Raw genomic sequence first — 57,671 nt, forward strand, 5'->3', positions numbered from 1 at the left:
TTTTACATGATTTTCAATATCTTCAAAAGTATTGGCAGTTCCTCCGATAATTTTGGTTGAGCCTAAAATTGCTCTTGCTTCATCGATTTTTGTGTCAGTCAGTCCTAAATGAACGCCATCAGCAGCAATTTGTTCTGCGAGATGTAAATCGTCGTTTACAATAAAATTCGCGAGATATTCTTCGCACAAAGGTTTTACCGCTTCCGCTAAAGTGAAAACGTCTTTTTGGTTTTGGTTTTTAAATCGCATTTGTATCCATCTGCAACCAGTGTCAAGTGCTTGCTGAATGTTGTACAATTGTTTTTCGACTGTTTCGCCTTGAGAGATATATTGTAATTTGTTATACATAATGATATCCAATTAAAGTTGTAGTTGAGCTTAGGTAGTTTTCAATATAGATTTTAGCGTTTTTGCAGGCTTCAGATACGGTTTGATTTAGAGCTAAGTTTGATGCAATTGCAGATGAAAGAACACAGCCTGAACCATGTTTCTCGGAGCAATTTTTATTTGAAGGAGTTAATTCTAAGATTTCATTTTCTAGAAATAAAAGATCAGTTCCCAATGCTGTTTTGTTGTGACCTCCTTTAAGTAGAATACGAGTTGGGATGTGGTTTTCTTTCCAATAACTTTTCAAATCAGTATCAGGGAATAATATTGCCATTTCATCATAATTTGGTGTGATCAAATCGATTTTTGAAAGTATGTTATGTAAATTCATATGGCTTTCGATATTCATAAATTCAAATTTAGTAGTCGATTTTAAAACTGGATCCCACACTATTTTTGTTGAAGAAGAAAGTTGTTTTATGGTTGAAACAATTCGGTTTAAATCAGGTAAAGAAGAAACAATTCCAATTTTCACAACGCTGATTTTATAGTTTAAAAATAAAGTTTCGATCGAGCGAAGTATAAAACTCAAATCAGTCCACTGAATGTCATAAAACTGATTTTCAGTCTGAATTGTATTAGCCGTTGAAATTGCAAAACCAGTAACTTTATGCTGTTCAAATGTCTTGATATCAGCCAAAATTCCAGCGCCTCCAGATGGATCTAAACCTGCGATTGTGAGTACGAAAGGGCGATCTGCTGACATAATTTAAATTGTTTTAACGGATTTTTGTTATTCCAAATGCTTCCTAAAAGTGCCACATCGTCAAAACCATTTTCTAGGGTTTTTTGAATGTTTTCTGCATCAATTCCGCCTAAAGCGATGATTTTTGTGTGTTGATTTGTTCTTGACTTTAATGTTTCAAAAAGATTCATTTCTGGATGATAATTTTCCTTCGAAATACTTTTAAATACAGGACTTAAGAACGCATAATCAAATTCATTTTCTAACGAATTAAAATCTTCGATAGAATGCGTTGATGTTGAAATTGATTCTGATTTAAACCTACAAGGTTTTGTAAACCTTGCAGGAAATTTTTTTCTCTCTTTCTCAGAAAAATGAAATCGGTCAATACCAAGATCTTCGGCTAACTGATGATGACTGTGCAAAACCAGATTAGTACGAAATTCTAATTTTATCTGATCAATAAACTTAGCCATTTCTACTTCTGAAAAATCAGGTTTCCGAATATGAAGAAAAGGCAATCCTTCTTCCAATAAAGAATTCAGCATTTGAATTTCATCTTCAATAAAAAAAGGATTTGTAATCACAATCATAATTTGTAAAATGTTTTTTGTGAGATGTAAAATGTGAAAAATCAATGCATTTCACATTTTACAAATTTCATCTCACTATATGTAAATCTCTTTCCCTTGTTCAATAAATTCCTCTGATTTCTCTTGCATTCCTTTTTCCGCTGCAGCGACATCCCTAATTTCTTGAGATATTTTCATAGAACAGAATTTCGGTCCGCACATCGAACAGAAGTGCGCGACTTTTGCTCCATCGGCAGGAAGTGTTTCATCGTGAAATTCTCGTGCTGTATCTGGATCAAGTGCCAAATTAAACTGATCTTCCCAACGGAATTCAAAACGAGCTTTGCTCAAAGCATTATCGCGATATTGTGCTCCCGGATGACCTTTTGCTAAATCGGCAGCATGCGCAGAAATTTTATAAGTGATCACACCATCTTTTACATCCTTTTTGTTTGGTAAACCTAAATGCTCTTTTGGAGTTACATAACACAACATCGCACAGCCGTACCAGCCAATCATAGCCGCTCCAATTGCCGACGTGATATGGTCATAACCCGGTGCAATATCTGTAGTTAAAGGCCCTAAAGTGTAAAATGGCGCTTCATGACAATGTTCCAATTGTTTGTCCATGTTTTCTTTGATCATGTGCATTGGTACGTGTCCTGGCCCTTCAATAAAGACCTGAACATCGTGTTTCCAAGCAATTTTTGTCAATTCGCCTAAAGTTTCTAGTTCCGCAAATTGAGCTGCATCATTGGCATCTGCAATCGAACCAGGACGTAAACCATCTCCAAGAGAAAATGCAACATCATATTGTTTCATGATTTCGCAGATTTCTTCAAAATGTGTGTAAAGGAAGTTTTCTTTATGATGAAATAAACACCACTTTGCCATAATAGATCCGCCTCGGGAAACGATTCCAGTAACTCGATTGGCAGTTAAATGAATATAACGAAGCAAAACTCCTGCATGAATTGTGAAGTATGAAACACCTTGTTCTGCTTGTTCAATTAAAGTATCGCGGAAAATTTCCCAAGTCAAATCTTCTGCAATTCCCTTTACTTTTTCCAGTGCCTGATAAATTGGCACGGTTCCGATTGGAACAGGTGAATTACGAATAATCCATTCTCTGGTTTCATGAATATTTTTTCCTGTTGATAAATCCATAATCGTATCAGCTCCCCAACGACAAGCCCAAACGGCTTTTTCAACTTCTCCTTCAATGCTTGAAGTCACGGCACTGTTTCCGATATTGGCATTAATTTTTACCAAGAAATTGCGTCCGACGATCATAGGTTCGCTTTCTGGATGATTAATATTGTTTGGGATGATTGCTCTTCCGCAAGCAACTTCAGAGCGCACAAATTCTGGAGTGATTTTAGTTTTTGGAGTATTGGCGCCAAAACTATGACCACTGTGTTGGCATTGCATTGCCTTGGTTTGTTCGTTTAAAAGTTCAATACGTTGATTTTCGCGAATAGCGATATATTCCATTTCTGGAGTAATAATGCCTTGTTTAGCGTAGTATAACTGTGTTACATTTGCGCCTTTTTTAGCCCGTTTTGGCTGATGCAAATATTCAAAACGAAGATGATTCAGACTTTCATCTTTTAATCGGCTTAAGCCATAATCTGAGGTGATTTCATTTAAAACTTCGACATCATTTCGGTCAAGGATCCAACTTTCGCGTAAGCGTGGCAATCCTTTTCTAATATCAATTTCGATATTTGGATCTGTATAAGCTCCAGAAGTGTCATAAACCGTTACAGGAGGATTTTTTTCTATTCCGCCGTTCGAAAGTTTAGTGTCGCTTAAAGTTATCTCGCGCATTGCTACTTTTATCGGATGAATTTCTCCATCGATATAAACTTTTTTAGAATTCGGAAATGGGGTTCTTGATATTTGTTCTTCGTTTGTCATAGCTTGTATATTGTAAAATGTAAGATGTAAGATGTAAGATGTAAGATGTGAATTGTAGAGGCGTACTGCAGTGCGTCTACGCCCGGTATATAATTGGAATTTTATTCTATCCTCCCTGCGTAGCAGAAATAATCAGAATTTCGTCAGTTTCTTGTACGAAGAATTCGTTCCATTTGAGTTTTGGAACAACGGTATTGTTAACAGCAACAGCAATCCCGTTTTGTTTGTGCGGAATTTCGAGATCGAGCAATGATTGAACGCTAAGCGATTCAGCATTGAATTGTTTGGTTTGTTGATTGATTTTTAGTTCCATTCCTTTTGAGTTTAGTGTATAGATACACCTTAGGAATGGCTACAATGACGCATAGAAATGCGTTCAAGAAGTCATCTTACTTTTCCCTACGCTAGTATGAGCTAGATCAGGTTCAGAGGGTAAAATCTCAGCCTGCGCGATGCAGACACCCCTAAAGTGTGAAGCAAATGTAATAAAATTTTGTTTGAAAGTTCTAAGTTTCCGGTTTCAAGTTCAAAAAAACTGAAAACTGTGACTGAAAACTGCTGTTATTTGCCTTTTCGAGTAAAGCAATCTTCTACATGATCATTGACCATTCCGGTTGCTTGCATGTGAGCATAAATAACAGTTGAACCAACAAATTTGAATCCGCGTTTTTTTAAATCTTTGCTGATTGCATCAGAAATTGGAGTGGTTGCTGGAACATCTTTTAAAGTTTTCGGCTTATTATCAATTGGTTTTCCGTCGGTAAATTTCCAGATATAATCAGAAAATGTTCCAAATTCTTTTTGGATTTTCATAAAAGCCTGAGCATTTGTGACAGCAGAGTTGATTTTAAGTTTATTGCGAATAATTCCTGTATCCTGCATTAATTCTTCGATTTTATCCTCAGAATAATTGGCAATCTTTTTATAATCAAAATTATCAAAAGCTGTTTTAAAGTTTTCTCTTTTGTTTAAAATAGTAATCCAGCTTAGTCCAGCCTGAAACGTTTCTAGAATTAAAAACTCAAAAATAGTTGGATCGTCATAAACAGGAGTTCCCCATTCTTCGTCATGATATTTTTTATATAAATCGCTGGCAGAACACCAGCCGCATCTTATTGGTTCCATTTTTTGTAATTCTAATTTATCTTCCAATTTGCCAGCTATATCCTTTTACACTCGGAATGTAAGCCGAACGTCCAATTATAACTAGGTCGTTGTAAACTTTTCTGTTGTATTTAATGCCAATTGCATTTCCAGAAGTGTACATTTTATTGGCCTTAAAAACCACTCTCATTTTACCGTCTTCAAGTTCTGCATCAGATACTTTTTCGACAAACCAAGTAGACTGCCATTTTACGGCCAATTCGTTTTCGGCTGTTCTTGTGACGCTTTTTACGAGTTTAACAGCTTCTTTCGGGATTTCAAAATTTTCGGTCAATTGCTTTTGGCTTAAGGTTTGGCCTAGTTTGCATTTGTCGAATATCTTGCGAAGGTTAACAAAATTAACTAGTTTGTCATTTGCCTCTTTTTTTATATCAACAGGTTTTTCTGTTTTGTTTAATAATTCTGGCGACGCAGTTTTAATTTCAATTTTGTTTTTCACAGCAAAAGTATTTTGTAAACTGTTTTTTTGAGATTCAATCTCTCTTGAAGCGGTAATGCTTTTGGATGAAATTTTAGGATTCTTTTTTATAGGTACTGGCGTTAACCTATTAACAGATTGAATGACTTTTTTTGGCTGTTTTTTTTCGTCATTGCCACAGCTTAAAAAGAAATAGGTAACAGAGAATAAAATAAGCAAGTAATTTTTTTTCATGACCTAAATATGTTTTTATTTTTTATCCTTTGTGTGCAGGATCTTCGTCCAAATATTTTTTAATCAGATGATGTCCTAAATAAATTGCTGGAGTTAATAAAATAGCAATTGCTAATTTAAATGTATATCCTATTAATCCCGAAGATATAAATGTGTCAAAATCAATTTTTCCTGGAAGCCAAAAAGCAATTCCGAGAACAATAAACGAATCAAACAATTGTGAAATAACAGTAGAACCAGTAGTTCTTAACCATATTTTCTTTTCGCCAGTTCTGTTTTTAAAAAACCAAAAAATCCATACATCAATCAGCTGAGAAGCCATGAAAGCAATTAAACTTCCAATGATAATCCACATACTTTGGCCAAAAACAGCTTCAAACTGACTGTCATTTACTGGGCTGATTCCTTTTGCGGCGGGAATAACAATTGCCATAAAAAGTATCAGAAAAGCATAAGCAATCAAACAGGCTGTAATGAAAGAAAGTTTTTTTACGCCTTTTTCGCCAAAATATTCATTAATCAAATCGGTAGTTAGAAATACAACTGGCCAAGGCAAAATTCCGATACTCATTACAAAAGGACCAATTTGAATTAGCTTTCCTCCAATTAACTCAGCCACAACGGCATTGGTAATAAATATTCCTGCTAAAATTACAAAAACAATTTCTTTTCTGGTTTTAAACATGTTATTTTTAAATTGGTATTTCAAAAATAAACTATTTCTTTTTAAATCTTAGAAGCAGATTAATTTTTATAATCTGTTGGCATATGAAGTTTGCTCCCGATTGGTTAATTTTGAGATTCTGTTGCTCTTTTTTCTGTTTGAAATTTTGCACAGAATTAATTAATGTATTTGTTATGAAGACACCAATAGAGTTAGATAATTCATTGCTAAAAGATTGGTCTGGTCCTTATGGAGGCATTCCAGATTTTACGGCATATAAAATTTCAGATTTTAAACCCGCAATAGAATTTGCGATCAAAGAAAAATTAGAAGAAATCGATGCAATCGCGAATAATTCACAAAAACCTACATTTGAAAATACCATTGAAGCTTTAGAACTTTCGGGTACAAAATTAGATCGAATTCATGCGGTTTATGGTATTTATAGATCTAATCTAAGTACTCCGGAATTTAATGTTGTTGATACCGAAATGTCGCCAAAATTGGCAGAGATCAATGATAAATTATATCAAAATAACAAACTGTTTTCTAGAATTGAAGCCTTGTATAAATCGGATGAAAAGAAGGATTTGTCTAAGGAACAGCAACGCGTGCTTTGGCTTTATTACACTGACTTTGTTAGAGAAGGAGCGGAGTTAGAAGAAAAGGATAAAGATAAAGTAGCTAAGATCAATCAGGAACTGGCAACGCTTTTTACCGCTTTTAGTCAAAAGTTATTGGCAGAAGAAAACGATCAATATATAGAGTTAGAGACAGAAGCTGATTTTGACGGTTTGCCTGAGGAATTTAAGAATGCGGCAATTGCAGAAGCGAAAGAAAGAAATTTAAAAGTTTTAGGATGCATTGGCAATACAAGATCTTCAATTGAGCCTTTTTTAACTTTTTCAAACAAAAGGAATTTAAGAGAAAAAGCTTTTGATATTTTCGTAAAACGTGGCGATAATAAGAATGAAAATGACACCAATGGAACCCTTATATCTATTTTAGGATTAAGGGCAGAAAAAGCGAAGACTTTAGGTTTCGCAAATTTTGCTGAGTGGAGCTTGTCTAACAAAATGGCTAAAGATCCTCAGAAAACATTAGATCTGATGCATTCAGTATGGAAACCTGCAGTGGAGAAGGTAAAAAAAGATGTTTCGGATATGCAGGAAATGGTGGATAGAGAAGGGGGTGATTTTAAAATTCAGCCTTGGGATTACCGCTATTATGCAGAAAAAGTACGGAAAGCAAAATACGATTTAGACCAAAATGAAATCAAGCAATATTTGCAGCTGGAAAATTTACGCGAAGGAATGTTTTGGACAGCTAGTGAATTGTTCAATTTAGGTTTTAAACAATTATTTGACCTTCCTGTTTATCATCCAGATGTTCGTGTTTGGGAAGTGAACAATAAAAATACAGGAGAGCCAATTGGCTTATGGTATTTTGATCCGTATGCACGTACAGGAAAGCGTTCGGGAGCATGGATGAATTCACATAGAGACCAGCAGAAAATAAAAGGTAACGTGCTTCCTATTGTGTCAAACAATTGCAATTTTATTAAGGGAAATAGCGACGAAGCTGTTTTAATTTCGTGGGATGATGCTACAACTTTATTTCATGAATTTGGACATGCTTTACACGGATTATGCTCGAATGTAACTTATCCGAGTCTTTCTGGGACTTCAGTTGCGAGAGATTATGTGGAGTTTCCTTCTCAGTTACTGGAGCATTGGTTAGCGACTCCAGAAGTGTTGAATAAATTTGCGCTTCATTATAAAACTAAAGAACCTTTATCGCAATCATTGGTAGAAAGAATAGGAAAAGCAGCCAATTTTAACGAAGGTTTTGCAACAGTTGAGACAATTTCAAGTTCGTTTGTAGACATGGAGCTACATTTAACGACCGAAACAGTCGATCCGCATGCATTTGAGAAGAAAATCTTAAGTGAAATTAATATGCCGTCTGAAATCGTAATGCGACACAGGATTCCGCAGTTTGCTCATATTTTTTCGAGCGATGGGTATGCAGCGGGATATTACAGTTATTTATGGGCAGATGTGATTAATGCGGATGCATATGAGGCATTTTTGGAAGGAAAAGGTCCTTTTGATAAAGTGATTTCTAAACGTCTTTATGAAACTGTTTTAAGCGTTGGAAATACGATTGATAATGAGGAGATGTATGAGAATTTTAGAGGTCATGCGCCACAATCTGACGCCTTGATGAGAGCAAGGAATTTTCCAATTGAAAGCTAAAAATAAAAAAGCCCGAATAAATAAATATTCGGGCTTTTTAATATTGAAAATAATATATTAACCTAAAGTAACTCTTTTGAAACCTGTAATTTCAACATTGAATCCTTTTACGTAATCACCAACTTTTTTACTGTCATCTTTGATGAAGTTTTGATCTAAAAGAGCTTTCTCTTGATCTAAAGTAGTGTTGTCAGAGATAAAACGTTGAACTTTACCTGGAAGAATTTTATCCCAGATTTGCTCTGGTTTACCTTCAGCTTTTAATTCAGCTTTAGCATCTTCTTCAGCTTGTTTGATAACCTCAGGAGTTAATTGAGAGAAAGAGATGTATTTAGGAACATTTTTTAAAGTTTTTCCTAAACGTGCAGCTTCTTCATTGTCCTTTTCGATTACAGCAATACGAGCAGCAAGTTCAGATTCAACGAAAGCAGGATCAAAATCTTTGTAAGATAATGTATCAGCTCCCATAGAAGCAACTTGCATAGAAACGTCTTTTGTTAAAGCTTCAGCGTTAGCAACTGGAGCAGAAATTGCAGTTAAAGCAGCAATTTTATTAACGTGAACATAAGATCCAACGTAAGCACCTTCTAAAATTTCGAAACCACCGATTTCGATTTTCTCACCGATAACACCAGTTTGCTCGATTAATTTTTCAGCAACAGTGATTCCGTTGAAATCAGAAGCTAAAAATTCTTCTTTATTAGAGAAGTTGATAGCTCTTTCAACTAAATCTTTAGCTAAAGTTACGAAAGCTTCATTTTTACCTACGAAGTCAGTTTCGCAGTTTAAAGTGATGATAGCTCCTTTAGTATGGTCAGCATTGATAAAAGAAACAGCAGCTCCTTCAGAAGACTCACGGTCAGAACGGTTAGCAGCAACTTTTTGTCCTTTTTCTCTAAGGATTTGGATAGCTTTATCGAAATCTCCTTCAGCTTCAACTAAAGCCTTTTTACAGTCCATCATTCCGGCACCTGTAGATTGTCTTAATTTATTTACGTCTGCAGCAGTAATTGTTGCCATAATATTTTAAGTTTTAATATGTTTTTAAAAGTAAAAAATTCCAGCTTTTAAATCCCAAACTCCAATTTTAATAAATTATCAACATAACGTTTTTAATTTGGCTTGGACTTTGGAATTTAAAATTTGGAATTTAAATTTTGATTTATTCTTCAGTTGCAGGAGCAGCAGCTTCAGCCTCAACAGCAGGAGCTTCTTCAGCAGCTTCAACTTCTTTTTCAGCACCTCTGTCAGAAAGACCTTCGATTACTGCAGTAGTCACTAAAGATAAAATTTTGTCAATTGATTTAGAAGCGTCATCATTTGCAGGAATCACGTAATCAACCTCTCTTGGGTCAGAATTCGTATCAACCATTGCGAAAACTGGAATGTTTAATTTTTGAGCTTCTTTTATTGCGATGTGTTCAGCTTTGATATCTACTACGAACAATGCTGCAGGTAATCTAGACATATCAGCAATTGAACCTAAGTTTTTCTCTAATTTAGCACGTAGACGATCAACTTGTAAACGCTCTTTTTTAGATAAAGTGTTGAAAGTACCATCTTTCTTCATTTTATCAATAGAAGACATTTTTTTAACTGCCTTTCTGATAGTTACGAAGTTAGTCAACATTCCACCTGGCCATCTTTCAGTGATGTAAGGCATGTTTGCAGCTTTTGCTTTATCAGCAACGATGTCTTTTGCTTGTTTTTTGGTAGCTACGAATAAAATTTTTCTACCTGATGCAGCGATTTTTTTCAAAGCTTCGTTAGCCTCTTCAATTTTAGCTGCAGTTTTATATAGATTGATAATGTGAATACCATTACGCTCCATATAAATGTAAGGAGCCATATTTGGATCCCATTTTCTAGTCATGTGTCCGAAGTGAACACCTGCTTCTAGTAATTCTTTTACTTCTATTTTGTTTGCCATTTTTGTACTAGTTTACGTTCTGTTGATTAGCAATGTATAAATGGCGATTTCTCTGGCTTTATACATTTAGATGCTAAACTATATCCTACCTCGATAGGAGAGCAACAATAACTGTGTTTTTTAATTTCAATAAATAATTGATAATGTCTTGTCCCATTTGAACAAGACAGGTAATATTAACGTTTAGAGAATTGGAATCTCTTACGAGCTTTCTTCTGACCGAATTTCTTACGTTCAACCATTCTTGGGTCTCTTGTTAATAAACCTTCTGGTTTAAGGATTCCTCTGTTTTCAGCGTTAACTTCACACATTACGCGTGCCAATGCCATTCTTACAGCTTCTGCTTGACCAGTTGTACCACCTCCGTAAACGTTTACTTTTACATCAAAGTTACCAGCGTTTTCTGTCATAGAAAGCGGTTGTAAAACTTTGTACTGTAAAGTTGCAGTTGGAAAGTAAGTTGCGAATTCTTTTTTGTTTACAGTGATGTTTCCAGTTCCTTCAGAAACGTATACACGTGCAACAGCGGTTTTTCTTCTACCGATTTTGTGAATAACTCCCATTACTTAAGATCATTTAGGTTAACAGTTCTAGGTTTTTGAGCTCCGTGTTTGTGCTCAGCTCCTACAACAACATTTAGATTTCTAAAAAGTTCTGCTCCTAATTTGTTCTTAGGTAACATACCTTTTACAGCTTTTTCTACTAATGCAGCTGGATTTTTAGCTTGCAATACTTTAGCAGTTAAAGTTCTTTGTCCTCCTGGGTAACCTGTATGACGCATGTAAATTTTGTCATTCATTTTTGTACCTGTAAGGTTAATTTTTTCTGAGTTGATAACAATTACGTTATCTCCACAGTCAACGTGCGGTGTGTAACTAGGCTTGTACTTACCTCTTAAGATCATTGCAACTTTAGAAGCAAGACGTCCTAAGTTATGACCGTCAGCGTCAACAACAATCCACTCTTTAGTTACAGTGGCTTTGCTAGCTGAAACTGTTTTGTAGCTTAATGCGTCCATAATATTATTTTAATTAAACATTCCATCCCCAATAAAGGGGATGCAAAAGTACAATTAATTATTTTAAAACCAAATACCTGAAAAGAATATTTTATATCCTGAAAATCAGGGGTTCAGTTTTTTAATTAATTAATGAATAAAAAACCGCCTCCACAATAATGTCAAGACGGTTAAATATTTAAAGAAAAAAGTAATTATACAATAAATATATTGGCGATGTCTACAACCTGCTGAGTTGTAAGTGGCTCATCATAAGCTTCTGAGCCTGCTGCAGGCCCAAAAGCAGTTGCTGTATTAAATCCAGCCTGCATGGTTACCCCTTCGCCATCATAAACTGCTTGTGTAGCTGCAGGCATGCCAGCGCCTCGTTCGGCATTAGAAATCCATCCTTTTAAACCTCTTAGTCGTCTAACTTCAGAGGCATGGCGTGCTTCAACAGAATGAATCTGAAGTGCAGCAGTCAATAAATCGGGTGCGGTTATTAAGTTTGCAGCTTGTCCTTTATATGCTCGAACTCCAGTATCTTCAAAAGCTTGTGCCAAAGCTAAAAATGTCGGATAATCATGAAAAGGATCAAAAGCGCCTCCAACAGTAAAGTCAAAAGTTGGTTTAGGAACGAAATTGGCACTTGCTGTACCGCCTAAACCTGCAATTAAAAATTTAACATGATCAGATTCGTGCGCCGCTATTTGCTGAAATACTTTTAAATCACGCCCGCCATTTTCAGAAGCCGGAATTACGCCAGAATCTAAAGCCATGGCGTAAAATTCGTTTTCAAGATATTCTAAGGTCAGCGCAAATTGCAAAGCTCCAATAGGTGTTGCCGGTGTTGCTGTAATGTCTTTTGCGAAAGCTTTATTGGTGAGAGCTGACAATCCGAACGGAATTGATGCTAAAGCTAAATTTTTTCCAATATTCCCAAACTGTGAAAAACTGTCTCTTCGAGAACCAATGCTATTCATTAAATTATCATCAGTAAAGGATTCTATAAATTTTAAAATGTTCATAATTTCTAAGTTTTAGCGGTTAAGATTAAGGCAAGTATTTAGCTGTAAATTTTGTGGTAATAAAACCAGCAGCAATCGGTAGGATTTTAGATGGATCTTTTGCGTCATCTAAACCTGTTGACATATTTACAATATCGTCTCCGGCAAAATCTTTCGAATTCGGATTGATTAAACTTCTTATTGCGGCCGCATGTCTGGCTTCAACTGAAACAATTTTTCCGGCTAATAATAAGTAGTCTGCTGTTTTAATTAATCTTCCTGCTCCGTTATAAGCGGCAACGCCAGTATCTTCTAGTGCTTTTGCAGTAGCTAGAACTTCGGTGCGGCTGTTAAAATTTAAAGAACCATAATTAAAGGCTAAAGAAGGAAGTAATTGCGAACTTGGATCGGGAAGTGCTCCATTTAATGCAGCTTTGAAGAAATCTCTGTGAACAACTTCGTGATGGTATAAATCAGTCAAAACTTCGCGTTCAAGACTACTAAAGACAGTGTTGAAACTGCTAGAATTTACTACTTTAGTATAAAAGTCGGCTTCTAATTGTTCTAGAGCATAAGCATAGGTTAATACTCCAAAATCTCCGGAGCCTAAATCAAAAACACCATTTCTTACTCCTGGCAAAGAAGTGTCTGGCATATCATTGTCGTTATCATTATCGCTACAGCCAGCCAAAACCAGACCTGTGGTCATTAATGTTAATCCGCTGAGCTTAAGAAAGCTCCTTCTGCTATCCAGTGAAGGGTTAACTTCATGAATTTTAACTTCGTTTTTCATAATCAAGTTTTTTATTAGGTTAACAACATTGGTTTTTTAGTTAACTGGTATTTAGTTATTAACGAAATTTTAGTAAGAGCGGTTTTAAAATCTCTGTTTAATTAAATATTATTTCGAAATGACTTATATTTTTAAATACTAATAGCTTGTTTTTGTTTTATTTTAGGTAATTCTACTATATTTGTATTAATTACATAAAATTCAATTGGATGAAAGCTAAAGCAACTCTAAAACAAATTGCGAAAGAACTTGGTGTTTCTGTTTCGACTGTATCTAAAGCGTTGAATGACAGTCCAGAAATTAGTGAACAAACGAAGGTGAAGATTAAGGAGTATGCCAAACTCAAAAACTATAAGCCGAATGTCATTGGTTTGAATCTAAAGAATCGTAAAACAAAAACGATTGGAGTAATTATTCCGAATATTCTAAATTCTTTCTTTGCGAAAGTTTTTAGCGGTATTGAGAAAGTTGCCGATAAAAAAGGATATAATGTAATTACCTGTATCTCTAACGAATCTTTAGAAAAAGAAATCCACACGCTTGAAATGTTAAGCAACGGAACTATTGACGGATTTATTCTTTCGGTTTCCGAAGAAGCTCAAAAGCTTCAAGATTACAATCACTTTTCAGAAATTATTAATGATGGAACGCCAATTGTGATGTTTGATCGTATTGCTGATGAAGTAGACTGTGATAAGGTTGTTGTAGATGATTTCGATTCAGCATTAAATTCAACACAGCATTTAATTAATCTTGGATGTAAAAATATCGCTTTAATATCTTCTGTAGATAATTTGAGTGTTGGAAAATTAAGAGCCGACGGATATTTGAAAGCTTTAAAAGACAATAATATTCCGGTCAATGAAAAAATCATTCTTCGTACCGATTCTGAAGATGATATGAAAAGTAAAATTGATGCAATTTTTGACAATAAAATTGACGGAATTTTTGCCTTGGATGAAAATGATTCGGTTGCAGCTTTGCGAGTAAGTTTGAAAAAAGGATATAGAGTTCCGGAAGATATTTCGATTATTGGTTTTGCAGATGGTATTTTGGCTTCAAGACGTTTATCGCCAAGTTTGACTACGGTAAGTCAGCATGGTGTTGAAATTGGAGAAGTTGCCGCAAAAAGATTAATTGAAAGATTGGAAGAGCCGGAAGGAACGGTTTCTGAATATGAAACGATTGTCATCAAGACAAAATTGAAAGAAAGAGAATCTACTAGAAAAGTATAAAATAAAAGAAGCCATCTGTAACGGATGGCTTCTTTGTTATAATGAATACGGGAATTTAGGATTTTTGTACTTTCTTAATTTCTCAAAAGGAACTAAAAAAGGTTCTTCGCAAGATCTTGCTGCTCTATAAAAAATAGGAGTAAATTCGATTCCCTTTTCGGTATAACTCCAAGACGGAAAATCCCAATATTCTTCATTGGTGTAATCACAATAATCATCTTCATTTTTTGGTTTTTCAAAATGTTCCTGAGAGTTAAGTACAGCCAGTAATTTTGGTGCAAAATAAGTGCTTCTGTATTTTGAAAAAGCATCAAAATTATTCTCTTTGTCGCCAGTTACACTTTTGTCAAAAGCTAGAATATCATCAATTCCATATTGTTTTCCGTTGTTTAAATCAATAAGATAACCGCTACTTCCAAAATCGGGATGAGCGCCTCCGCAGTCCCAAAACATCGAAACTTGGAAACCTAATAAATCATTATTCAGAAAGTTGATTGTCGTATTTCCTTCAATGCCTTTTCCTTGGCTGTATTCAAAACTAGAAGCGCAATTAAGCTGAGATAATGTATTTTCAATATGTATGCTTTCTAAGATCGGATTAATCAAAGCCTTGTTTTTTGCTGTAAAATCGTTTCCTAATCTAAAAAAATCAGAATCGCAATGTTTTTCAGAATACCAAACAAATTCTTTATTGTTGTAAAGTGTGGTTTTCTGTTTTTTGAATTCAAGGAATTTGTATTTTACGAGATTAAGACGTTCGTCGTCAAACCTAATTTTGAGATTTGATTTGTAATTATCAAAATTTACTGGTTCAAGATGAACAGCCAATTGTTTTTCTTTAGCATCATACCATAATCCATCAAAATTATTGCCCGATTTTTTCAGATAGAACTTTTCAGTAATATTATCACCAGGCTTAAAATAGAACGTAAAATTATTATTGTCCTTTAATTTTCCTTCCAGCTTAATATCTTTTAATGAACTTTTATAGAAATATACAGCATTGAGATTATTCTCGTTATCTGAGTTGTAGACTTGAACAGTCATGAAAATAGTGCTTTTGCCTAAAGTTCCTTCTAGATAATAAATTTTGCTCTGACAAATTGCAATTGTTGAATAAAGCAGAAATAGGTATAAGAAATATTTCTTCATTTTACTTTCTTTTAAATCTTTAAAGGTTGTTATAAAAGTTGTAAATGTAGTAAAAGTAAAATTCTTACAATGTTGTTTTTGATGAATAAAAAAACCGTTCAATTTTGAACGGTTTTTTTAAGTATGAAGAATAATTTTTTAGTGCGCTTCTAACCAATCTTTACCCATTCCGAGTTCAACTTCTAAAGGAACTGACAATTTGAAAGCATTTTCCATTTCGTGTTTAATCATAGGCTGGATTTTTTCGAGTTCATCGTTGTGAACATCGAACACAAGCTCATCATGTACTTGTAGCAACATTTTTGATTTCCAGTTTTCGTCACGAAGTTTTTTGTGAATATTAATCATTGCAATTTTAATCACATCGGCTGCGCTTCCTTGAATTGGTGCATTTACAGCATTTCGTTCTGCAGCGCTTCTTACAACGGCGTTGGCAGAATTAATATCTTTTAAATAACGGCGACGACCTAAAATGGTTTGTACATAACCTTTTTCACGTGCAAATTCGACTTGTTCTGAGATATAAGATTTAAGACGAGGATATGTTTTATAATAAGCATCAATCAATGCGGCACTTTCACTTCTTGATAGCGAAGTTTGATTACTCAAACCAAAAGCAGAAACACCATAAATAATTCCGAAGTTTACTGTTTTAGCGTTGCTTCTTTGTTCGCGAGAAACCTCTTCTAAGGCAACATCAAAAACTTTTGCAGCGGTAGCTCTGTGAATGTCTTCTCCGTTTTGGAAAGCTGCAATCATATTTTCTTCACCACTCAAAGCAGCAATAATTCTCAATTCGATCTGCGAGTAATCGGCAGAGATTAAAGTATGGTTTTCATCTCGAGCAACAAAAGCTTTACGAATCTGGCGCCCTCTTTCGGTACGAATCGGGATGTTCTGCAAGTTCGGATTGTTAGAACTTAAACGTCCGGTTGCGGCAACCGTCTGCATATAATCGGTATGAACGCGTAAAGTTTTTTTGTCTACCTGTTCTGGTAAAGCTAGAATGTATGTACTCTGTAATTTTACCATTTGACGCCAATCCAAAATTTGTTTTACAATTGGGTTGTCATTGGCCAAATAAGTCAAAACTTCTTCGCCAGTTGCATACTGTCCCGTTTTGGTTTTCTTTTGCTTAGCGCCGCCAATTTTTAGTTTGTCAAACAAAATATCTCCTAATTGTTTTGGAGAAGCCAAGTTGAATTTTTCACCAGCGGTTTCATATATTTTTTCTTCTAAAGCTTTGATTTCAACTTCCATTTCAGAAGACATTGCTTTTAAGAAATCTACATCCAAACGAATTCCTTCCGTTTCCATATCGGCCAATACGCTTACTAATGGAATTTCGATTTCGTCAAATAATTTTTTAGTTTCTGTTTTATCTAATTCTGTTGTAAAGATTTCTTTTAATTGTAATGTAATATCGGCATCTTCTGCAGCATATTCTTTAATGTCTTCTAAAGGAACATCACGCATGTTAAGCTGATTTTTCCCTTTTTTACCAATTAAAGTTTCAATAGATTTTGGAGAATATTTCAAATACGTTTCTGCTAAAATATCCATATTATGACGCATATCTGGATTAATCAAATAATGCGCAATCATGGTATCAAAAAGTTTTCCTTTTACAGTAACACCATAATTAGAGAGGATTTTTAAATCGTATTTTAAATTCTGTCCGATTTTCTCAATGTTTTCATTTTCAAAAAACGGAACAAATTTGTCTACTAAAGCTTTTGCTTCTTCCTGACTTTCTGGAAACGGAACATAAAATGCTTTTCCTTTTTCGTAAGAGAAAGACATTCCAACCAATTCTGCATGTAAAGCATCGATTCCTGTGGTTTCAGTATCAAAACAAACTGAAGTCTGTTTTTGTAAATTCTGTAAAAGCATTTTAATGCCTAAATCGCCTTGAATGGTTTGGTAAAAATGCTCTGTGTTTTCTAAAGTGTTATAAAACGAAGTTCTTTCGATTTCAGCATTTTCTCCATTCGTATTTCCACCTCCAAAAAGATCAAATTGGTCTTCGTTTTTAGGTTGTGCTTTTTTATACAATTTGGCATCAGGAGCTGGAGCAGCAGTTTGAGCGCCATCAGTTTTAAACAAATTGTCAAATTGCTCTGCCATTCTTCTAAACTCTAATTCTTGAAAAATAGCATCTGTTTTTTCGATATCTGGGCGAGAAAGTTCGTAATCATCTTCATTAAAAGTTACATTACAATCTGTGATAATTGCGGCCAGTTTTTTAGAAAGAATACCTTTTTCTTTATTCGCTTCAATATTTTCTTTCATTTTACCTTTTAGTAAATGCGTATTTTCTAAAAGGTTTTCCATTGTTCCAAATTCTTTTAGGAACTTTTTAGCGGTCACTTCTCCAACGCCTGGTAATCCTGGAATGTTATCAATTGCATCACCCATCATTCCAAGAAAATCGATTACCTGTTCAGGCCTTTCAATTTCAAATTTTGCCAAAACTTCAGGAACTCCCCAAATTTCGATTCCATTACCCATACGGGCAGGTTTATACATAAAAATGTTTTCAGAAACTAACTGGGCAAAATCCTTATCTGGAGTCACCATGTAGACTTTGTAGTTTTGTTTTTCTGCCTGTTTCGCAATTGTTCCAATTAAATCATCGGCTTCACAACCTTCAAGTTCAATAATTGGAATGTGCATGGCTTTTAATAATTCCTGAATATATGGAACAGCAATTTTAATTGCTTCTGGAGTTGCATCTCGATTGGCTTTGTAATCAACAAACATTTCAGTTCTTACATGACTTCCGCCTTTATCAAAGGCAACAGCCAAGTGATCTGGTTTTTCTCTTTTAATAACATCCAAAAGTGAGTTCATAAAACCCATAATTGCAGATGTATCCATTCCTTTTGAGTTGATTCTCGGGTTTTTGATAAAAGCATAATAACCACGAAAAATTAGTGCATAAGCATCTAGAAGAAAAAGGCGTTTTTGAGTTGACATATTAAAAATATTAGTCTGTAAAAATAAACAATTGGGTTTTAAAAAACGATTCAGTTCTTGAAAATTAATTTTGTTTCACCATATAAGTATTATAAGTCTATTTTAGTAGAGACGCACCGCAGTGCGTCTCCTCGGTGACTTGAATAAAGCTGAAAAACGATTATTTAATTGACCTTATATGGCTCTTGGAATAAAAAAAGGTCCCAGCGTTAATATCAAGTTAAATTTTTTTATTCAGTGATTTCTTCATTTTCTCTTCATGTTGCGAAAGTAATTTTGATCTGTAAAATAAAAGGTTATTAATTCTTAAATCTTAGAAATCATGAGAAATTTATTAATGTTACTAGTAGCAGTTTTAGGAACAAGTGCAATGGTTCACGCATTTCCTGCAAAAGATGGAAAAGAAGCTCCGGCGAAAGAAGTAAAAGCAACAAAACATCCTAAAAAAAGCAAATCAGATCAAAAAACAAAATCAGTGAAAAGTGAAGCGCCAAAAACAGAGGCAGCTAAACCAGAAACTGCAAAAATGAAAAAATAACAAATAATTAAAAAAATAGAAATCATGAAAAATTTATTTATTGTATTGGCAGCAGTTTTAGGAACGAGTGTAATGGTAAGCGCTCAAACAACTCCAGCTCAAGCAGCACCAACGAAAGAGGTAAAAGCTACAAAACATCATCACAAGGGAAATAAAAAAGCAAAAGCTGAAGCTCCAAAAGAAGAAGTAACGCCTGCAAAATAAGAATTGCTCTCGTTTTGTTTTCGAAGCATTGTAATGAACGAAGGCAAAACAGGAATAATGATTATGAGAATGCGATTGAAGAAGCTGATGAAGAAATTTATCAGCTTTTTTCATTAGTTAATTTTTTAATAATGTGTAGTTGAACTTTTGAGAATTGATTAATTTTAGTAATGCTTAAATGCCATGTGTATGAATATTTTAATTGTTGAAGATAATAAAGAACTTGCTGTAGAAGTTTACGATTTTTTGTGCAATGCTGGTTATATCTGTAAAATTGCAAATAACTGTGCTGAAGCTTTGGAAGAATTTGGAAGCAATGATTACGATGCCATGCTATTGGATTTAGGTTTGCCTGATGGAGACGGTTTTGAAGTTTTGCAGACGATTCGAAAAACAAAATCAAAGATTGCTGTAATTGTACTTACAGCGCGTGGAGAATTGGGTGACAGGATTAACGGACTTCATCTTGGAGCCGACGATTATTTGACAAAACCTTTTGCTTTGACAGAATTGGCAGCAAGGCTGTTTGCTGTAATTCGTAGGATTCATGGTTTTACTTTAAACAATTTAAGCATTCATGGTTTTCTGCTGCAGCTTCAGGATTATAAAGTGAGCTTTAATGAAACTCCGTTAAGTCTTACCAAAAAAGAGTTTGATATTTTTCAGTATCTAGTTCTCAATAAAAATCGAGTGATTACAAGGTTACAATTGACCGAACATATTTGGGGCGATATTCTGGAAGTGAATTCAGATTCTAATTTTATAGATGTTCATGTTCGAAATCTGAGAAAGAAATTAGATAAACATACGACTATAGATTGGTTTGAGACCGTTCGTAATGTGGGTTATCGTATAAACGAATAAAATTATTCTTGTGAAAATAAAACATCAATTAGCCATTTTTAATGCCATGACCAGACTGCTGGTCATTTTGATTTTATGGCTGATGCTTCCTATTTTGGTAGAAAATGTGGTGTATCATCATATTAATAATAGTCTGCTGGAGAAAAAGAAAAAGTTTATTGAGCATCTTAATCAAGAGGAAATCAATGATTTTATAGAGAATCCAGATGATACGACAGAGACCTTTTCTGAATTTTCGACACTTCATAGCGAGTTTTTAGTGCTTTCCAGAATGCCAATAAAACAGCATCAGAAGAAAACAACTTTTACCAATGAATATCGCAAGATTGAAAATGAAGAAAGCGAATACAGAATATTACAACATCATTTTACTTACGAAGGACAAGATTATCAGCTTGAAATAGGAAGCAGTTTAAGCGAGGTAAACGATTTAACTTTTGTAATAAAGCTTTTTATTATCATTGTTTTTGTTATCATTCTATTTATTACTTTTTTGGCTGATACTTTTTACATTGAATATCTTTTAAAGCCATTTTATAAAATTATTGATACGAAGATTAGGCGTGTAAACGAACCTGAAATGTTTGATCATACTCCGATAAAAGCGGCTTCAAGAGACTTTAGGGAATTGGATTTTGTTTTGAATCAAATGATGGATCGTATTGCCGAAGTTTTTAAAAAAGAAAAGCAGTTTATTTCGAATGTTTCGCACGAGCTTTTAACTCCGATCGCATTGCTTAAAAATAAACTTGAAAACTTGCTACAGAATGAATCTTTAGATGATAATGCGGTTGATAAAATTGCGGGATCTCTAAAGACGCTGGATATGCTGAAAAAAATTATCAATAATTTATTGCTGATTTCCAGAATAGATAATAATCAATATGAGTTGAATGAAGAGATTAATCTTCGCGAAATCGTTTCTGATTTACAGGAAGACCTTCAAGATCGTATCGATGATAAAGAAATTCAGTTTCAAAATAGGATGCAAAACGCTTTTGTTTTCATTGGAAACAAAACTTTAATTCATATTCTGATTTATAATTTAGTAACCAATGCCATAAAATATAATAAACCACAAGGAAAGATTGTCATTGAAGACGGTTATGATGATAATCATTATTTTATTTTGGTAAAAGATTCTGGCATTGGAATGGATGAATCGCAACTAGAAAAAATATTCAGCCGTTTTACCAGAATAAGTTATGATCAGGAAGGGCAGGGCTTAGGTCTTGCAATTGCTAAGAGTATTGCTTCTTTTCATCATATAGAAGTTACTGTAGAATCTCAATTGGAGCAAGGTACTTCTTTTAAATTATGGTTTCAAAAACACAATTAAAAGTTAAAATTCTCTATAAGACTTATTCTTCATTTTGTCTTCATTTTGTGGTTATACCTTTGACTTATAAATAATGAAAATAACAATCAAAAAATTTAAAGTCATGAAAAAATTAGCAATTTTAGCAGTAGCAGTTTTAGGAACAGTTGCAATGGCAAGTGCACAAACAACTCCAGCACCAGCAAAAACAAAAGAGGTGAAAACTGAAAAACAAGATAAAAAAGCAAACAAAAAAGCTAAAGGAGAGAAAAAAGCAGAAGCTGCAAAAACAGAAACTCCAAAAGCAAAATAATATAAGATTTTTAAGTCTTAAGATTAAATAGTTTTAAAGGTTGGTAGGTTAAAGCTGGAAGAGACATCTTTCGGCTTTTTTATGTTTTACAGCGTTAAATTTTTTATAATAAAAAGAAATAGAATTTTCATTCTTTGTTACTTTGTTTAAAACTATATATTAAATGATCTTTCGTTTTATAATTCTATGCGCTCTTTTATTATTTATTGAGTTCTATTCATATCAGGCTTTTCGAACTTTAATCAAAACACGCTGGGTTTTGATAAGCTATCAAGTTATAAGTTTACTGGTCTTAGTCTTTATTATCTATTCTTTTTCACAAGTTGATCGCTCTGTTGGTCAGACTAGGCAATTTATGTTTACCACAGGTTTGATGCTAACGGTATATGTGCCTAAAATTTTGCTTACATTAATAATGTTTGGTGAGGATATTTTTAGGATAGGAGCAAGCATCTTAAATTATTTTGTTTATAATACTCCTCGAAAAGAAATGATGCCTGACAGGCGAAAGTTTGTTAGCCAGATCGCTTTAGGGTTGGCTGCAATTCCGTTCCTTTCTATTATTTACGGAATTTTTGAAGGGAAGTATAATTTCAAAGTAATCAAACAAACTGTATTTTTTCCTGATCTTCCAGATGCTTTTGATGGTTTTAAAATTACACAGATTTCTGATGTTCACAGCGGAAGTTTTGATAATCCGGAGAAAATAAATTATGCCATTGATTTGATCAATGAACAAGAAGCAGATTTGATTTTGTTTACGGGAGATATTGTAAATACGCATGCTAAAGAAATGCATCCTTGGCTGGAAACTTTTAGCCGTATTAAAGATTATAAATATGGAAAATTTGCGGTTTTAGGAAATCACGATTACGGCGAATATGTGACTTGGCCTTCTGAAAAAGAAAAAGACGAAAATTTTAGGGCAATTAAAAATTTGTATGGCCAAATTGGTTTTAAATTAATGCTGAACGAACATACTTATATTCAAAAAGGTGATGATAAAATCGCTTTGATTGGAGTAGAGAATTGGGGAGTGAATTTTAAGAAAGCAGGTGATTTGAATAAAGCTTCAAAAGATGTGGATCAGGACGATTTTAAAGTTTTAATGAGCCATGATCCAAGCCATTGGGATGCCGAAATTAAAGATCACCCAAAGAACTTTCATCTGACTTTCGCAGGCCACACGCACGGTATGCAATTTGGAATTGAGATTCCAGGCTATTTTAAATGGAGTCTAGCGCAATACATTTATAAACAATGGGCGGGATTGTACGAAAACGTCGGAAGATACGTTTATGTTAACCGTGGATTTGGTTTTCATGCCTATCCAGGACGAGTTGGAATTATGCCTGAAATAACAGTAATTGAACTAAAAAAAGGCCGTAATGTCGGTTAATTCGTTAAAAATGCTACATTTGTATAATATTTATTTCTTTTAAGAGATTTAAAAAACTTAATTTTTTGGTTTTATGTCAAAATTTGGAGAACTAATAAATGCTCAAGTTCCAGTGTTAATTGATTTTTACACAGATTGGAATGAATCTTCAGTTTCTATGCATCCTGTTATTAAGGACGTAGCCGCTGCGCTTGGCGATAAGGCCAAAGTAATCAAAATTGATGTAGATAAAAATCAGGAACTAGCAGAAGCACTTCGTATTAAAGGGCTTCCAACTTTAATGATTTACAAAGAAGGGCAAATGATCTGGAGGCAATCTGGAGAACTTGATGCCAATACTATAATTGGAATTGTTCAGGAACAATTTAACGTCTAAATAACTTCTCTTTTTGATGTTATTTAGTGAATAATGTCAAACTTATATCCATTTTCTTTTAAAAAATGAAGTGTTCGAGGCAAAGCAAATCTTAGATTTGGAGAAGCTTTAATACTGTCATGAAAAACAATTACGCTGCCAGATTTTACATTTTTGGTTACATTTTCAAGGCATTTTTCTGGAGTAATGCTTTGATCAAAATCTGCGCTTAAAACATCCCACATAACTATTTTGTAGCCTAAACTTCTAAGAATTTTAGATTGTGCTTTTTTGATTTTTCCATAAGGAGGACGGAATAATAAGCGATGAGGAGCTTTTTCTTGTTCATCTAAAACAGCAGCACAGTTTTTTACATTTTCAATATAATCATTTGTGTGGATTTTCCATCCATTCACATGATTCATGGTGTGGTTGCCAATTGAATGTCCGTCAGTAATTAACTTTTCAAATAAAGCCAGATTCGCTTTAATATTTTTTCCGATGCAGAAAAAAGTAGCTTTTGCATCAAATTTTTTTAATTCAGATAAAACCCAGTCTGTAATTTCTGGAGTTGGGCCATCATCAAAAGTGAGGTATATTTTCTTTTCATTGTTAGGAATGTCCCAGCAATATTTAGAAAACACCTTTTTAATAAATGCGTTAGTTTTTACCCAATAGAAGCTCATTTTGAATTAAAATTGTATTAGTACGTATAAAATTAAAAAATGCAGCGCTATTTATCAAACAGCGCTGCATTTTTTTAATAAGTAAGATTTTCGTATATTATTTATTCTTTTTCACGTCCAAAACGCTCAAAAACATTTACGTAAGTGTTAAATGTAGTTTTGTGTTGGTTGTAAAAAGCAGTGTCTTTATTATCATCCATTACATGTAGCAAGCTTCTGTAACGCTCAATATCTGTAATAATATCTACAGCTAAATCAGTTTGGTCAGAAGGAGTCAATGTGCTGTAATAGTTTAGATTCTCTTTGTATTTCTGAACTAGTTTATTTAAAAGATCTTGCGCTTTGGCTTTCTCTCCAACTTTGTAATAGCCATCAGCAAAAGCTTCAACTAATGAATAATACCCATATTTGTCCAAAGGCATTTTGGTCATTGCTAAATTGATTACGTTTTTAGCCTTGTCAATTTTGCCTTCTTCAATAAGCTGATTCATTAATCTAGAAAGATTAGTACGGTAAGTAATACTGTTTCTTCTAGTTTCAGGATCATGATAAATATTTCCATTGCTATTTCCCCAATCCCATTTCATTAAAATATCGTACATTTTATCTGCATCAATTTGTCCCATATCTAATGGTCCGCCATCTTTAGAAGGAGTATTTTTTACTGGAACTAATTTATAAACCATTCCGTCCAATTGCAGATAATCTTTTAACCATAAATAATCTTCATCATCAAAAGCACCACCGCTAAAGTAAATTGGTCTCTTCCAGTTGTTATTTGCTAAAATATCAAGCATCATTAAACGGTTTTTGTATAATGCGCTTCCTTTGATGTCAATATCTAAGTAAGGAACAATAGAATCGTAATATTTAGGATTAACTACTTTATTCTGAATAATAGTGTTTTTATCCACATTTACTCTAATCTTGTTCGTTGGATAGAAATGAATGGTTTGCCCATTTTGTAAACCAACAGTCGATTTAGGGTTTTTAATGAAATCGATAAAATCTTTAATGTTCCAACGTGTATCAATTTTCTGAATGTACGCCGTGTAATCTAAATTATCCCCGACATATTGACTATGTACGAAAGAAATTGGCAACGGATTTGATTCGTAAGACTTCGCTTTCATTTGATCAATGTACCAGTCTGTCATAAATAAACTCGTATTTACAATCTTAACATCTGTTCTAAAATGCTCGATTTCTTGAGCATACCAAAGAGGGAAAGTGTCGTTATCTCCAATCGTGAATAAAATAGCATCTTTATCGCAAGAACTTAAATATGCTTTTGCCATTGCAACTGCTGTATATCTTCCAGATCTATCGTGATCATCCCAGTTTTGAGAAGCCATCAAAATTGGTGCAGCCAATAAACTTCCAGCAATAACTACTGGTCCAGCAATTTTTGGAGCCAGATATTTGTATAAGCTTTCATAAAGCGAATAAACACCAAATCCGATCCAGATGGCAAAGACATAGAAGGAACCTACAAGAGCATAATCTCTTTCTCGAGGCTCAAAAGGTCTTTCATTTAAATATATTTTTAGTGCAATTCCTGTGAATAAAAACAAAGCCAAAAGAACATAGAAGCTCTTTAAATCTTTGTTCGCATGGTACATGATACCAATTAAACCTAAGATAAAAGGAAGAAAATAATAAGCATTACGTCCTTTGTTGTTTAAAACATCTGTTGGCAGATTGTCTTGAGAACCTAAATGAACAGAGTCTAAAGCTTTGATTCCGCTGATCCAGTTTCCATCCAAATTATCATATTTACCTTGCTGATCATTTTGGCGTCCAACGAAATTCCACATTAAATACCTCCAATACATGTATCCAAATTGATACTCAAACATAAAACTGAAGTTGTCTGCTGTAGATGGTTTTTCGATAAGTAAATATTCGCCGTAGCTTCTTAAGAATTTTACGTAACCTTCGTTATCAATTTGTTTTTGAGCGTAAGCTTTTCTAAACTCAGAAACTGTTTTTTCAACCTCATTACGCAATTGAGCAGTAGCTTTGTTGTACTCATCTTCGCTTAATTGGCTAGCATCGATTCCGTATTTTGCCAAATCTTCATCATAATTATGATTTGGATCGATTCTGAATTTCGGAGGATTTGTAAAGTTGATATAGTTTTGAATGTGACCTGTTTCTGTGCTCCACATTCTTGGCAGAATTGCTTTCTGATTGTCATCAGAATTTTGTTCTGCATTTTTATAATTATTGGTAATAATGTATTTACCTGTTTTATAATCTCTTTCGTAGTTTGGTTTTTTGTCTAAATAAGGTGTTTTAGCATCAAGACCAGCGAAAAGTTCAGTGTATTGAGGGCCATAAAACAAAGGATTTACTCCATATTGCTCACGATTATAATAAGCTAAAACCTCAGTAGCATCAGATGGTTTGTTTTCGTTAATAACTGTGTTAGCGTTTGCACGAACAGGTAGCATTAACCAAGTTGAGAAACCAATTAGGATGAATAAAATACACAATATAATAGTGTTGTAGAATATTAAGCCTTTTTGTCTTGTATATTTTAATCCAAAATAGAAGAAAGCAATAAATAATAATGCTACAAAAATAGTTCCTGAATTAAATGGAAGTCCCATGCTGTTTACCATGAAAATTTCGGTTTTTCCGAAAAATGCCATAGTCAATGGAAGAAGTAATTTAAAAATAAATAACAAGATTCCAATAACGACTACATTGGCAATTAGAAAGTTTTTGATCGTAACTTTTTCGTAGTGTTTGAAATAGTATAAGAATCCAATAGATGGAATAGTTAAAAGAGCCATAAAGTGAACTCCAAATGAAAGACCGACAACCAACGAAATAATTAAAAGCCATTTGTTTCCTTTTGGTTTGTCCATGTCTTGCTCCCAGCGTAAACCAAGCCAGAAAAGCAATGCAATTAATAAAGAAGCCATTGCATAAACTTCGGCTTCTACAGCATTAAACCAAAAACTATCTGAAAATGTATATGCTAAGGCGCCTACAAAAGAACTTCCTAAAATAACAATCGAATTGTTTTGGTCAATCTCAGCAAAACGAGTTACAATCTTTTTCAAGATCATAGACGATGACCAGAACATAAATAATATGGTAAATGCACTAGAGAAAACAGACATCATGTTAACCATTAGAGCCACATGCTGAGCATCTATTGCAAACATGGCAAAAAATGCACCCATCATCTGGAAAAGCGGAGCTCCCGGCGGGTGACCTACTTCGAGTTTAGCTGCGGTAGCAATATATTCTCCGCAATCCCAAAAGCTCATTGTAGGTTCTACTGTTAATGTATAAGTTATTAAAGCGATTGCAAATGCAAACCAACCAATAATTGTATTCCATTTATTGAAATTGAATTGTGCCATATTTAGGTGTTAAAAATTTGAATGTTTTTCTATCCTACAAAGAAAATGTTTTTTTGCTTAAAGAAACGAGCATTAACAAAAAATTCTATAATTCTATAAGTGTAAAGTAATATCTTGGCAGTGAGGTGTTTTTGAAGTTGAAGCGTTTTTTAATGTGAAAAAAATCAAAAAAAATGATTTTTTTTGTTCAAAAAGTTTGCACAAACTAAATAAAGACTTAAATTTGCACTCGCTTAACTGCACTGCTGGTCTATGGTGTAATGGTAACACTACGGTTTTTGGTGCCGTCTTTCTAGGTTCGAGTCCTAGTAGACCAACAGAAAAGTCTCTCAGAAATGAGAGACTTTTTTTTATTTAAAAAAGTTTCGTTTAAAATTTGCATAAATTAAATAAAGTTTTAATTTTGCACCCGCTTAACCGCACTGCTGGTCTATGGTGTAATGGTAACACTACGGTTTTTGGTGCCGTCTTTCTAGGTTCGAGTCCTAGTAGACCAACAGAAAAGCCTCTCAGAAATGAGAGGCTTTTTTTATGCTTTAAATTCTGGCTGTTTTTTAACCGCAAAGTGCGCTAAGATATACACAAAGTACGCAAAGATGTTTTTAGGGTATGTAAAATCCGTAAAGTGTTATAATTTGTAAAGCCTTCTTTTGTTTTAAATATAGTCCGTGGTTTTAACCACGGGAGATTTATTGCGAAAAATGTATTCTGGGAGGTCTATTGTGGAAGGTTCTATTTATGATTTAAAGAAGAAGGAACGATTCCGAATTTCTTTTTAAATGAAAATGAAAAATGTGAAAGATCTTCAAAGCCAACTCCAATATATACTTCAGATGGCGGATTTCCTTGGCTAATTAAATAATAAGCTTCTTGAAGTCTTTTGTTTAAAAGCCATTTTCCAGGCGTTTGCTGAAATACTTTTTCGAAATCTCTTTTAAATGTGGCTAAACTTCTTCCTGTGAGATAAGCAAACCGCTGCATTTGAACATTAAAGTGGAAGTTTTTATTCATAAAGGCTTCTAGGTCAATTTTTCCTGGCTCGTTAAAATCAAATAATAGGTCTTTTAGTTCTGGATTTATTTTTAGTAAAAGATGAATGGCTTCTTTAATTTTTAAATTGAATAAAGCCTCGTTGTTTTCTTGTTCTACTTCAAGGTAAGAAATCAACGATTCCATGAAAGATTTGTAAAGTGGGTGAGGAGCTAATGAAAACATAGCTTCTGAATCGGATTTTTTATCTGATTTTAAATTGTATTCTTTGCTGATTTCTCTTAAAATTTCTTGATCGAGAAAAAGGGAAATCGTTTTGAATTCTCCTCCTGCTGGTGGAATTTTAGTAAACTTAGCTAAATGGTTTCGTCTGCTGAAACGGAAGTCTCCAGGTTTTGAATGAAAAGTATTTTGATTGTCTATAACAATCATTTCGCCAGAAATCTGATAGCTAAAAACATGTTCGGGTATAAAATGTTCGCCCTCTCGACTGCGAGAGTAATAGCAGGAGTAGAGTATTTTTGGCTTTGTATATTGTTTTGTGCTCATATTGTAAAAATACTAAAATCTGGAAATCTTTAGATGTAAAGACTTCCAGATTGATGAGGGTTATTTTGGCTGAATTAGTGCTCTTGGTTCTAAGTAGGCATCTAGGCCAAGTGTTCCAAATTCACGTCCGATTCCTGATTGCTTAAATCCGCCAAAAGGAGCCATTGGATCGTGACCGATTCCATTAACTTGTACACGACCAGCATTAATTTGTGAGGCGACGTTGTAAGCTCTTTTTAGATCTGATGAACTTACGTATGCTTGTAATCCGTAAGTAGTGTCATTGGCGATTTCAACTGCTTCTTCTTCTGTTTTATAAGTGATGATGGATAAAACAGGACCAAATATTTCTTCTCTTGCAATTCGCATTTGATTCGTTACGTTGATTAAGACTGTTGGTTTAACAAAATTTCCGTTTTCTAGTCCTTCTGGTTTTCCTAATCCACCAATTAGTATTTCGGCACCTTCGTTGATTCCAATTTGAATATAGTCTTGAACGCGGTTAAACTGTTTTTCGCTAACCATTGGTCCGACTGCGGTATTTGGATTTTTAGGATTGCCAACAATGAAGTTTGGGATTGTTTCTTTTATAAGAGATTTTACTTCGTCTAATTTGTCTTCTGGAATTAATAATCTAGTTCCAGCAATACAAGCCTGTCCGCTATTCATAAATGCTGCTCCAAGTGCAAGCGGAATGGCTTTTGAGAAATCGGCATCGTCTAGAATAATGTTTGGAGATTTTCCGCCAAGTTCAAGAGTGACTCTTTTCATGGTGTTGACAGCTTCTTTTGCAATTGTTTTTCCAACATTGGTTGATCCTGTGAAAGATATTTTAGCAATGTCTGGATTTCTGCTTATTTCGGCACCAACAACTTCGCCTAATCCATTTACGATATTAAATACGCCTTTCGGAAGATTTGCTTCATGAAGACATTCAGTAATTAATTGCGTTTGTTGTGCGCTCATTTCGCTTGGTTTAATTACGGTTGTGCATCCTGCTACAATTGCTGTAGATAATTTGCTGCTGATAAAGCCATTGCTTGAGTTCCATGGAATGATAATTCCCACAACGCCGATAGGTGCCATTTGAACTTCAGATTCTCCCATTGTTTTAATAAAATCGTATGAATTAAGGAGATTTATTGATGAGTCAAAACCTTTTAACATGTAGTCGTAGCTTATACTTGCAAATTGAAATGTGCCTCCGTATTCCTCTACCATTACATTAATAAAATCGTCTTTTCTTTTTTCGATAGAAGATTTAATGTTTTTGAGGTATTGAATTCTTTCTGAAACTGTTGTTTTTGAGAAAGTTTTGAAGGCGTTTTTTGCTGCTTCGATTGCTTTTTGGGTGTCTTCTATGTTGCCTAAAAGGGCCTTTCCTAATTTTTCGTTTGTTGTGGGGCTGATAAGGTCAAAATATTCTGTTCCTTGTGGAGTAACAAATTCTCCATTAATGTAAATTTTGTCTATTGTTTTCATTTTGTTCTTTTTTTAATGAATTTTTATTTGACAAAGTTCTGTATTAAATGTACTTATGGTTTTGTTGTGAGGCTCAGATGAACTTTGTTGAAAAGCTCATTTTTTTTACATTTTTATAAAAAAAAGCTTCCCGTTTGAGAAGCTTTGAAAAGTAAGGTGAATTATGTTAGATTTTTAATGTTATAACGGGTTTGATGGCATGATTAACTAAGCCTTCGCTTATGCTTCCGTTGAAGAAGTGTGCGAAACCAGTTCTTCCATGTGTGCACATTCCGATAACATCGGCATTTATTCTATTGGAGAAATTTATAATTCCTTTTTCAATATTGGTGTCGTTGTAGATTTGAGTGGTGTAATTAGTGATGTCAAATTCTGCGACAAAATCACTCATTGCTTTTTCGCTTACGTGAGTTGGCTTGAAGCTGTTGGGTGTGCAAATGGTAACTAAGTGTAATTTTGAATCAAATAGCTTGGTAAAATTTAAAAGTTTTTCAAATGGTTTTTTTGCTTCTTCAGAGAAATCAGAGGCAAAAACAATATTAGAAGCATTAAAATTTGGAATATTTTTCTTGATGACTAAAACGGGTATTTCGGAATTTCTTACTACTTTTTCGGTATTAGAACCTATTAATAATTCTTCGACTCCAGAAGAGCCATGAGATCCCATGATAATTAGATCAATATTGTAATCTTTGCTTATTTGTGTAATGCCGTGTATTGGTTTGTCCATTTTTACAATCTCGGTTACAGGGATTCCTTTTAGGTATTCTCTAGAGGCAACTTCATCGAGAGTTTCGTTGGCTTTCTTCATAAAAAGCATCGTTTCGGGAATGCTTGCTCCGCCTACTATCGCATCGTTTGATTGCTGTGGCAATTCAAGCATGTGAAGAAGAATGATTTCGGAATTGTTCTTTTTTGCGATTTGAGAGGCAACTCCTAAGGCGTCTTCTGCGTGTTCGGAGAAGTCGGTAGGTACTAAAATTCGTTTCATGATTTTGAGGGTTAAAATGGGAATAATTCTGTGTTTTTAATACTCTTATAAAGATATGGAATTATTTTAGAGCAATCAATTTATTTGATTTATAAAAAAAACACTATATTTGCACTGTTATTTATTAAAATCTAAATAATGAGGGGACTAAGTGTCCCCTCTTTTTATAAAATTATGACATTTAAAGAAAAAGTAAACGGATTAATTACAGAAGCTCTTCTGGAAAAACCATCAGTCTTTTTGGTTGATTTGGCAGTTTCGGATTCTTTTAAAATTAGTGTTGGTTTAGACGGAGATAATGGAGTGGCGCTACAAGACTGTATTGACATTAGTCGTGCAATCGAGAATAATCTGGATCGTGAAGAGCAGGATTTTTCGCTTGAAGTAGCATCGGTTGGAGTAGGAACTCCTTTGAAAATGATAAGACAATACAAAAAAAATGTTGGTAGAACGTTGATTGTTACCACAAATACAGAAAAAATTGAAGCAGAATTAGTAGAAGCTAATGATGTTTTTATAATTTTGTCTTGGAAAGCAAGAGAACCGAAAAAAGTAGGAAAAGGAAAAGAAACAGTTCAAAAAGAGCAACAAATACCTTATACAGAAATTAAAGAGGCAGTTGTTACGGTAACATTTTAATTTTAATTAAAAAATTCGCATGGAAAATTTAGCATTAATCGATTCATTCTCAGAGTTTAAAGATAATAAACTTATTGATCGTGTAACGCTTATGGCAATTTTAGAGGACGTATTTAGAAATGCATTAAAGAAAAAATACGGTTCAGATGAAAATTTCGATATCATTATTAATCCTGATAAAGGGGATATGGAAATTTGGAGAAGAAGAGTAATTGTTGCCGATGAGGATCTTGATTTTGAAAATGAGGAAATTACATTGACTGAAGCAAGAAAGATTGAAGCGGATTTTGAAATTGGTGAAGAGGTTTCTGAAGAAGTAAAGTTGATTGATTTAGGAAGAAGAGCTATCTTAGCGCTTCGTCAGAATCTTATATCTAAAATTCACGAACACGATAATACAAATTTATACAAACAGTTTAAAGATATTATCGGGGATATTTATACAGCAGAAGTACATCATGTGCGTCCAAGAGTAGTTATCTTGGTTGATGATGAAGGAAATGAAATTGTGCTTCCAAAAGAAAAACAAATTCCATCTGACTTTTTCCGTAAAGGAGATAATGTTCGTGGAATCATTGAAAGCGTTGAATTAAAAGGGAATAAACCTCAGATTATTATGTCTAGAACTTCAGAAAAGTTCTTGGAAAAATTATTTGAGCAAGAAATTCCAGAAGTTTTTGACGGATTAATTACTGTGAAAAACGTAGTTCGTATTCCGGGTGAAAAAGCAAAAGTAGCTGTTGATTCTTATGATGATAGAATCGATCCAGTTGGAGCTTGTGTGGGAATGAAAGGTTCTCGTATTCACGGAATTGTTCGCGAATTAGGAAATGAAAATATTGATGTAATCAATTATACAAACAATATTCAATTATTTATAACAAGAGCTTTAAGCCCTGCAAAAGTTTCTTCTATCAAAATTGATGAAGATAACAAAAGAGCTGAAGTGTTCTTGAAATTAGAAGAGGTTTCTAAAGCAATTGGTAGAGGTGGTCACAATATCAAATTAGCAGGTCAATTGACAGGTTATGAGCTAGATGTTATTCGTGAAGGAGATGTTGCCGGTACTGTTGCAGATGAAGACGATGTTGAATTAACAGAGTTCTCTGATGAGATCGAAGAGTGGGTAATTGAAGAGTTTGCAAAAATAGGTTTGGATACTGCAAAAAGTATCTTGAAACACGACGTAGAAGATTTAGTAAGAAGAACAGACTTAGAAGAGGAAACTATTCTAGATGTTATGAAGATACTAAAAGAAGAGTTTGATAATTAAGCAATAGCTTACATCTGCTCTAACAACACAACGAAAAAGGTAATAATAAAAAGGTTATATGTCTGAAGAGAGAGTAATAAGAATAAACAAGGTTTTAAGGGAATTAAATATTTCGTTAGAAAGAGCTGTAGATTATCTGAAAGATAAGGGAATTGCTATTGATGCAAATCCAAATGCAAAAATTTCTGACAGTGAATTTAATATCCTTCAAAGCCAATTTGCGGGCGATAAGGGGAACAAGGAGGCTTCTAAAGAGGTTGGAGAAGAAAAAAGAAAGGAAAAAGAAGCATTGCGTGTAGAGCGTGAAAAAGAAATTGAAGACAAACGCAGACAAGAAGAAGAGCGTCAAAAACAGCAAGAAATAATTAAAGCAAGAGCAGTTGTTTCTGGTCCTGTACAAGTTGGTAAAATTGACTTGAATCCAAAAAAACCTGCGATTACTCCTTCTGAGGAAACAGCTAAGGTTGAAGAGCCAAAAGTTGTTGCTGCGCCTGTGCAGCCAGAAAAACCTGTTCAGAATGAAACAGTGAAATCTGAACCAGTTGTTTCAACTCCTGTTTCTGAAACAAAAAAAGAAGAACCTATTATTACTGAGAAAAAAGAAGTTAAAGCAGAATCTAAAGTTGCTCAGGAGCCAATCGTGTCTACTGATCCGACAACTTCAGAGGAAACTATTACTACTCAATATCAAAAGCTTACAGGAACAACTCTTACAGGGCAGACAATTGATTTATCTCAATTTAATAAGCCTAAGAAAAAGAAAGAAGATCCTAAAGCGGCTCAGAATAAACCTGGGACTCCTGGAGTTGGTAATAATAACAACGCAAATAAAAATAAGCGTAAAAGAATTGGTCCAAAGCCGGGTACACCTGGTGCGCCAAAGCCTGCTACAGGTAATGCGCCTGGTACTCCAAATCAAAATAAGCCGGGTCAAAATAACAATGGTGGAGGTTTTAATGCTAATAGAAGCCAAAGGCCAGGTTTTGTAAAAGGAAACCGTCCTGCAATTGTAGCTAAAGTTGAGCCTACAGAAGAAGAAGTAAAAAACCAAATTAGAGAAACTCTTGAAAAACTTCAAGGTAAAGGAGGAAAATCTAAAGCGGCAAAATATAGAAGAGATAAAAGAGAAACGCACCGTCAGAAATCTGATGATGAGCAAAGAGCGCTTGATGAAGGAAGTAAAACAATCAAAGTTACTGAGTTTGTTACTGTAGGTGAAATTGCAATTATGATGGATGTGCCGATTACTAAAGTAATTGGAACTTGTATGTCTCTTGGAATCATGGTTACCATGAACCAGCGTCTAGATGCTGAAACATTAACTATTGTAGCAGATGAATTTGGTTACGATGTTGAATTTATTACAGTTGATATTGAAGAAGCAATAGAAGTTGTAGAAGATAGAGAAGAAGATTTAGTAACAAGAGCGCCAATTGTGACAGTAATGGGTCATGTTGACCACGGTAAAACATCTTTACTGGATTATATCCGTAAAGAAAATGTAATTGCTGGTGAGTCAGGAGGTATTACACAGCACATTGGAGCGTATGGAGTTACTTTAGATAATGGTCAAAAAATCGCATTCTTAGATACTCCAGGTCACGAGGCGTTTACTGCGATGCGTGCACGTGGAGCTCAGGTTACCGATATAGCTATCATTGTAGTGGCGGCAGATGATGATATCATGCCACAAACAAAGGAGGCGATTTCTCATGCACAAGCTGCGGGAGTGCCAATTATATTTGCAATCAATAAAATTGATAAACCAAACGCGAATGTTGATAAAATTAAAGAGCGTTTGGCTGGTATGAATTTACTTGTTGAAGATTGGGGTGGAAAAATTCAGTCACATGATATTTCTGCAAAAGTTGGAACAGGAGTAAAAGAATTATTGGAGAAAGTTTTATTGGAAGCTGAAATTTTAGATCTAAAAGCAAATCCAAATAAAGCGGCTCAAGGAACTGTTGTTGAGGCTTATTTAGATAAAGGAAAAGGATATGTGTCTACTATCTTAGTACAACAAGGTACTTTGAAAATTGGAGATTATATGCTTGCTGGTAAGCATCATGGTAAAGTTAAAGCAATGCATGATGAAAGAGGGCATACGGTATTAAGTGCTGGTCCTTCAACTCCTGTGTCTGTTTTAGGTTTGGATGGAGCAGCAACTGCAGGTGATAAGTTTAACGTTTTTGAAGATGAGAAAGAAGCAAAACAAATTGCATCTAAACGTTCTCAATTAATGCGTGAACAATCTGTACGTACTCAAAGACATATTACGCTTGATGAAATTGGACGTCGTATCGCTCTTGGCCAGTTTAAAGAATTGAATGTTATTCTTAAAGGAGACGTTGATGGATCTGTTGAAGCATTATCGGATTCGTTCTCTAAACTTTCAACAGAAGAAGTTCAAATCAATATCATTCATAAAGGTGTTGGAGCAATTACAGAAACCGATGTTAACTTGGCTTCTGCATCAGATGCAATCATTATTGGATTTAATGTTCGTCCTGCTGGAAATGCTAGACAGCTTGCTGATAAAGAAGAAATCGACATTCGTTACTATTCTATTATTTATGCCGCTATCGATGACTTGAAAGATGCGATGGAAGGAATGTTGGCGCCAGAAATGAAAGAAGAGGTTTTAGGAACAGCTGAAATTCGTGAGATTTTCAAAATTTCTAAAGTTGGATCAATCGCCGGATGTATGGTAACTGATGGTAAAATCTTGAGAGCTGCTAAAATTAGAGTTATTAGAGATGGAGTTGTAGTTCATACAGGTGAGCTAGTCGCTTTAAAACGTTTCAAAGACGACGTGAAAGAAGTAACTAAAGGTTATGATTGTGGTATACAGATAAAAGGATTTAATGATATTGAAATTAATGATGTTATTGAGTCTTACCATGAAGTAGCAATCAAAAAGAAATTGAAATAAGATTCAATTAATATATTTAAAAGTCTCAATGTGAATTGGGACTTTTTTTTGTGTTTATAAATTTGAGTTGTGATGCTTTAGAATGTTTTGAGGCAAGTGTGTATTTTTAGTTTGTGTGAATTTTAGTAAGTTGAATAAAAATTAACGTAATATGAAAAATAGACTCTACTGGATAATTGTGTTTATTTGCTTTTCTGCTTTGTTTTTTGCTCAAGAAGTTATAGAAAAAAGCAGTTTCGCCTGCTGGTAATACCTTAAAAAAGGATTATTGCGGAGAAGAGGTTTTAGGTGCTTTTATTAATGGTGTGATTACTGTAGCAGATCAGAAAAGATTTAAAAGCTACAAATAAAATGGAAAAAGTTGTTGTTAGGGGAGAGGTAATGGGTGTTTGTCCTAAAAAAGGATACTGAGTAAATATAAAGGCGGCAGACGGAGCGTCTTTCTTTGTTAAATGAAGAGTTATTCGTTTTTTGTTCCTATAGCATTAAAGGTTAGAAATTTGGTTTTAGGGGCTGGTACAGAACGAAAAATAACATCTGTTGAAGAGTTGAAGCGTTATGCAAAAGATGCTAAAAAATAAAGCAGGAATAAATGCTGTTAAAACCCCTAGAGAAGAAAATCGTTTTTTGGCAGGCGGAATTAAAGTTATAGATTAGGTTAGGAGGTTGTAGTGTAAAGTTTTTGGAATTCTTGAAATCTATAGCAGATTGATCTTTGTTTGATATGTGGAGATGTGGTATTTTAAAGGCAATAAAAAAGCGAGAAGTAAATCTCGCTTTTTTTGTTTTTCTACGTTTTACTTTCCGGGCTTAAGTAGGAAAACGCTTTTGTATCTTTTTTTAATTTCTGCCAAATTTCTCTCGGCTTCTATTCTGGTTTTAAAATTTCCAACAATTACTTTGTAATTAGGTGTGCTGAAAATAATCGTTCCGTCAATATTTGAATTTTCTCTTTTAAAATCAGATAACGTTTTTTTTGCCTCGTCGCTTTTACCGCTAAATATTTGAATCCTATAAGTGTCATTTGTATTTATTGACGTGTTAATTTTGCGTTTCTCATTAAGTAACTGCTCAAATTTAGGGTCTTGGTTCAATGTTAAATTTTGGTCTTGAGCATTAATATTGTGTGCGAAAGCAATCGTTGTAATTGTTAATAAAAGGTTTTTTGAAGGGCTTAAAATTCTCATAATGTGATGGTTTTTATGCAAAAATACTATTTAAAGTTTGAGTGTGAAATTTTAATATTATTTAGAATTGATATAAATTGATAATTAAGACTATTTTAAGGTTTTGAGAATAGTTCATAAGTCGTATTTTTGTGCAAGTTTTAAAAGAGGGTATAGGTTTTTACTGGATTTAGTACAGAAAAAATCATACCAAAAATTAGTAGACAATTATTTATACTATATGAAAAAGGTGGGTAACCATAATTCGATCTCAAGAAAATTGCTGTTTGGCTTATCGCTAACGTTAATTTTCTCCCTAACTTCATTTGCTCAAGATGCTGCTGCTCCGGCGGCGCCTGAGGCTGCTGCGGCTGCTCCAGCTGCAGGAGGCGGTGATCCAGTAAAAGGGAAGGAACTTTTTAATGCAAATTGCGCTGCATGTCACAAATTAGATGCTAAATCAACTGGTCCTGCTTTAAGGGGAGTTGCTTCTAAGCATGATATGGCTTGGATTTACAAGTGGGTGCATAACAGTTCTGACATGATTAAGTCAGGTGATGCTGTTGCTGTTAAACTTTTTGAGGAAAATAACAAAGCTGTTATGACTTCGTTTCCTCAATTGTCTGAAGGAGATATTGATAATATTATAGCTTACACTTCTGAGCCTAAGGCTGAACCAGCTGCGGCTGCGGGAGGTGCTGCAACTCCTCCTGGTACAAGTGTTCAGGACGGTGCTATTTCAAATAACATTATTTTAGGAGCTCTTGCTCTTGTAATGGCTATTTTAGTTGTGATGTTGTTTATGGTAAACAAGGTTTTAACTAAAGTTGCAAATAAAAATGGTATTGAGGTTGCTCCAAAAGAAGCAAGACTTCCAATCTGGAAAGCTTTCGCTAAAAATCAATTCTTGGTTTTAGTAACTGCAATTTTCTTGCTTTTAGCTAGTGGTTATTTTGTTTATGGGTACTTAATGCAAGTAGGTGTAGATCAAAATTATGAGCCAATTCAGCCAATTCACTACTCTCACAAAATTCACGCTGGTGATAATGAAATCAATTGTAAGTATTGCCACTCTGCTGCTCGTGTAAGTAAAACAGCTGGTATTCCTTCTTTAAATGTTTGTATGAACTGTCATAAAAACATTTCAGAGGTTGCAGAATCAACTGCTACTCCAGAGTACAGCAAAGCTTTCTACGATGCTCAGATTCAAAAATTATATGATGCTGTTGGATGGGATAAGACGAAACAAGCTTATACTGGAAAAACACAGCCTGTAAAATGGGTTCGTATTCACAACTTGCCTGACTTTGTTTACTTCAACCACTCTCAACACGTTTCTGTTGCAGGTATTGAATGTCAAACTTGTCACGGACCAGTGCAAGAATTTGAAATTATGAAGCAGTACTCTAAATTAACAATGGGATGGTGTGTTGATTGCCATAGAAAAACTGATGTTAAGATGGAAGGTAACGCTTACTATGACAAAATTCATGCTGAACTTTCTAAAAAATACGGTGTAGAAAAATTAACTGCAGCGCAAATGGGAGGTTTAGAGTGTGGTAAATGCCACTATTAATCGATTTATTAAGATTTTAATATATATATACAATGTCATCAAACAAAAAATACTGGAAAAGTGTTGAAGAGCTAGAAAATAGCTCTATTGTTGAGGCGCTTAGAAATAACGAATTTGTTGAAGAGATTCCTACTGATGAGTTTTTAGGTAATGCAGAAGCTTTAGCTACATCAGGAACTTCACGTCGTGACTTTTTAAAGTACGTAGGGTTTAGTACAGCGGCTGTAACATTAGCTGCTTGCGAAGGTCCTGTTCACAAGTCTATCCCTTATGTATTACAACCAGAACAAATCATTCCTGGTGTTGCAGATTATTATGCAACTACAGTTTTTGATGGATTTGATTTTGCTAATCTTTTGGTGAAAACTCGTGAGGGTCGTCCAATTAAAATTGAAAACAATACAATTGCAGGAGCTAAGTTTTCTGCAAATGCTAGAATTCATGCCTCTATCTTAGGTTTGTATGATAGTACTCGTTTAAAAGAGCCAAAAGTAGATGGTCAAAATTCTTCTTGGTCAGCTGTTGATTTGAAAATCAAATCTAGTTTAGCAGATGCAAAAGCTAAAGGCGGACAAGTAGTGTTATTAACTAATACTTTAGCAAGTCCATCTACAGAAAAATTAATTGCTGAGTTTATTGCAAAAAATCCAAACGCTAAGCACGTTGTATATGATGCAGTTTCATCATCTGAGGCTTTAGATGCTTTTGAATCTGTTTATGGTCAAAGAGCTTTAGTTGATTACGATTTTTCAAAAGCTTCTTTAATTGTATCTGTTGGAGCTGATTTCTTAGGAGATTGGCAAGGTGGAGGATATGATACTGGATATGCACAAGGACGTATTCCTCAAAACGGAAAAATGTCTCGTCACTTTCAGTTTGAGTCAAACATGACATTATCTGGAGCTGCTGCTGATAAGCGTGTTCCAATGACTGTAGCTGCTCAAAAGCAAGCTTTAGTTCAAATTTATAATATTGTTGTAGGTGCTTCTGTTCCTGTAGCTTTAGAAGGAAACTTTAAAGCTGAAGTAGTAAAAGCTGCACAACAGCTTAAAGCTGCTGGTTCAAAAGGAGTTTTAGTATCTGGAATTGAAGATAAAAATGCTCAATTATTAGTTTTGGCTATCAATCAAGTATTGGCTAGTGAAGCTTTTAGTACTGCTGGAGCTAGACAAATTAGAAAAGGTTCTAATGCTGTAGTTGCACAGTTAATTAAAGATTTGAATGCAGGCAGTGTTCATACTTTAATTATGAGTGGAGTTAATCCTGTTTACACTTTAGCTGATTCAGCTTCTTTTGTATCTGGATTGAAAAAAGTTAAAACGTCTGTTGCTTTTTCATTAAAAGAAGACGAAACTGCATCAATTGTTTCAATTGCTGCGCCAGCTCCTCACTACTTAGAATCATGGGGAGATCTTGAACTTACAAGCGGAACATATAGCTTAACTCAGCCTACAATCCGTCCTATTTTCAATACAAAACAATTTCAAGATGTTTTATTGTCAGTAAACGGTGCTGCTGGTACTTATTATGACTACTTAAAAGCAAATTCTGGAGCTTATACTGCAGGTGCTTCTTGGAATAAAGTATTACATGATGGTGTAGCTGTTCTTGGATCTACAGCATTATCTGGAGGCGCTATTGATGCTGCTACAGCTGCAAATGCTGTTGCAAAATCTAAATCTGCTGGTGAGTTTGAATTAGTATTATATACTAAAACAGGACTAGGAGATGGACAACACGCTAACAACCCTTGGTTACAAGAGTTTCCAGATCCAATTACAAGAGTTTCATGGGATAACTACGTTACAGTTTCTAATGCAGATGCTAAAAAACTTGGTTTATCAAACGAAATTGTTGCAAATGGAGGTTTGAACGGTAGTTATGCTACAATTACTGTTGATGGAGCTAAATTGGAGAATGTTCCAGTTATCGTTCAGCCAGGTCAAGCAGTTGGAACTATCGGTCTTGCTCTTGGTTATGGACGTAAAGCGGCTCTAAAAGAAGAAATGCAAGTAGGTTTAAATGCTTACGCTTTATATAAAGGTTTCAATAATGTTCAATCAGTATCTATTGCTAAAGCTGGTGGTGTTCATGAGTTTGCTTGTGTTCAAGGTCAGAAAACTTTAATGGGTAGAGGAGATATTATTAAAGAAACTACTTTAGAAATATTCAATACTAAAGATGCTGAACATTGGAATGAAAAACCAATGGTATCTTTAGATCACCAAGAAGTTGAGGCTACTACTGTAGATCTTTGGGAATCATTCGATCGTACAACAGGGCACCACTTCAATCTTTCAATTGACTTAAATGCTTGTACTGGATGTGGGGCTTGTGTTATTGCTTGTCACGCAGAAAACAACGTTCCAGTTGTTGGTAAAGCAGAGGTAAGAAGAAGCCGTGATATGCACTGGTTGCGTATCGATAGATATTATTCTTCTGAAAGCACTTTTGAAGGTGATAACGAAAGAAAAGAGGGAATCGCTGGTTTATCTAGTTCATTATCTACATTTAATGAAATGGAAAAAGCTGGAGATAATCCACAAGTTGCATTCCAACCTGTAATGTGTCAACACTGTAACCACGCACCTTGTGAAACAGTTTGTCCTGTTGCTGCAACTTCTCACGGTCGTGAAGGTCAAAACCATATGGCTTACAACAGATGTGTTGGTACTCGTTACTGTGCAAACAACTGTCCATATAAAGTACGTCGTTTTAACTGGTTCTTATACAACAAAAACAGCGAGTTCGATTATCATATGAACGATGATTTAGGCCGTATGGTGTTAAATCCTGACGTTAACGTACGTTCTCGTGGTGTTATGGAGAAATGTTCTATGTGTATCCAAATGACACAAGCAACTAAATTGAAAGCTAAAAACGAAGGCCGTCCAGTTAGAGATGGTGAATTCCAAACAGCTTGTTCTAGTGCTTGTTCTTCAGGAGCGATGATATTTGGTGATGTAAATGATAAAGAAAGTAAAGTTGCTAAATTAGCGGCTGACGAAAGATCATACCACTTATTAGAGCATGTAGGTACAAAACCTAATGTGGTTTACCATGTTAAAGTTAGAAATACTTAGTAAAATTATTAATTAAGAAACAATATAAAGGATTATGTCGTCTCACTACGAAGCACCCATTAGAAAACCTTTAGTTATAGGTGATAAATCTTATCACGATGTAACTGTAGATGTAGCAGCACCTGTTGAGGGACCTGCAAACAAGCAATGGTGGATTGTATTTTCAATCGCATTAATAGCCTTCCTTTGGGGGTTAGGTTGTATAATTTACACCGTATCTACCGGTATCGGAACATGGGGATTAAATAAAACAGTTGGCTGGGCTTGGGATATTACTAACTTCGTTTGGTGGGTTGGTATTGGTCACGCCGGAACATTAATTTCTGCGGTATTATTACTTTTCCGTCAACGTTGGAGAATGGCCATCAACCGTTCTGCTGAAGCAATGACTATTTTCTCAGTAGTACAAGCGGGTCTTTTCCCAATTATTCACATGGGACGTCCATGGTTAGCATATTGGGTATTACCTATTCCAAACCAATTTGGATCTTTATGGGTAAACTTTAACTCACCTTTACTTTGGGACGTATTCGCGATTTCAACGTATCTTTCAGTATCATTAGTTTTCTGGTGGACTGGTTTGTTACCTGACTTTGCAATGCTTCGTGATAGAGCTATTACTCCTTTTAACAAAAGAGTTTATTCTATCTTAAGTTTTGGATGGAGCGGTAGAGCAAAAGACTGGCAACGTTTTGAAGAAGTATCTTTAGTATTAGCTGGTTTAGCTACTCCACTTGTACTTTCTGTACACACGATTGTATCTATGGACTTTGCTACTTCTGTAATTCCTGGATGGCATACAACAATTTTCCCTCCATACTTCGTTGCTGGAGCGGTTTTCTCTGGATTCGCGATGGTAAACACATTGTTGATCGTTATGAGAAAAGTATCTAACCTTGAGGCATACATCACATTACAGCATATCGAGTTAATGAACATCATTATTATGATTACTGGATCTATTGTAGGTGTAGCTTACATCACTGAGTTATTTGTAGCTTGGTATTCAGGTGTAGAATATGAGCAATATGCATTCTTAAACAGAGCTACTGGACCTTACTGGTGGGCATATTGGTCAATGATGACATGTAACGTGTTCTCTCCTCAGTTTATGTGGTTCAAAAAATTAAGAACTAGTATCATGTTCTCATTCATTATTTCGATTGTAGTAAACATCGGTATGTGGTTTGAAAGATTCGTAATTATTGTTACTTCTTTACATAGAGATTACCTTCCATCTTCTTGGACAATGTTTTCACCAACATTTGTTGATATTGGAATTTTCATTGGAACAATTGGTTTCTTCTTCGTATTGTTTTTATTATACTCTAGAACATTCCCTGTAATTGCTCAGGCAGAGGTTAAAACAATTTTGAAAGGAACAGGAGATAATTACATTAGAGAAAGAGCAAACAGTAAAGATTCACATCATGAGTAATAAAGTTATATACGCCATTTATAATGACGATGACGTTTTGATGAGTGCAGTAAAGAAAACTAGAGCTGCTCATCATCATATTGAAGAGGTTTTTACTCCATTCCCGGTTCACGGATTGGATAAAGCCATGGGATTAGCACCAACAAGATTAGCAATATGTGCTTTTTTATATGGATGTGTTGGTATTTCTGTTGCAACAACTATGATGGGGTACATCATGATTCATGACTGGCCACAGGATATTGGAGGTAAGCCAAGTTTTAGCTTCATCCAAAATATGCCTTCTTTTGTGCCAATTATGTTTGAGATGACTGTGTTCTTTGCAGCTCACTTAATGGTAATTACTTTTTATATGAGAAGTAGATTATGGCCTTTTAAAGAAGCTGAAAATCCAGATGTAAGAACAACTGATGACCACTTTTTAATGGAGGTTGCTGTAAATGATAACGAAGCTGAATTGGTTTCTTTCTTTGAAGGAACTGGAGCTGTGGAAGTTAAAGTAATAGAAAAGAATTAATTGTAGCTATGAAAAGGATATATAAAATAACACTTTTAGTTGGTATAACTATTTTAGTTTCATCTTGCCACAATAATTCGGCACCGAACTATCAGTATTTCCCAAATATGTATGAGTCTGTTGCTTACGAGCCATATTCAGAAGCAAAAATATTTAAGGGAGGAAAAGAAGGACAGCTTCCTGTTGCAGGAACTATCAATAGAGGTTTTGAACCTTATGAATATGAAAATTCAACTGCTGGTTATGAATTAGCAAAAGCTAATTTAAAATCACCTTTGACAGAAGAAGAGAGAAACTCTGGAAAAGGGAAAGAACTTTTCGAAATTTATTGTATTAGCTGCCATGGTGCTGCTGGTAACGGTAAAGGTAAATTGGTTGAAAGAGAGAAATTTCTTGGAGTACCTAGCTATAAAGACAGAGAGATCACTGAAGGAAGTATCTTTCATGTTGAGACTTATGGTTTAAATGCAATGGGTTCACATGCAAATCAATTAAGTGCTCACGAACGTTGGTTAGTTGCTGACTATGTTCTGAAACTAAAAAGCCAATTATAATTGTTGAACAAACTGATCGTAATAGATATGTATACATTTTCAAGTAAATTAAAAACTTTTTCTATCATCTTAATGGCTGTTGGTCTATTAGGAATTGGGTATGGTTTTTTAAGTGCACCAAAAGATATTCAAGAAGTTGAAAAAATACTTGCGGCAGATGAACATGGTTCTCATGGCGCTGCGCATGAAGAAAAAGCGGAGGCATCTCATAAAGAGGCTGGTCATCATGAGGCTGCTGAAGTTGCACATGACTCTCACAAAGGAGCTGAGCATGCAGAAGTTTCTGGTGCAAATGAGCACGAAAAACATTTAGAACACGTATTGCACCAATTGCAAAATAAGCCTTGGTCTGCTGTATATGTAGCTTGTATTTTCTTTTTACTGCTTTCAATGGGAGTTTTAGCTTTCTATGCTATTCAACAAGTTGCGCAAGCAGGTTGGTCTCCAGTTTTGTTTAGAGTTATGCAAGGTATAACTGCTTATTTACCAGCTGGTTCTATAATCTTCTTTATACTTTTAGTATTATGTGGATTACATTTTAATCACATCTTCGTATGGTTAGGAGAAGGCGTAACTGATCCTAAAAGCCCGAATTATGATGCCATCATTGCTGGGAAATCTGGATATTTAAACTTTCCTTTCTGGATCGCTAGAGCTTTTATCTTTTTATTAGGATGGAATATCTACCGTCATTTTTCTAGAAAAAACTGTTTGGCACAAGATGAAGCTAATGACGATCTTTACTACAAAAAGAACTTCAAAGCATCTGCAGGATTCTTAGTATTCTTTATCGTTTCTGAGTCTATTATGTCTTGGGATTGGATTATGTCTTTTGATCCACACTGGTTTAGTACTTTATTTGGATGGTATGTATTTGCTTCTTTCTTTGTAAGCGGTATTACATCTATTGCATTAGTAACAATTTATTTAAAATCAAAAGGATATTTAGAGTATGTAAATACAAGTCATATCCATGATTTGGCTAAGTTCATGTTTGGTATTAGTGTATTCTGGACTTATTTATGGTTCTCTCAATTTATGTTGATTTGGTACGCTAACATTCCAGAAGAGGTAACTTATTTTGTGACAAGAATTCAATTATATAACCTTCCTTTCTTTGGAGCGGTTGTTATGAACTTTGTTTTCCCATTATTAATATTAATCAATACTGACTTCAAACGTCTTAACTGGGTTGTTGTTATGGCTGGTATTGTAATATTATTAGGTCATTATGTTGATTTCTTTAATATGATTATGCCTGGTACTGTAGGAGACAAATGGTTTATTGGAGTTCCTGAAATTGCATCGATTCTTTTCTTCTTAGGTCTATTTATATTTGTTGTATTTACTGCATTAACTAAATCTCCTTTGCTTGCAAAAAGAAATCCTTTCATTGAAGAAAGTAAACATTTTCATTATTAATATTTAAAGAAGTAAACAGATGACAAGTTTGTTGGTAATTATAGTTTTAGTTTTATTAGCAGTTGCACTATGGCAATTGACGAAGATATTTGATCTTACTCAGGTAGGAACTTCTTCGGATGATTCACAAGTTGCATCTGATAATGATAATAATATTCAGGGATATATTATGTTTGGCTTTTTGGCTTTCATTTATATATTTACTATTTATGGTTTACTAAAATGGGGTAATTTGGCACTTCATACTCCTGCTTCTGAGCACGGACTTTTAGTAGATAATTTAATGAATATTACTTGGGTTTTAATCTTTATAGTTCAAGTTATTACACAAGGTTTGCTTTACTGGTTTTCTTTTAAAAATAGAGGGAATAAAGATAAAAAAGCATTGTTTTTTGCAGATAGTAATAAATTAGAAGCAATCTGGAGTATCATTCCATCTGTTGTTTTAGCTTGTTTAATTCTTTATGGATTATATGCTTGGAATAACATTATGTTCGTTGATAAAGATGAAGATGTAATCGAAATTGAATTATATGCTCAACAGTTTAAATGGACAGCAAGATACGCTGGGCAAGATAATGTATTAGGAAAAGCAAACGTACGTTTAATTGAAGGAGTAAATACATTAGGAGTTGATATGTCAGATCCAAATGCTCAAGATGATATCGTAGTTTCAGAATTGCATATTCCTAAAGGTAAAAAAGTTCACTTTAAAATGCGTTCTCAGGATGTATTGCACTCTGCTTACTTTCCTCACTTTAGAGCACAAATGAACTGTGTTCCTGGTATGGTTACTGAATTTGCTTTCGTTCCAACTTATACAACTTCAGAGTACAGAGAGTTACCATTTATGGTAGAGAAAGTAGCGCACATCAATAAACTTAGAGCTGAAAAAAGTGCTGAGTTAGTTGCAAAAGGAGGTACAGCTTTAGATCCTTATACATTTGATTATTTATTATTATGTAATAAAATCTGTGGAGCTTCTCACTATAACATGCAGATGAAAGTTGTAGTTGATACACCAGAGGATTACAAAAAATGGTTAAGTGAAAAAACTACTTTAGCTCAGGATATTAAAGCTGCAAAAGCTGCTGAAAAACCAGCTGAAGGAGCTGCACCAACTACAGCAGATACTGCTGCAAAAGTAATTGACACTGTTAAAACTGTTGTTGATACTGTTAAAGCGGCTGTAGCTAAAGTTGCGATGAAATAATATTATTAAGAAAATTTAAAGTACAAATATATGTCAGCAGAAGCGCACGGTCACGATCACGGACACGATCACGAGCACGAACATCATCATAAAGACACGTTCATTACTAAATATATTTTTAGTATTGATCACAAAATGATTGCTAAACAATACTTGATTACTGGTATTGTTATGGGAGTAATTGGGATTGCAATGTCCTTGCTTTTTAGAATGCAATTAGCGTGGCCAGAAGAGTCTTTCAAAATATTTAATGTTTTATTAGGAGATAAATTTGCACCTGATGGTGTAATGGCAAATGATATTTATCTGGCTTTAGTTACAATTCACGGTACCATCATGGTATTCTTTGTACTGACGGCAGGTTTAAGTGGAACGTTTAGTAACTTATTGATTCCGCTTCAAATTGGAGCACGAGATATGGCATCTGGATTTATGAATATGATTTCATACTGGTTGTTTTTCTTATCTGCAGTTGTAATGTTATGTTCATTATTTGTTGAGGCTGGACCAGCATCTGCAGGATGGACGATTTACCCTCCTTTAAGTGCATTGCCGCAAGCAATTCCAGGATCAGGAACAGGTATGACATTATGGTTAGTGTCTATGGCGATTTTTATCGCATCTTCTTTGATGGGATCTTTAAATTACATTGTTACTGTACTTAACTTAAGAACTAAAGGAATGTCTATGACTAGACTTCCTCTTACAATCTGGACATTTTTTGTAACAGCTATCATTGGTGTTATTTCGTTTCCAGTTTTATTATCTGCAGCGTTACTATTGATTTTTGATAGAAGTTTTGGTACTTCATTCTTCTTATCTGATATCTATATTGCAGGAGAGGTTTTACACTACCAAGGAGGTTCTCCAGTATTGTTTGAGCACTTATTCTGGTTCTTAGGTCACCCTGAGGTTTACATCGTAATCTTACCAGCGATGGGTCTTGTTTCAGAAATTATGGCTACAAATGCTCGTAAACCAATTTTTGGTTATAGAGCGATGATTATGTCAGTTCTTGCAATTGCATTTTTATCTACAATTGTTTGGGGTCACCACATGTTTATTTCAGGTATGAATCCTTTCTTAGGATCTGTATTTACTTTTACAACTTTATTGATTGCAATTCCGTCTGCTGTAAAAGCATTCAACTGGATTACAACTTTATGGAAAGGTAACTTACAATTTAACCCTGCAATGTTATTCTCTATCGGAATGGTTTCTACTTTCATCACTGGAGGTTTAACAGGGATCATTTTAGGAGATAGTACTCTAGATATTAACGTTCACGATACATACTTTGTAATTGCTCACTTTCACTTAGTAATGGGTATCTCTGCACTTTACGGAATGTTTGCTGGTATTTACCACTGGTTCCCTAAAATGTACGGAAGAATGTTAAATAAAAACTTAGGTTATATCCACTTCTGGGTAACTGCGGTTTGTGCTTATGGGGTTTTCTTCCCAATGCACTTTATCGGATTAGCTGGTTTACCAAGACGTTACTATACAAATACTAACTTCCCATTATTTGATGATTTGCAAAATGTGAATGTTTTAATTACAACATTTGCTCTTGTAGGAGGTGCATTCCAGTTAGTATTCTTATATAACTTCTTTAGCAGTATTTTCTACGGTAAAAAAGCAGTTCAAAATCCTTGGAAATCTACAACTTTAGAGTGGACAACTCCAGTTGAGCATATCCACGGAAACTGGCCAGGAGAAATTCCTCACGTATATCGTTGGCCGTATGACTATAGTAACCCAAATCACGATGTAGATTTTGTTCCTCAAAATGTACCAATGAAAGAAGGTGAAGAAGTTTTACACCACTAAAAAATAATCAAAGGCTGTCAGAAATGACAGCCTTTTTTGTATAGTTAAAGTTTTAATCGTTCAGTTTTGCTATTTTACAAACTGATTAGTTTCCATATCTTTGTAGGATGAATGAAAATCTAGATCCTACTACTAAAGGATATAACTCAGAAGAGTTAGATCTTGAGAAAAGATTGCGTCCGCTGTCATTTGATGATTTTGCTGGGCAAGATCAAGTTTTGGAAAATTTAAAAGTCTTTGTTGCCGCAGCCAATCAGCGTGGCGAAGCACTTGATCATGCACTTTTCCATGGTCCTCCAGGTCTAGGGAAAACTACTTTAGCAAATATCTTAGCAAATGAATTGGAGGTAGGTATTAAAATTACTTCTGGTCCAGTATTAGATAAGCCGGGTGATTTGGCTGGTTTGCTAACAAACTTAGACGAGAGAGATGTTTTGTTTATTGATGAGATTCATCGTTTGAGTCCAGTTGTTGAAGAGTATTTGTATTCAGCGATGGAAGATTTCAAGATTGATATTATGATTGAATCGGGGCCAAATGCTAGAACAGTTCAAATCAATTTAAATCCTTTTACTTTGATCGGAGCAACAACACGATCAGGATTACTGACCGCCCCAATGCGTGCCCGTTTCGGAATATCTTCGCGTTTACAATATTATACCACTGAACTTTTAACTACAATTGTTGAGAGAAGTGCTTCCATATTAAAAACACCAATTGATCTGGAAGCAGCGATTGAAATTGCTGGCAGAAGCCGTGGAACTCCTCGTATTGCAAATGCATTATTAAGACGTGTTCGTGATTTTGCCCAAATTAAAGGTAATGGAAGAATTGATATAGAAATTTCAAAATATGCCTTAAAAGCACTTAATGTAGATGCTCATGGTTTGGATGAAATGGATAATAAAATATTACTGACCATTATCAATAAATTTAAGGGAGGTCCAGTTGGACTTTCAACTTTGGCGACAGCTGTAAGTGAAAGTAGTGAAACTATAGAAGAAGTATATGAACCATTTTTGATTCAGGAAGGATTTATTATGAGAACACCTCGAGGTAGAGAAGTTACCGATAAGGCTTATAAACATCTTGGCAAAGTAAACATAAATAATCAAGGAGAGTTGTTTTAATACTGATAGAAATGTCTATAGGTAAAAAATATAATTATCCGCTAAAACTCTCTATTTTTAGATTTTTTGTTGATGCCGAAGGTGTTCGTAGAAACCCGATTCCGTATCATAGAAAGTATTTTGAAAGGTTAGGAGATTCTTTTTCTATAAGAATTGGAAAAAGTAGACACATTATTTTATCTAGAGATAATGATGTTGCTCAATATATACTACAGAAGAACCATAAGAACTATCATAAATCGAAGTTTCAGTCTGTTTATTTATCTAAATATTTGGGCAAAGGCCTGCTAACTGTTGATGGCGAATTTTGGCTAAAACAAAGAAGACTTATTCAGCCCGCATTTCATAAGCAAAAAATGAATCAGCTAGTTGAAAATATGAAGATTACGATTGTTTCTGAGCTGGAAGGTATAGTACTGAATAAGAAAGTCGATCTTTTTCCAGTAATGAGCAAATTAGCTTTTAATGTTGTCGCAAAATCATTATTTCAATTTTCTATTGAAGAGGAAAAGTTAGATAGGATAAAATATATTATTGAAGCAGTTCAGAATTTTCTAATTAAAGAAATTAGATTGCCACATAAAGGATGGTGGTTTTCTATTAGTGGCCAAGTAAAAAAACATCTTCAATTGGCTGAAGAAAATAATAGAATCATTAGAGGAATTATTGAAGAAAGAGTTGCTTCGAAGAATGAAGTAAACGATTTGCTTAACATGCTATTAGAAACTCGTTACGAAGATACTGGCGAAGGAATGTCAATCGAGCAGTTAATCGACGAAATAAAAATTCTATTTATTGCGGGACATGAGACAACCGCCAATGCTTTGACTTTTACATTACAATTATTAGGGAATCATGCCGATGTACAGCAAAAAGTTTTTGAAGAAATTCTTAAAGTTGAATCAGAAAGCGATGATGTCGTAGAACAGCTTCAGAAGATGACTTATATAAATGCGGTTTTGAACGAATCGATGCGTTTATATCCGCCGGCTTGGATTACAGATAGGCAAAATGTAGAAGACGATTCTTTAGGTAGGTTTAATATAAAAAAAGATACTTTAATTGGTGTTTCTTTTTATGAGTTGCATCGAAATCCGAAATATTGGGAAGAGCCTGATCAGTTCAATCCAGATCGTTTTTTAGGAGAGCAAAAAAAGCATTCCATGCAATATTTTTACCCCTTTGGAGCAGGACCAAGAATGTGTATTGGTGCTGGTTTTGCCATATATGAAATGTGTTTGGCGATTTCTTATATTGTTAAAAAATTTAAAGTTGTTTCAGTAGGAAATACGGTCAATTTTAATCCGTTAATTACTTTGAAACCTGTTGGTATTGAAATTGTTTTTTCTGAAAGATGATGATTAATGCTAAAGAAAAATATTCGAAATTTATAAAAGAGGAAGCCAAAAGACTTGGTTTTCTTTCTTGCGGTATTTCTAAAGCAGGTTTTTTAGAACAAGAAGCACCTCGTCTTGAAAATTGGTTAAAGAACAATCATAATGGTCAGATGGCTTATATGGAAAACCATTTTGATAAACGACTAGATCCAACTTTATTAGTAGATGATGGTAAAAGTGTTGTATCGCTTTTATTAAATTATTATCCAGATTCTACGCAAAACAGCGAAAGTTTTAAAATTTCTAAATACGCATATGGGCAAGATTATCATTTTGTAATTAAAGATAAATTAAAAGAGTTTCTCCATTCTATTCAAGAAAATATCGGTGAAGTTTCTGGACGTGCTTTTGTCGATTCAGCGCCTGTTTTAGATAAAGCCTGGGCAGCGAAAAGCGGGTTGGGCTGGATTGGAAAAAATAGTAATTTGATTACTCAAAAAGTTGGCTCTTTTTACTTTATTGCCGAACTTATCATTGATTTAGAACTAGAATATGATCATGCTGTTACAGATCATTGCGGTTCTTGTACTGCCTGTATTGATGCCTGTCCCACACAGGCAATTGTAGCTCCCTATATTGTTGATGGGAGTAAATGCATTTCTTATTACACTATCGAACTAAAAGAAAATCTTCCAGAAGAAATGAAAGGAAAATTTGATGAATGGATGTTTGGCTGTGATACCTGCCAAGATGTTTGTCCATGGAATCGATTTTCTAAACCACACTCAGAGCCTTTGTTTAATCCTAATCCAAACTTACTTTCCTTTACCAAAAAAGACTGGTTAGAGATTACAGAGGAAACTTTCCGTACAGTTTTTAAAAATTCCCCAATCAAAAGAACAAAATTCGACGGCTTAAAACGTAATATTAATTTTTTAAAATAGAAATATTGTGTCTGGAGTATTTAATGTAATTATCTTGTTTTTAGATGGTTATAATTTTGTATGTAAATAAAAACTTATTTTTAATAGTTATGGTTTCTTACAATTTTATCAGTATTTTTTGTAAGAATTAGATTTATTCGTAAAATTTTAAGATTTTTTTACTACTTCATAATCAAATTGTTACAATTTTAGCATATTTAGCGAGTTGAACATTTGTTAAAAATTGTTGTTTAACGACTTTATATGCATTTTGTCGGTATAATGATGCTCGATTTCATTCCGCGATATACTTTCGCGCTTTCCAAATCTACTTAATTTAAAACCAGAGAGACTTTTATAGTCTTTATTTTACTATATGGCAATGGTCTGCATAATGTCTTTTTTATGTCTTAGTCTTGAAAAAACTGTTTTAAGTTTTTTTAAATCCATTTTATATTTTTTCACGTATCTCACCAATATGCTAAAAATGATCATCCGTTTTTTAGCATCCAAAATTTCTGTTCCACAAACACAAGTCGTCTATGCGTAACTTTACTTTTTGTAAGTCTGGATTTTTCAGGCTAATTCTTTTTATTTTATTTGCCACATTACCAATAGTTTCATTTGCACAAGTATGTGGAACTCCTGGAGTTGATGGCCCCGTTGCAGTATCAAGTTCTGTGAATACTTACTATCCGATTACAGGGAATATTACTTTAAATGCAGGAGCACAATCTATTCTGTTGGCAGGAGTGCCTGCAACAGATCAATATTCGAATAATTTTGGTATAACTCCAATTTCTGCTGGAGACTTGATTTTAATTATTCAAATGCAAGATGCAACGATAAATTATACAAATACAACTAGTTATGGTTCTGGTGCGACAAATAGTGGCCCAGATTATATTGGAGGAACTGGATTTACATCTCTTGGCAACACTGGGGTTTTTGAATATGTAATTGCAACAAATAATGTACCCTTGACGGGAGGAAATTTAACGTTTAAAGGTACTGGTAGCAATAATGGTGTTTTGAATAGTTTTTATAATGCCAATGCTACGACAACACGAGGAAAGAGAACATTTCAAGTAGTGAGAGTACCTCAATACTCTAATTTAACCCTTACAGCCAATATTACTACACCACCGTTTAATGGAGTTGCCGGTGGTATTATTGCTTTTAATGTTTCTGGAACATTCAATTTTAATGGTTTTAGTATTGATGGTAGTGCTAGAGGGTTTCGAGGAGGATATAGTCCAAAAGCAAATTCGGGTATTAACGATTCTAAAACTTATGTTGATGATTCTTCAAAAAGTAATGTTTCTGGAAAAGGAGAAGGAATAGCTGGTACTCCTAAATATATGTGGGATGGCTTTAATCAGGTAGCAAATACAGTGGAAGGAATGCCAGGAGGTTCTTCGGGAAGGGGTGCTCCTGCCAATGCAGGAGGAGGAGGTAATGATCACAACACTGGTGGCGGTGGCGGTGGTAATGGCGGATTTGGTGGTCTGGGAGGAGCTGGCTGGCAAGGAGGAGGAGGAGATCTCATTTCTAATAATCTTACAGGAGCAGGAAGACCAGGATCAAAATCGTATTCTACAATTGAAAAATTTCCTAGGCTTATTATGGGCGGAGGTGGAGGTGCAGGAGATGCTAATGATGCCTCTACTGGAGTAAAAGGTGGTGTTGGAGGGGCAATTATTCTTATTAATGCCGGGAACGTTTTAGGAAACGGTACTATTTATGCCAATGGAGGAAAAGGAGCACCAGGAACTTATGCTAATTCACCAGATGGTGCAGGAGGAGGAGGAGCTGGTGGAACAGTTTTATTGAATGTATCTAATAATAGTACAGCGAATATAAAAATAGAAGCAAATGGTGGTGCTGGAGGAAATACTGAAAATGACGATAACAATGAACATGGACCAGGTGGAGGTGGAGGTGGTGGAATTATCTGCCATAATGTTTCAAGTACAGTAACCATTACGACTAGTGTACTTGGTGGCGCGGCAGGTAAATCTAATGCGGGAAAAGGAATCAATCATGGTGCTGTAGCTGGAACAGTTGGCTATGTATCAACTTTCACAGTTGCAGATGTACCGCCAAATCTTCAAGTTAATGCAAATTGTTTCCCAGTTCTTGAGACAAAAGCAAAAACATTATCTACTATTGCCGTTTGTAATGCTATTGATGAAAAAGTTTCTTATGAAATTGAAATAAAAAATACTGGAGCAGGAAATGCTGCTGGGGTGATGTTGGATTTTAGTTTTCCACCAGGTATCGAATTTGATTCAGCTACGGCAATTTATTCTACTGGAACTTCGGGTCCAGCTGGAACTTTAGCTAATTCGGCTACAGCTACGGCTAATAATCCTGTTTTTGGAGGATTTAACATTGCACAAAATGGTATTGTTACCATAACTTTAGTTGGAAAAGTGGCAGCTTCTATAGCGGAAGGAATTTATAGTGCAAATGCACAAGCATTATATCTTGACCCAACACGTACAACAGCCAATTCCAATAGAAGAATAACGGCATTTGCAAATGCTTATGGTAGTGCAAATAAAACGTATGAAGGTACAGGCCAATCAAATGTTCCAGGTGTAAATTTTAATGGAACAAGCACTGACGTTGATGATATTTCAATTTTAGCTTTGCCTGCAGCTCCAACGGTGAGTGTAACTCAAACAACTTGCGAATCTCCAACCGGTAAAATAACAGTTAATACGCCTGCAAATGGCTCTGGGATAAGTTATACTTTAACGGGAACAAATCCTGTTTCTGCTTCAGTTAGTAGCACAACTGGTATTTTTTCCGGATTAGTACCAGGCACTTATTCTATAACCACAACAAATGCACAGGGATGTACTTCTGCTGCAAATGCAGGTATTGTCATTAATGCAGTTGCTGGTGCACCAACAGTTACTGGAGTAGCAATTTGTCAAAATGGCTCAGGGTTTTTAACAGCTACTTCTCCATGTGGATCTATAAGCAGTACAGGGGCAAAAATTGCAAGTACAGGTGTTAATGCAGGTTCGGGTATTGATTGGACAAATCCAGGCAATATTATTTCTAATAATTCTGTCAATGCGACTGTAACGGTAAATAGTGGAGGAGATACTACAGTCGCAACTAAATATCTTCAAGGAACAAATTTTAAATTTGATATTCCTTCAAACGCTACAATTACAGGAATTCAAGTAGGAATTAATAGTTTTAGCAGTGTTGGAAACAGTAGCTCTGTGTATGTGAAGGATAATGTTGTTAGTTTAGTAAAAGGAGGAGTAATTACAGACGTAAATAAAAGTAAAACAGCTAATTGGAATACTAGCGCTACTGCATTGACCAATTATGGTGGAACAGCAGATTTGTGGGGAACCTCTTGGACTCCTGCAGATATTATTGCATCAAATTTTGGAGTGGTTTTATCTGCAAATATTACAAGAACAAAGGGCAATGATATAACAGCCTCTGTTGACTACATTCAAATTACGGTAACCTATACTATCGGAGGAATAGAATGGTATACTACAGCAACTGGAGGAACATCCATTTATACGGGATCTTCTTTTAATCCGGTGGGAGTTACAGATTCTGGATTGACAAATACTGCCACAGCAGGATCGAAAACGTATTATGCCGCTTGTTCTGGTAATTCAAACTGTAGAGCTGCAGTTAATTTTGTTATTAATGCAAAACCAACAATAACGGGAAGCACTCCAGCTTCACGATGTGGTACAGGAGAAGTAACTTTAGGCGCTACAGCATCAGCAGGAACTATTAACTGGTATGCAGCTTCTACAGGAGGTTCATCATTGGGAACAGGAGAAAGTTTTACGACGCCAAGTTTATCAACATCAACGTCTTATTATGTTGAAGCAACAGAAAATGGTTGTTCTACACCAACAAGAACAGAAGTTGTTGCAACAATAAATACAGTACCAACAATAAATTCAACAACAGAAGGTTCAATATGTGGCTCTGGATCAGTGAAATTAACTGCAGCTGCGTCAAATGGAGCGACTATTAATTGGTATGCAGATCCTACAAGTTCGAAAGTATTAGAAACAGGAACCACTTTTAATACTCCAAATTTAACAGCTACTACAACTTACTATGTTGGAGCAGTAACATCGTTAGGTTGTACGTCAACGTCTAGAATTGCTGTTGCAGCTGTTGTAAATAATGCTTCTACTATTGTATTTACAAGTGGTACTCAAAATCCAACAGTTTGTTCTGGAGCATCAGTTCCTAGTGCAGTATATACTTTTGGTGGAAGTGCTACAAATGCTACAGTATCTAGCTTGCCTACAGGATTATCTGCTGCGGTTGACACTAATGCAAAAACAGTTACAATTTCTGGAAACCCTACAACAGCAGGTACTTATATCATTACTACAGTTGGTCATACTTCGCCTTGTCTAGAAGCTACAATTCAAGGAAAGGTTACTTTAACTCCAAATGTAACAATTGCACCATTTTCACCTGCATCGTCTTCTCGTTGCCAAGGAGTTGAAACAATAACAAGAACTACAACAGCAACTAATTCTACAGGGATCACGTATAATCTTGATTCTGCAAGTATTGCGGGTGGTAATACAATAAATTCGACTACTGGCGCGGTAACTTATGCTGCTGAATGGTATGGAACAACTATAATTACAGCGAGTGCTGCAGGATGTAATGGCCCTGCCACTACAACGCATACAGTTACTGTAAAAGCATTACCAACAGCAACTATATCAGGAAATTTAACAGCATGTTTAACAACAACATTAACAGCAAATTCAAACGCAAGCTCTGCAACTTACGTTTGGTATAGAGATGACGTTATAATATCTGGTCAAGTGAATAAAACATTGACTGTTACTCAAGATGGCGGATATAAGGTAAAAATTACAAATACATCAACAGGTTGCGAACAGACTTCGGCTGTTTCAACAGTAAAAGTTAGTGACACCCAAAAACCTTCAATCACATGCCCATTGGCAGTTTCAGTTTCTGCAGACGCGAATTCATGTACTGCTACCGGAGTTGCTTTGGGGACTCCAACGGTATCGGACAACTGCACGGGAACTGTAACGGTGACGAATGATGCTCCGCCAAGTTTCCCAATCGGAAACACGACAGTAACTTGGACAGCAAAAGATGCGGCAGGAAATACGCAGACC

At 34.8% G+C, this 57,671-nt stretch carries 47 protein-coding genes, 2 tRNA genes and 1 riboswitch (2 of these 50 running past the window's edge); of the genes, 27 read left to right on the forward strand and 22 right to left on the reverse strand.

From position 1 onward, the window contains the following. The 8 genes from AC5ZCW_RS20225 to AC5ZCW_RS20260 all read right to left on the reverse strand — a co-directional run. Positions 1-348: the 5' portion of a thiamine phosphate synthase gene (locus AC5ZCW_RS20225; protein WP_496121464.1), read on the reverse strand. 291 nt of this gene lie to the left of the window's left edge; 348 of the gene's 639 nt are visible here — the first part of the coding sequence; it begins with the start codon at positions 346-348; its stop codon lies beyond the left edge, outside the window. Then, positions 341-1,093 carry a hydroxymethylpyrimidine/phosphomethylpyrimidine kinase gene (locus tag AC5ZCW_RS20230; RefSeq protein WP_496121465.1) on the reverse strand — a complete coding sequence of 251 codons (753 nt, stop codon included), beginning with the start codon at positions 1,091-1,093 and terminating at the stop codon, positions 341-343. The genes AC5ZCW_RS20225 and AC5ZCW_RS20230 overlap by 8 nt, the downstream gene beginning before the upstream one ends. Continuing rightward, positions 1,051-1,665 (reverse strand): thiamine phosphate synthase, encoded by a 615-nt coding sequence (locus AC5ZCW_RS20235; protein WP_496121466.1) that lies wholly within the window; start codon positions 1,663-1,665, stop codon positions 1,051-1,053. The genes AC5ZCW_RS20230 and AC5ZCW_RS20235 overlap by 43 nt, the downstream gene beginning before the upstream one ends. Positions 1,666-1,740: 75 nt before the next feature. Next, positions 1,741-3,564: a phosphomethylpyrimidine synthase ThiC gene (gene thiC, locus AC5ZCW_RS20240; RefSeq protein ID WP_496121467.1), complete on the reverse strand. Its 1,824-nt coding sequence runs from the start codon at positions 3,562-3,564 to the stop codon at positions 1,741-1,743. Between the two features lie 106 nt (positions 3,565-3,670). Further along, positions 3,671-3,877, reverse strand: a complete 207-nt coding sequence (gene thiS / locus AC5ZCW_RS20245) for a sulfur carrier protein ThiS (protein WP_111379268.1) — start codon at positions 3,875-3,877, stop codon at positions 3,671-3,673. A gap of 66 nt (positions 3,878-3,943) precedes the next feature. After that, positions 3,944-4,040, reverse strand: a riboswitch (TPP riboswitch). Positions 4,041-4,125: 85 nt separating this feature from the next. Further along, positions 4,126-4,689, reverse strand: a complete 564-nt coding sequence (locus tag AC5ZCW_RS20250; protein WP_496121469.1) for a DNA-3-methyladenine glycosylase I — start codon at positions 4,687-4,689, stop codon at positions 4,126-4,128. Between the two features lie 16 nt (positions 4,690-4,705). Beyond that, positions 4,706-5,380: a hypothetical protein gene (locus tag AC5ZCW_RS20255; protein WP_496121470.1), complete on the reverse strand. Its 675-nt coding sequence runs from the start codon at positions 5,378-5,380 to the stop codon at positions 4,706-4,708. A gap of 22 nt (positions 5,381-5,402) precedes the next feature. After that, on the reverse strand, positions 5,403-6,065 hold the full coding sequence (locus AC5ZCW_RS20260; RefSeq protein ID WP_281631124.1) for a queuosine precursor transporter: 663 nt from the start codon (positions 6,063-6,065) through the stop codon (positions 5,403-5,405). Positions 6,066-6,238: 173 nt separating this feature from the next. Here AC5ZCW_RS20260 and AC5ZCW_RS20265 point away from each other — a divergent pair, with 173 nt between their 5' ends. Next, positions 6,239-8,302, forward strand: a complete 2,064-nt coding sequence (locus AC5ZCW_RS20265; protein WP_496121472.1) for a M3 family metallopeptidase — start codon at positions 6,239-6,241, stop codon at positions 8,300-8,302. A 57-nt stretch (positions 8,303-8,359) separates the two neighbouring features. Here the strand turns inward: AC5ZCW_RS20265 and tsf are convergent, their stop codons facing one another. The 6 genes from tsf to AC5ZCW_RS20295 all read right to left on the reverse strand — a co-directional run bounded on the left by tsf (position 8,360) and on the right by AC5ZCW_RS20295 (position 13,029). Beyond that, positions 8,360-9,322 (reverse strand): translation elongation factor Ts, encoded by a 963-nt coding sequence (tsf, locus tag AC5ZCW_RS20270; protein ID WP_111426206.1) that lies wholly within the window; start codon positions 9,320-9,322, stop codon positions 8,360-8,362. Between the two features lie 142 nt (positions 9,323-9,464). Beyond that, positions 9,465-10,232 carry a 30S ribosomal protein S2 gene (rpsB, locus tag AC5ZCW_RS20275; protein ID WP_177210975.1) on the reverse strand — a complete coding sequence of 256 codons (768 nt, stop codon included), beginning with the start codon at positions 10,230-10,232 and terminating at the stop codon, positions 9,465-9,467. A gap of 176 nt (positions 10,233-10,408) precedes the next feature. Beyond that, positions 10,409-10,795, reverse strand: coding sequence for a 30S ribosomal protein S9 (gene rpsI / locus AC5ZCW_RS20280; RefSeq protein WP_035645327.1), 387 nt, complete (start codon positions 10,793-10,795; stop codon positions 10,409-10,411). After that, positions 10,795-11,250, reverse strand: a complete 456-nt coding sequence (gene rplM, locus AC5ZCW_RS20285; RefSeq protein WP_496121474.1) for a 50S ribosomal protein L13 — start codon at positions 11,248-11,250, stop codon at positions 10,795-10,797. Before rplM ends, rpsI begins: the two co-directional genes overlap by 1 nt. A gap of 194 nt (positions 11,251-11,444) precedes the next feature. Further along, complete coding sequence (locus AC5ZCW_RS20290; protein ID WP_343544271.1) at positions 11,445-12,257, reverse strand: ferritin-like domain-containing protein; 813 nt, start codon at positions 12,255-12,257, stop codon at positions 11,445-11,447. Between the two features lie 25 nt (positions 12,258-12,282). Then, on the reverse strand, positions 12,283-13,029 hold the full coding sequence (locus AC5ZCW_RS20295; protein WP_343544270.1) for a ferritin-like domain-containing protein: 747 nt from the start codon (positions 13,027-13,029) through the stop codon (positions 12,283-12,285). Between the two features lie 209 nt (positions 13,030-13,238). Between AC5ZCW_RS20295 and AC5ZCW_RS20300 the strand changes: the two genes are divergently transcribed. After that, positions 13,239-14,264 carry a LacI family DNA-binding transcriptional regulator gene (locus AC5ZCW_RS20300; protein ID WP_177210972.1) on the forward strand — a complete coding sequence of 342 codons (1,026 nt, stop codon included), beginning with the start codon at positions 13,239-13,241 and terminating at the stop codon, positions 14,262-14,264. A gap of 36 nt (positions 14,265-14,300) precedes the next feature. Here the strand turns inward: AC5ZCW_RS20300 and AC5ZCW_RS20305 are convergent, their stop codons facing one another. Next, positions 14,301-15,416, reverse strand: a complete 1,116-nt coding sequence (locus AC5ZCW_RS20305) for a hypothetical protein (RefSeq protein WP_343544269.1) — start codon at positions 15,414-15,416, stop codon at positions 14,301-14,303. A gap of 138 nt (positions 15,417-15,554) precedes the next feature. Next, positions 15,555-18,395, reverse strand: a complete 2,841-nt coding sequence (polA, locus tag AC5ZCW_RS20310; RefSeq protein ID WP_496121477.1) for a DNA polymerase I — start codon at positions 18,393-18,395, stop codon at positions 15,555-15,557. Positions 18,396-18,717: 322 nt separating this feature from the next. Between polA and AC5ZCW_RS20315 the strand changes: the two genes are divergently transcribed. The 7 genes from AC5ZCW_RS20315 (at position 18,718) to AC5ZCW_RS20345 (ending at position 23,407) form a co-directional block, all read left to right on the forward strand. Then, complete coding sequence (locus AC5ZCW_RS20315) at positions 18,718-18,933, forward strand: hypothetical protein (protein WP_281631131.1); 216 nt, start codon at positions 18,718-18,720, stop codon at positions 18,931-18,933. 24 nt (positions 18,934-18,957) lie between these two features. Beyond that, positions 18,958-19,137, forward strand: coding sequence for a hypothetical protein (locus AC5ZCW_RS20320; protein WP_343544267.1), 180 nt, complete (start codon positions 18,958-18,960; stop codon positions 19,135-19,137). Between the two features lie 189 nt (positions 19,138-19,326). After that, positions 19,327-20,001 (forward strand): response regulator transcription factor, encoded by a 675-nt coding sequence (locus tag AC5ZCW_RS20325; RefSeq protein ID WP_496121479.1) that lies wholly within the window; start codon positions 19,327-19,329, stop codon positions 19,999-20,001. Between the two features lie 10 nt (positions 20,002-20,011). Next, positions 20,012-21,340 (forward strand): sensor histidine kinase, encoded by a 1,329-nt coding sequence (locus tag AC5ZCW_RS20330; protein WP_343544266.1) that lies wholly within the window; start codon positions 20,012-20,014, stop codon positions 21,338-21,340. Positions 21,341-21,443: 103 nt separating this feature from the next. Next, positions 21,444-21,632 (forward strand): hypothetical protein, encoded by a 189-nt coding sequence (locus AC5ZCW_RS20335; RefSeq protein ID WP_177210966.1) that lies wholly within the window; start codon positions 21,444-21,446, stop codon positions 21,630-21,632. A 163-nt stretch (positions 21,633-21,795) separates the two neighbouring features. Then, entirely contained in the window at positions 21,796-23,031 is a 1,236-nt protein-coding gene (locus tag AC5ZCW_RS20340) for a metallophosphoesterase (protein ID WP_496121481.1), read from the forward strand. Between the two features lie 73 nt (positions 23,032-23,104). Next, positions 23,105-23,407, forward strand: a complete 303-nt coding sequence (locus AC5ZCW_RS20345; RefSeq protein ID WP_008466807.1) for a thioredoxin family protein — start codon at positions 23,105-23,107, stop codon at positions 23,405-23,407. Positions 23,408-23,430: 23 nt separating this feature from the next. Here AC5ZCW_RS20345 and AC5ZCW_RS20350 read toward each other — a convergent pair whose 3' ends face one another. Together AC5ZCW_RS20350 and AC5ZCW_RS20355 are read right to left on the reverse strand one after the other, a co-directional pair. Next, positions 23,431-24,072 (reverse strand): polysaccharide deacetylase family protein, encoded by a 642-nt coding sequence (locus AC5ZCW_RS20350; protein WP_111379249.1) that lies wholly within the window; start codon positions 24,070-24,072, stop codon positions 23,431-23,433. Between the two features lie 101 nt (positions 24,073-24,173). After that, a complete protein-coding gene (locus tag AC5ZCW_RS20355) occupies positions 24,174-27,452 on the reverse strand; it encodes a glycosyltransferase family 117 protein (protein ID WP_496121482.1) in 3,279 nt (1,092 codons plus the stop codon). A 246-nt stretch (positions 27,453-27,698) separates the two neighbouring features. Here AC5ZCW_RS20355 and AC5ZCW_RS20360 point away from each other — a divergent pair. After that, positions 27,699-27,769 (forward strand) — tRNA-Gln (locus tag AC5ZCW_RS20360). Between the two features lie 109 nt (positions 27,770-27,878). Continuing rightward, a tRNA-Gln gene (locus tag AC5ZCW_RS20365) sits at positions 27,879-27,949 on the forward strand. A gap of 235 nt (positions 27,950-28,184) precedes the next feature. On the opposite strand, the gene AC5ZCW_RS20370 is transcribed toward AC5ZCW_RS20365, so the two are convergent. The 3 genes from AC5ZCW_RS20370 to AC5ZCW_RS20380 form a co-directional block, all read right to left on the reverse strand. Further along, on the reverse strand, positions 28,185-28,991 hold the full coding sequence (locus AC5ZCW_RS20370; RefSeq protein WP_343544263.1) for an AraC family transcriptional regulator: 807 nt from the start codon (positions 28,989-28,991) through the stop codon (positions 28,185-28,187). A 60-nt stretch (positions 28,992-29,051) separates the two neighbouring features. After that, positions 29,052-30,473, reverse strand: coding sequence for an aldehyde dehydrogenase family protein (locus AC5ZCW_RS20375; protein ID WP_496121484.1), 1,422 nt, complete (start codon positions 30,471-30,473; stop codon positions 29,052-29,054). Between the two features lie 166 nt (positions 30,474-30,639). After that, entirely contained in the window at positions 30,640-31,464 is an 825-nt protein-coding gene (locus tag AC5ZCW_RS20380; RefSeq protein ID WP_496121485.1) for a universal stress protein, read from the reverse strand. Between the two features lie 174 nt (positions 31,465-31,638). Between AC5ZCW_RS20380 and rimP the strand changes: the two genes are divergently transcribed. The 4 genes from rimP to AC5ZCW_RS20400 all read left to right on the forward strand — a co-directional run bounded on the left by rimP (position 31,639) and on the right by AC5ZCW_RS20400 (position 36,889). Further along, positions 31,639-32,103: a ribosome assembly cofactor RimP gene (gene rimP / locus AC5ZCW_RS20385; protein WP_162536295.1), complete on the forward strand. Its 465-nt coding sequence runs from the start codon at positions 31,639-31,641 to the stop codon at positions 32,101-32,103. Positions 32,104-32,122: 19 nt separating this feature from the next. After that, entirely contained in the window at positions 32,123-33,376 is a 1,254-nt protein-coding gene (nusA, locus tag AC5ZCW_RS20390; RefSeq protein ID WP_095927936.1) for a transcription termination factor NusA, read from the forward strand. A gap of 58 nt (positions 33,377-33,434) precedes the next feature. After that, a complete protein-coding gene (infB, locus tag AC5ZCW_RS20395) occupies positions 33,435-36,308 on the forward strand; it encodes a translation initiation factor IF-2 (RefSeq protein ID WP_496121486.1) in 2,874 nt (957 codons plus the stop codon). 452 nt (positions 36,309-36,760) lie between these two features. Beyond that, the gene (locus AC5ZCW_RS20400; protein WP_496121487.1) at positions 36,761-36,889 is read left to right on the forward strand and encodes a DUF4920 domain-containing protein; all 129 of its coding nucleotides are present in this window, start codon (positions 36,761-36,763) and stop codon (positions 36,887-36,889) included. Between the two features lie 216 nt (positions 36,890-37,105). On the opposite strand, the gene AC5ZCW_RS20405 is transcribed toward AC5ZCW_RS20400, so the two are convergent. Next, positions 37,106-37,495, reverse strand: coding sequence for an SPOR domain-containing protein (locus AC5ZCW_RS20405; RefSeq protein ID WP_281631144.1), 390 nt, complete (start codon positions 37,493-37,495; stop codon positions 37,106-37,108). Positions 37,496-37,715: 220 nt separating this feature from the next. Here AC5ZCW_RS20405 and AC5ZCW_RS20410 point away from each other — a divergent pair, with 220 nt between their 5' ends. The 12 genes from AC5ZCW_RS20410 to AC5ZCW_RS20465 form a co-directional block, all read left to right on the forward strand. Beyond that, positions 37,716-39,050 (forward strand): cytochrome c3 family protein, encoded by a 1,335-nt coding sequence (locus AC5ZCW_RS20410; RefSeq protein ID WP_496121488.1) that lies wholly within the window; start codon positions 37,716-37,718, stop codon positions 39,048-39,050. 32 nt (positions 39,051-39,082) lie between these two features. Continuing rightward, entirely contained in the window at positions 39,083-42,133 is a 3,051-nt protein-coding gene (locus AC5ZCW_RS20415) for a TAT-variant-translocated molybdopterin oxidoreductase (protein ID WP_496121489.1), read from the forward strand. A 34-nt stretch (positions 42,134-42,167) separates the two neighbouring features. Next, on the forward strand, positions 42,168-43,571 hold the full coding sequence (nrfD, locus tag AC5ZCW_RS20420; RefSeq protein WP_008466839.1) for an NrfD/PsrC family molybdoenzyme membrane anchor subunit: 1,404 nt from the start codon (positions 42,168-42,170) through the stop codon (positions 43,569-43,571). After that, positions 43,564-44,088, forward strand: a complete 525-nt coding sequence (locus AC5ZCW_RS20425; RefSeq protein WP_111379238.1) for a DUF3341 domain-containing protein — start codon at positions 43,564-43,566, stop codon at positions 44,086-44,088. Before nrfD ends, AC5ZCW_RS20425 begins: the two co-directional genes overlap by 8 nt. 8 nt (positions 44,089-44,096) lie before the next feature. Further along, entirely contained in the window at positions 44,097-44,642 is a 546-nt protein-coding gene (locus AC5ZCW_RS20430) for a c-type cytochrome (RefSeq protein ID WP_177210955.1), read from the forward strand. 27 nt (positions 44,643-44,669) lie between these two features. Next, on the forward strand, positions 44,670-46,064 hold the full coding sequence (locus AC5ZCW_RS20435) for a quinol:cytochrome C oxidoreductase (RefSeq protein ID WP_248729363.1): 1,395 nt from the start codon (positions 44,670-44,672) through the stop codon (positions 46,062-46,064). Between the two features lie 19 nt (positions 46,065-46,083). After that, a complete protein-coding gene (locus AC5ZCW_RS20440; RefSeq protein ID WP_496121490.1) occupies positions 46,084-47,277 on the forward strand; it encodes a cytochrome c oxidase subunit II in 1,194 nt (397 codons plus the stop codon). Positions 47,278-47,307: 30 nt separating this feature from the next. Then, positions 47,308-49,110 (forward strand): cytochrome c oxidase subunit I, encoded by a 1,803-nt coding sequence (locus AC5ZCW_RS20445; protein WP_111368034.1) that lies wholly within the window; start codon positions 47,308-47,310, stop codon positions 49,108-49,110. 107 nt (positions 49,111-49,217) lie between these two features. Continuing rightward, positions 49,218-50,240 carry a Holliday junction branch migration DNA helicase RuvB gene (gene ruvB, locus AC5ZCW_RS20450; protein ID WP_343544255.1) on the forward strand — a complete coding sequence of 341 codons (1,023 nt, stop codon included), beginning with the start codon at positions 49,218-49,220 and terminating at the stop codon, positions 50,238-50,240. 11 nt (positions 50,241-50,251) lie between these two features. After that, a complete protein-coding gene (locus AC5ZCW_RS20455) occupies positions 50,252-51,598 on the forward strand; it encodes a cytochrome P450 (RefSeq protein ID WP_496121491.1) in 1,347 nt (448 codons plus the stop codon). Then, complete coding sequence (gene queG, locus AC5ZCW_RS20460) at positions 51,598-52,521, forward strand: tRNA epoxyqueuosine(34) reductase QueG (protein WP_343544411.1); 924 nt, start codon at positions 51,598-51,600, stop codon at positions 52,519-52,521. The genes AC5ZCW_RS20455 and queG overlap by 1 nt, the downstream gene beginning before the upstream one ends. Positions 52,522-53,042: 521 nt before the next feature. Further along, the coding region annotated (locus AC5ZCW_RS20465; RefSeq protein ID WP_496121492.1) for a beta strand repeat-containing protein crosses the window boundary (this coding region is incomplete at its 3' end): on the forward strand, positions 53,043-57,671 show 4,629 of its 4,905 nt. 276 nt of the annotated region lie beyond the right edge of the window.

It is taken from the genome of Flavobacterium sp. PLA-DH12, from assembly GCF_059511845.1.

Excerpts from the sequence above, each read along its gene's own strand:
- AC5ZCW_RS20230 (WP_496121465.1), bottom strand. The coding sequence starts at position 1,093 with ATGTCAGCAGATCGCCCTTTCGTACTCACAATCGCAGGTTTAGATCCA.
- AC5ZCW_RS20235 (WP_496121466.1), bottom strand. The coding sequence starts at position 1,665 with ATGATTGTGATTACAAATCCTTTTTTTATTGAAGATGAAATTCAAATG.
- thiC (WP_496121467.1), bottom strand. The coding sequence starts at position 3,564 with ATGACAAACGAAGAACAAATATCAAGAACCCCATTTCCGAATTCTAAA.
- thiS (WP_111379268.1), bottom strand. The coding sequence starts at position 3,877 with ATGGAACTAAAAATCAATCAACAAACCAAACAATTCAATGCTGAATCG.
- AC5ZCW_RS20250 (WP_496121469.1), bottom strand. The coding sequence starts at position 4,689 with ATGGAACCAATAAGATGCGGCTGGTGTTCTGCCAGCGATTTATATAAA.
- AC5ZCW_RS20255 (WP_496121470.1), bottom strand. The coding sequence starts at position 5,380 with ATGAAAAAAAATTACTTGCTTATTTTATTCTCTGTTACCTATTTCTTT.
- AC5ZCW_RS20260 (WP_281631124.1), bottom strand. The coding sequence starts at position 6,065 with ATGTTTAAAACCAGAAAAGAAATTGTTTTTGTAATTTTAGCAGGAATA.
- AC5ZCW_RS20265 (WP_496121472.1), top strand. The coding sequence starts at position 6,239 with ATGAAGACACCAATAGAGTTAGATAATTCATTGCTAAAAGATTGGTCT.
- tsf (WP_111426206.1), bottom strand. The coding sequence starts at position 9,322 with ATGGCAACAATTACTGCTGCAGACGTAAATAAATTAAGACAATCTACA.
- rpsB (WP_177210975.1), bottom strand. The coding sequence starts at position 10,232 with ATGGCAAACAAAATAGAAGTAAAAGAATTACTAGAAGCAGGTGTTCAC.
- rpsI (WP_035645327.1), bottom strand. The coding sequence starts at position 10,795 with ATGGGAGTTATTCACAAAATCGGTAGAAGAAAAACCGCTGTTGCACGT.
- rplM (WP_496121474.1), bottom strand. The coding sequence starts at position 11,250 with ATGGACGCATTAAGCTACAAAACAGTTTCAGCTAGCAAAGCCACTGTA.
- AC5ZCW_RS20290 (WP_343544271.1), bottom strand. The coding sequence starts at position 12,257 with ATGAACATTTTAAAATTTATAGAATCCTTTACTGATGATAATTTAATG.
- AC5ZCW_RS20295 (WP_343544270.1), bottom strand. The coding sequence starts at position 13,029 with ATGAAAAACGAAGTTAAAATTCATGAAGTTAACCCTTCACTGGATAGC.
- AC5ZCW_RS20300 (WP_177210972.1), top strand. The coding sequence starts at position 13,239 with ATGAAAGCTAAAGCAACTCTAAAACAAATTGCGAAAGAACTTGGTGTT.
- AC5ZCW_RS20305 (WP_343544269.1), bottom strand. The coding sequence starts at position 15,416 with ATGAAGAAATATTTCTTATACCTATTTCTGCTTTATTCAACAATTGCA.
- polA (WP_496121477.1), bottom strand. The coding sequence starts at position 18,395 with ATGTCAACTCAAAAACGCCTTTTTCTTCTAGATGCTTATGCACTAATT.
- AC5ZCW_RS20315 (WP_281631131.1), top strand. The coding sequence starts at position 18,718 with ATGAGAAATTTATTAATGTTACTAGTAGCAGTTTTAGGAACAAGTGCA.
- AC5ZCW_RS20320 (WP_343544267.1), top strand. The coding sequence starts at position 18,958 with ATGAAAAATTTATTTATTGTATTGGCAGCAGTTTTAGGAACGAGTGTA.
- AC5ZCW_RS20325 (WP_496121479.1), top strand. The coding sequence starts at position 19,327 with ATGAATATTTTAATTGTTGAAGATAATAAAGAACTTGCTGTAGAAGTT.
- AC5ZCW_RS20335 (WP_177210966.1), top strand. The coding sequence starts at position 21,444 with ATGAAAAAATTAGCAATTTTAGCAGTAGCAGTTTTAGGAACAGTTGCA.
- AC5ZCW_RS20340 (WP_496121481.1), top strand. The coding sequence starts at position 21,796 with ATGATCTTTCGTTTTATAATTCTATGCGCTCTTTTATTATTTATTGAG.
- AC5ZCW_RS20345 (WP_008466807.1), top strand. The coding sequence starts at position 23,105 with ATGTCAAAATTTGGAGAACTAATAAATGCTCAAGTTCCAGTGTTAATT.
- AC5ZCW_RS20350 (WP_111379249.1), bottom strand. The coding sequence starts at position 24,072 with ATGAGCTTCTATTGGGTAAAAACTAACGCATTTATTAAAAAGGTGTTT.
- AC5ZCW_RS20355 (WP_496121482.1), bottom strand. The coding sequence starts at position 27,452 with ATGGCACAATTCAATTTCAATAAATGGAATACAATTATTGGTTGGTTT.
- AC5ZCW_RS20370 (WP_343544263.1), bottom strand. The coding sequence starts at position 28,991 with ATGAGCACAAAACAATATACAAAGCCAAAAATACTCTACTCCTGCTAT.
- AC5ZCW_RS20375 (WP_496121484.1), bottom strand. The coding sequence starts at position 30,473 with ATGAAAACAATAGACAAAATTTACATTAATGGAGAATTTGTTACTCCA.
- AC5ZCW_RS20380 (WP_496121485.1), bottom strand. The coding sequence starts at position 31,464 with ATGAAACGAATTTTAGTACCTACCGACTTCTCCGAACACGCAGAAGAC.
- rimP (WP_162536295.1), top strand. The coding sequence starts at position 31,639 with ATGACATTTAAAGAAAAAGTAAACGGATTAATTACAGAAGCTCTTCTG.
- nusA (WP_095927936.1), top strand. The coding sequence starts at position 32,123 with ATGGAAAATTTAGCATTAATCGATTCATTCTCAGAGTTTAAAGATAAT.
- infB (WP_496121486.1), top strand. The coding sequence starts at position 33,435 with ATGTCTGAAGAGAGAGTAATAAGAATAAACAAGGTTTTAAGGGAATTA.
- AC5ZCW_RS20400 (WP_496121487.1), top strand. The coding sequence starts at position 36,761 with ATGAAGAGTTATTCGTTTTTTGTTCCTATAGCATTAAAGGTTAGAAAT.
- AC5ZCW_RS20405 (WP_281631144.1), bottom strand. The coding sequence starts at position 37,495 with ATGAGAATTTTAAGCCCTTCAAAAAACCTTTTATTAACAATTACAACG.
- AC5ZCW_RS20410 (WP_496121488.1), top strand. The coding sequence starts at position 37,716 with ATGAAAAAGGTGGGTAACCATAATTCGATCTCAAGAAAATTGCTGTTT.
- AC5ZCW_RS20415 (WP_496121489.1), top strand. The coding sequence starts at position 39,083 with ATGTCATCAAACAAAAAATACTGGAAAAGTGTTGAAGAGCTAGAAAAT.
- nrfD (WP_008466839.1), top strand. The coding sequence starts at position 42,168 with ATGTCGTCTCACTACGAAGCACCCATTAGAAAACCTTTAGTTATAGGT.
- AC5ZCW_RS20425 (WP_111379238.1), top strand. The coding sequence starts at position 43,564 with ATGAGTAATAAAGTTATATACGCCATTTATAATGACGATGACGTTTTG.
- AC5ZCW_RS20430 (WP_177210955.1), top strand. The coding sequence starts at position 44,097 with ATGAAAAGGATATATAAAATAACACTTTTAGTTGGTATAACTATTTTA.
- AC5ZCW_RS20435 (WP_248729363.1), top strand. The coding sequence starts at position 44,670 with ATGTATACATTTTCAAGTAAATTAAAAACTTTTTCTATCATCTTAATG.
- AC5ZCW_RS20440 (WP_496121490.1), top strand. The coding sequence starts at position 46,084 with ATGACAAGTTTGTTGGTAATTATAGTTTTAGTTTTATTAGCAGTTGCA.
- AC5ZCW_RS20445 (WP_111368034.1), top strand. The coding sequence starts at position 47,308 with ATGTCAGCAGAAGCGCACGGTCACGATCACGGACACGATCACGAGCAC.
- ruvB (WP_343544255.1), top strand. The coding sequence starts at position 49,218 with ATGAATGAAAATCTAGATCCTACTACTAAAGGATATAACTCAGAAGAG.
- AC5ZCW_RS20455 (WP_496121491.1), top strand. The coding sequence starts at position 50,252 with ATGTCTATAGGTAAAAAATATAATTATCCGCTAAAACTCTCTATTTTT.
- queG (WP_343544411.1), top strand. The coding sequence starts at position 51,598 with ATGATTAATGCTAAAGAAAAATATTCGAAATTTATAAAAGAGGAAGCC.